This is a genomic window from Streptomyces altiplanensis (assembly GCF_053591575.1).
This window is the reverse complement of record NZ_JBSFUB010000024.1, coordinates 1-55,894: the sequence shown is the minus strand read 5'-3', so window position 1 is coordinate 55,894 and position 55,894 is coordinate 1. Positions and strand designations below refer to the sequence as shown.

The window sequence follows — 55,894 nt, the reverse complement described above, 5'->3', positions numbered from 1 at the left end:
CGCTTCCGGCCGTCACCTGGAAAGCGAGCGTGTCACCCTCCGGCAGGTCGGAGATGGTACGGGGGGCTGCCGACGGTGGCGCGTTGAGCGTGCCCGGGGCGAAATAGGTGTGCCGCTTGTTGCGGCTGTGCAAGCTCGACACGACTTCGACCGTGAATCCGTTGAAGTCCAACACCTCGCCGCCTTTCACGACCGAGATCTGCTCAGGGTCGACACCGAACGCGACCAGCAGGTGGAACGTGGTCTCGGTGCCGACGACCCGGGCGCCGGTGGTCATGGCGATGTGGGGCACGTCGGCGATGTGGTCCCAGTGGGAGTGGCTGACCAGGACGATCTCGGGGCGGCCGATGTGCTTCCGTACCTGTTCGGGATCGGACCTCAGCTTCGTACCCGGCTTGAAGCCCCCGTCGAACAGGCCGGTCTTGAACCGGGTGACGTACGGGTCGAAGAGCACCGTCCGCCCCTCGATGTCGATGCGCCAGCCGGACGTGCCCAGCCAGCGGAAGGACGCCGAACCGGCCGGCGAACTCCTGCGCGTCGCCGTCGCCGCGGCGGCGGGGGAGGGGAGGAACGGAGCGGCCGCACCGAACGTGGCGCCGCGCAGCACCGTACGTCGACCGAAACCCTGGATGCGCCGCTTCGGGCGCTGTGCGTCTGTGTCGTCGTTCATGAGTTCAGGAGATCAGGAGGTACCCGCCGCCGTCCAAGATCAAAATTCCTGCGGTCTCATACGCGAAGACATATGAGACCAGGTCAGGTGCTGTGCCGGCGTAGAAAGTCGACGGCGATCCGAGCCGCTGCGCCGATCGCCGCGTCCACGGCCGGACGTGAGGCGGCAAGCTCTCGCGTGCGGGCGAAGACGGAGACCGCGTAGCGGCTGCCGTCGGGATACCGGACGACCCCGGCCTCCATGTGCAGGCCGGGCAGGGTCCCGGTCTTCGCCGCGATCGTCACCTCGTCCGGAAACCCCGACACCAGCCGGTGCCGGAACACCTGGCGGGCCATCAGTTCCCGCACCTGTGCGCAGGCGTCCGGCGGACCCGCCTCGTCACGCCAGACGAGGCGCAGCAGCCGGGTGATCTCGCGGGGCGTGCTGGCGTTGGTCCGCGAGGGATCCAGCACGCTCATGCGTCTCTTGCGCTCGTCCGGGAGAGCCGGGTAGCGGAGGGCGAACTCCCTTTCGTCACGTGCGCCGGCCTCGGTGAGCATCGACTGCAGTACGTCGCGAGGACCGCCCACGATCCTGGTCCCGTCGAGGCGGAGTTCCTCGGCCAGGAGCCGCACCGTATCCAGGCCGACCTGTGCCAGCAGCAGGTCCGCCGCCGAGTTGTCGCTCACCGAGATCGCGAAGAAGGCCAGGTCGCGCAGGGACAGCTCGACGTCATCCGCACAGCCGGCCGTGCCCCAGCCCCCGAGCCGGTCGGCCGCCGTGACCCGGACCCGCTCCCGGGGGTCGAGCTGACCGGCGGCGACCTGGCGCGCGAACTCCAGGACCAGCAGCACCTTGAAGATCGAGGCGATCACGACGGGCTGGTCAGCGTCGACGGCCACCTCGCCAGCTGCCGAACGCGTGCCGACGGCCACCTCCTCACGGTCCGGCTCCCCGCCGATGGGAACCGCGTGCAGCAACCCCTCGGCACCCACCTCCGCGAAGACCTCGCGGATCCGTTCCTCGACCATCGGTTCGCCCCTCACGTAAGGTTTCTGGCTGTGGATCTCTTGCGCCACCTGCGCATCTTTGTCGCCGTCGCCGACGAGCTGCATTTCAGCCGGGCCGCCGACCAGCTTGGCATGGCCCAACCACCCCTCAGCCAGGCGGTGCGCAGACTGGAGAAGGATCTCGGCGCCGAACTGTTCGACCGGTCGCACCGCCAGGTGGAACTGACGCCCGCAGGAACGGTGTTGCTGGACGAAGCCCGTGAACTGCTGGCCCGCGAGGAGCGGTTGCGGACGCTGGCCCGCCGCGCCGGGGACGGCGATCTGGGCACCCTGCGCGCGGGCGTACCTCCCGACACGACGGTCGCCACGCTGTCTCTGCTGCTCGGCGCCTGCGCGGAGCACTACCCGGGCATGTCCGTCGATCTCCAGGAGATCGCCACCGACGAGCAGCTGCGGCTGCTCGCCTCCGGCGGGCTCGACGTCGGCCTCGTCCACCAGCCCGTGGACGCCACCGGACTCCGCCTCGGCCCGGAGGTGTGCGTGGAACTCGGCGTCGTCCTGCCCCGCATCTCACCACTGGCCCGGCTTCCGGAGGTCGCGCTCGCCGAGCTGTCCGGTCACGACCTCGTGCTCCTCCCACGTGCGCAGGCCCCCGGCTGGTACGACCGGATCATCGACACCTGCCGGGCCGGGGGCTTCGTGCCCACCCGGCTCCGGCACGCCTCCCACCCCGAGTTCCTGCTGGCCCTCGTCCACGCGGGCCACGGCATCGCCTTCGACCAGGGGCTGGTGGCCCGCAAGGAGCCCCGCGTCGTCTGGCGGCCGCTGGCAGGCCGCCCCCTCACCCAGCGGATCACCGGTGCCTGGCCCGCCGGCCGGTCCGCCCACCCGGCCGCCCCCCACTTCGCCGAACTCGCGGCCGACGTGCTCGCCCGCGACCGCACGGCGACCCTGCGCCGCGACGACGACGCGCCCCTGCCGGAGGGGCCACCCCGCCCGTGGGCGGTGGTGTACGACGAGACGGCATGGTGATCGTCGGCAGTCCCGACGCCGCATGCGACCGGCGGACGCTCTCCTCGGCCCCGCGCTGGGGGCCGAGAACCGACTCGCGCTGGTGGAGCGGACCGTCGCCCTCGGGGTGAAGGTCCGCCGGGCCCGGGTCGCCTCCGAGCCCGTCACCGAGTACATCCGCTTCGAGCACGCCATCACCGACGCCAACCTCTGTGCCGGGGCGTTCCGCTCGGTGTGGGGCCTGGCCACTGAGCACGCCGACTACCGCACCTGACCGACGCTCATCCAAGGGTCGCCACCTCATGACGACCGTCTCTCCATCGTCCAGCGCACAGGGGGCCCGCGAGGCGCTCGCCGTGCGCTTGCAGCACCTGCGCAAGGACGCCGGCCCCGCCGGGAAGGAACTCTCCGCCCGGTGCGGTCGGCACCCCGCGAAGACCACCCGCATCCAGAAGGCCGACGCCCTGCCCTCGGACACGGACGTCCGCCCCTGTCGCCGTTGAGCCGGGCCCCCAGCCACAGCCGCAGGAACCGCCCCGACGTCCTGAGACCGGGCGGCCGCGCGGACGCGGGGGCCGGCTCACGGTGGCGCTGGCGTCGGCGTACACCGTGATCGTCGTCGGGGCAGCACTGCTGCTCTTCCTGCTGCCGGATCGGGAGGACCCGGAGGACGGACCACTGTCGGCTTCCCCTCCGTACTCCCTCGCCCCCCAGTGTCACGGAGCCGCCTGCGAGGGGCGGGATCCGATACGTTTGGTCTGCGGCATCAGCCCCGACACCCTCATCACGTACCGCACCGCCACCGGCGCCCATGTGGAGCTGCGCTACAGCGAGAAGTGCGGCGCGAGCTGGGCCCGGACGTGGGGGACCCGGATCGGTGACCGGGTGGAGGTCACGGGGGGCGGCCCGACCCACGACGTGCGCGTCGAGGACAGGGCCGATGCGGAGACCTACGTCTACACCGAGATGACCGAGGCCCGCCCCGGCAGTACGGTCCGGGCCTGCTTCCGGCCCGCGTCGGCCGACGGCGAACGGGAGTGCGTCGAGGCCCGCTTGGGCGATACCCCCACCACGACCCGGCCGCCCTCACCTCGCCGGGCCGACGAGGAGTAGCCCTTTCTCAGACCCCTCTCTCCTGGAGCCCGAGAGGCGTGAACGTCATCGAACTCCTGGCAGATCTCCAGGCCCGGCAGGCAGAGGCCGCCACCCGGGCCGGCGAACTGCGCGATCGGATCGAGCACCTGAACGCTGACCTGGCCGAGACCGAAGCGCGTCTGGCGGAACTCGTCACGATCCGGAAGGTCATCGCGGAACTCGCCCCGAACGGGACCGAATCCGAACCGCCTGAGTTGACCATCACCTACCAGGTCATCGTGAACGCCTTCAACACCCACCCCGATCAGGCGTTCCGGGTCCGTGATCTACACGAACTCCTCGGCATGCGCACCGACGACCCGGCCATGAACGTCACCCGCAGCCGCCTTGGACGCCTCACCCGTCAAGGCTTCCTCACTCAACCCGGACGCGGTCTCTACCAGAAACGGACTTAACGTCGCACTTCGCGGGCTGGAATCGGCACAGCCGACGGACGCCACTCTCGCCTGATCAACCCGAACACCCACGAGTCGGATACCTCGCCGTTCACCACGCAGTCTTCCCGCAACGTCCCTTCACGCACGAATCCGATCTTCTCCAGAACCCGGGCAGATGCGACGTTGCGCGTATCGGTCTCGGCCTGAACTCGATTGAGGTCCAGTGTGTCGAATGCCCACTGCAGTACGGCGTGCGCGGCCTCCGTCGCATAGCCGTGGCCCCACATCGCCTCGTCGAGGACATAGCCCAATGACGCGCTGCGGTAGTCCGGGTTCCATCCGGTCAGACCGCACCAGCCGACGAAGGCCCCATCAGAAGCACGGTCGATGGCCACCCGCGCCCCGGTGCCTTCGTCCGCCATCTTCCGGCACATCGCGATGAAGCGCTCGGCGCGGGCCCGTTCGTTCCACGGCGGGGAGTCCCAGTAGCGCATCACGTAAGTGCTGCTGTGCAGCGCGAAGAGGGGGTCCGCGTCGGCGTCGGTGAAGGCGCGCAGTCGCAGGCGAGCGGTGTGCAGCATGGGGGTGGCCAAAGTCATGCGGACCATCTTGTGTCCTCACGGGGCGGGCAGAAAACCGGATATCCGATCCTGGTCCGGCCTCACGGCCAAGGCGCCGCCTAGCAGCGGATCGTGCACGGTACGACTACTCGGCCCGCCCACCGACGACCCAGACATGAACGTCATCCACAGCCGCCTCTGGCGCCAAGGCTTCCTCACCCGAACCGGACCAGGCCACTACTAGAAACGGACTTAACGACCTCTGAGTTCCGGACGTAAAAGCGGCCTTCGCCTGATCCTGTACTCCGTCACCGAGGCAGGGAGCAACACGAAGGCCGTGGCTATGAGCCTGCTGCACCACGGCGTCCCGCGGGATGCGCTTGCCGAGCTGTCACACCTGGACCATGACCATCGATGAGATCCTCAACCCCTCGCCTACCACTGGAACCTGAAACAGACTTAGCCCGTCATTTCTGGCGCATCGCACTGGCGGGACAGGGCCTCCGGGCTTGGGGGGACACCTACGGGAGGACGACGTCGCGGCCCGGGCTGCCTTCGACGGTGTCCTTTCCGGGGCCTCCGTCGACCAGGTCGTCGCCGTCCTCGCCGTGCAGTGTGTCGTCGCCGGGGCCGCCAAGGACGATGTCGTGGCCGTCTCCACCCATGGCGTAGTCGTCGCCCGGGCCGGCGTACACGATGTCCGCACCGCTGTACGCCTCGATCATGTCGCCGCCCCGGCCACCCCACAGCCGCTGGCTGCTGTCGTCGCCCATCAGGTGGTCCATGCCGTCGCCGCCGTCCAGGACCGCGCGCCCCATGACCATGTCGTCCCCCGCGTCACCCCGCACCGTGTGCGCGGTGTGAGCGTGCAGTTCGTCGTCTCCGGAGCCGCCGCGGACGGCGGCGACCGCGGGGTCGCTGGTGACGATCGTGTCGTCGCGGTCGCCGAGGAAGATGTCGATCCTGTCCGGTCGGGGACTGCTGGTGGGGAGTTCGCAGACGACGAAGGTCTCGTCCCCGGGTTCAAGATACGCACAGTGGTCGCCGGGTTCGAGCGGGACTGCGTCGCGGAAGCCGATCCGCCGGGCCCCGGCGCCGAGATCCATGGGAATCACGTGGAGGTCGTTGGCCTGTCCCGCGGCGGCGGTGAAGACGATCGACTGAGTCGCCCAGTCGGCGCCGACGCGGGCCTTCGCCCCGGCGGGGGCGGCGGCTGCCGGGGCGGCGGTGAGGCCGGTGGCGAGCAGGATCAAGGCGACCGCGCGGGCGGTGGCTCCTTGTCGGTTCATGGAACCTCATCTCGATGTGGCAACCGGTGGGCCGACCTGCCGGCGAGGGGCTGCCGGAGGCCTGGCGTGCGGTCGTGACGGCGGCATCCCCGTGACTGCCCCGCCCGAACGGAGGGACCGCGGGCGGGATATCCGGGACGGACCACCGCGTGGCGTCCGGCGCGCCCTGGTGCACCGGACGTTCTCACGGTGGCCCCGTTCGGCCCCACTCGTCGGCCGCCACTACGAGACAGGCCGCGACCAGGACGATGTTCTTGATGACGTACTGGCCCTCCAGGGTGGGGACCGGCGCGTCCCCCTGCCACATCTCCCCGGGGAGCAGCAGGAGCGCTGAGAAGACGCCGGCCATGTGGGCGAAGAACCCCACCAGGGCCACGCGGAGCAGCACGGACGTGACGAGGCCGAGGCCGATGGCCGTCTCGGCCGCCGCCAGAACCGGTAGCACCACGTCCGGCGGCAGCAGGCCGAAGGTGAGCTTCGTCGCGGCCCGGACGGCGGCCCCCTCGGCTGGGCTCGCTGCGGGGAAGAACTTGAGGACGCCGAACCAGAGGAACACCGTGCCCACGCAGACCCTGAGGAGCTCCGGGCCGCGCCGCTGGACCCGGCCGGCCAGGGACCGGGCTACCCGGATGGCCCGTCCGCCGCCCCCCTCCGGGGCGCGCCCCCGAGGGGGGCGCAGGCTTCGCTCGTCAACTCTCTTCACCGCCGTACCCACCCTTTCGCACGTGCTCGCACGCGGTCGTCCGAAGGCTCCTGGCCGACAGGCGGCCGGGAGAGGAGGGGGCACCCGGTGCCCGGAGCGGACGGCGCACTGTCCGCTCCGGGCACCGGGACGCCATCCGGCCCCGGCAGGGCCGGATGGTGCGGCACCGCGTCAGCTCACGTTCACGTCTACGCAGGCGTAGAAGGCGTTGGCGGTGTCGGCGACGTTCCACACGGCCAGCACCTTCTGCTTGCCGGTCAGACTGCCGAAGTTCACCTGGTGGGTGACGGTGGCGCCCGGCCGGGCGCCACCGTCGTTGAACTCCGCGATCTTCCGGCCACCCGCGTAGTACTGCCAGGTGCTGGTGGCGTGCCGTGCGGTCAGCCGCCAGTTGAAGTTCGTCGTCCGGCTGACCGGGGTGACCTTCCAGCCCTTGCTGTCGTTGTCGAGCTCGGCGAAGGCGGCGTTCCCTCCGCTGCAGCTCATCAGGCCCTTGGGTCCCTCGACGCTCTGCGGCTCGTACTTGATGGAACCGCAGGAGACCAGGCCGGCGGCACACTGGGCCTGCCGACTGGGGGGCGAGGATATGTAGCCGTGCGCGCTCGCGCTGCCGGCCGGCAGGCTCACGGCCAGGAGCGGGGCGATCCCCGTACCGATGACGGCGGCCAGCATCTTCTTGCTCTTCATGACAACTCCTGTGTGGGGGTGCGTGCCCGCCCGAGGGCAAGGTAGCCATGAGCATGTCAAGTGGTGCTTATGTGACCGCGGAGGCGGTCAGGTGAGGCGATGGAAGCTTACCCTGCTTGGTCTAGACCAAACCGGCCTTTGGGTGCGGCCGCTGTGCCCGACTGCCGAGGCCGTCCGGCAGGATGAGCGGTTCCGGCGGCACGACGGTCGGGCGGAGGCGCCGCACATGGGTGAGGGGCGGCGGCATATCCCACCGCCCTCACACCAGCTTCGAAACACCCCCGGGACTCCGGAGCCGTGTACTTCCGGCCTGGTTTCCGGGCCGGAGCCTCAGCTGTCGGCCAGGGTGCGGTCCAGGAGAGGGAGCAGGCGGTCCCAGTGGCGCTTCAGCCCGGATGCGCTGAAAGCGTCGGTGTCGGACATGGTGAAGCCGTGGACGGTGCCGGGGTAGATCTCGGAGGTGTAGCTGACACCTACGGCGTCCAGGGCCTGGTTGAGCTCGGCGAGGGCCTCGGGTGTCATGTCGCCTTCGGCGTGGCCGAGATGGACCTGGGCGGTGAGTTCGGAGAAGAGGTCGGGCCCGCCGGCGCCCACGGGGCCGTGGAATGCGGCGACGGCGGCCACCTGGGCGGGGTGGGCCGCGGCGGTGCGCATCGCCAGGAGGCCGCCTATGCAGTAGCCGGTCACCGCGACCGGACCGGCGCCGACCTCGGGCTGGGTGGTGAGGAACCTGAGGTAGGCGTCGGCGTCGCTCAGGACACGTTCGGCGGTGTGCGCCTCGATCAAGGGCATCACCTGGGCGAAGATCGCGGGCCGGACCTCTTCTCCGATGTGCTCGGGAAGCTCGACCACTGGTGCCGGGCCGTGCCGGTAGAAGAGATTGGGGACGAGCACGTAGTACCCGTGCCCGGCCAGTTCGCGGGCCATCTCCCGCAGCACGGGCCGGATTCCGAGGCCGTCCGCGTACATCAGCACCCCCGGGTGCTGCTCGCCGCGGTCGGGGAAGGCGGCGAATGCGTCGGCCTGGCCGTCCGCGGTGGGAATCTGCAACGTCTTGGTGGGCATGAATTCTCCTGTCGTGGTTGATGTGCCGAGCCTGTGATCAACACGACGGAGGCGGAGCCCGCGCAGCAGCGCAAGATCCTCGATCGAGCAGCGGGCCCTCACCGGCCCGTACGGCGCTCAGAAGAGCACCGGGTCACCAATCCGTGTGTGGCGCAATGCCGTCCCGGTAGTCATCCCCACAACGTACTCCATCGAAAAAAGCCGGCACCAACGTCCCCGTCCCGCAGTGCGGTTCGCGAGAATGATCTCGGCCAGCACCTCGGATCCTCGAGCCGGTCGACGCGCTGCCGGTGACACCCGTACCGATCTTACGGATGACGAGTGGGAACGGCTGCGTCCGTTCCTGCCGGTCAGTAACAGACGTTGTGGCAGGTGGCGCGGTCACCGGCAGGTGATCGACGGGATTCTGCACCGAGTGCGGACCGGGGTGCAGTGGCGTGATCTGTCCGAGCGGGTCGAGCCGTGGAACACGGTCTACGAACGCCACCGGCTGTGGTCGGCCGACGGCACCTGGGAACGCCTGCTCCAGCGGGCCCAGGCCGCAGTCAACACACCACTGCTAGTGCTGTGACCGCGAACGTTCGCCGGGGTCAGCTCGATCAGTCCGATCGTGCTGCTTCCCACCTCCATGAGGTTTGGCGAGGGAGGCCGTCGAGTTCTCCGCGGCCGGTGCACCAAAGGAGTACCTGGGTGGGGTCTCCGGGAGGGGCGGCGGGGAAGAGCCGGTTGAGTACTGCTGCGCTCAGCGGTGCTGGTGGCAGCCAGTCCACGGACAGTCCCTGCGTAATGTCGTAGGTGTGCAGCAGGGTTTCGGCGACGCCCATCGCCGCAAACCCTTCGGGGTCGCACGGGCCCCAGTGCCAGGCCCTCAGGGTCGGATTGGCTGTGGCCAGGGCGCTGCTGAGCAGTCCGCCGCAGGCGGTGACGGCCTGGAGTACTTCGGCCGGCGAGGCGGTGGGGCGAACGTTCAGGTCGATGGGAAGGTAGGCGTCGGCGGGCTGTGCTGCCAGCTGCCCTGCGTAGGCCAGCAGGTCGTGGCCGATGTGGGCTGCTGTTTGCCAGCAGGTCCATTCGAGCGGCCCCGCCGGCACCGTCCAGTCCTCGGCGGTATGGGGGCCGAGCACCCGCAGCGTCTCTGCCACGGCGGCGTCGACGTCCTGATGGTCCATGCAGAGCTCCTCGCGGTCCGTGTTGTGGGAGTGGACTGTGCCGGTTGTCGATCCTTCACGCCGCCGGGCATCTGGCACGTCCGCCCCAGCGGATGCCTTTCTCGCTGCGGATGCGGGCACGCTCTCGGCGTTGTGCGGCGAGTACGTCGGGGTGGCGGGCGTTGGCGTTGCGCCAGCGCAGGTAGCGGTGCAGGGCCCGAGTCTGCGCGGGGTGGCTGCGGTGGTCGGAGTTGGCCAGGGTGAACTGCCGCAGCGGTCCGAAGTGGGTTCGATCGGGTTGGCCCAGGAGGCGTAGGTCGGGGTGAAGCACAGCTCGGCCTTGTTCTTCTTCGCCCAGCGGCGGATGTCCGCGCCGGTGTGGGCGGAGAGGTTGTCCAAGATGATGTAGATCGGGGCGCCGTCGGGTCGGGCGGCGCGGATCGACTTCAGCGCGGCCAGGGTGTTGGCGGTGCCTTTGCGGCGGCGGTTGATGCCCCGTAGACGGTCGTCGCCGACGGAGTAGCAGCCGTGGAAGTAGGTGACGCCGTGGGTGCGGCGGTAGGTCGCCGGCAGCCGGTCGGGCTTGCCCTGCTTCGCCCAGCAGGAGCCTGCGGTGGGCCGGATCCCCAGGGGCCCGAACTCGTCGAAGGCGAAGACCCGGTCGGGGAAGCGCCCCAGCACCTGCTCGATCCGGTCGAGCTTGGCGTCGCGGTCGGGATCTGGGGACTCCTTCCAGGTCTTGGTGCGCTGGAAGGTGATGCCGTGGCGCCGGAGCAGGCACCGTAAGGCTTCCCGGCCGATGCGGATGACACGTCCGTGCACTTTCCGCAGGTAGGCGGCGAGTTTGCGGATCGACCAGCGGGTAAAGGGCTGGCCGAGCCTGGTGGGGCGAGTGGTGGCCGTCCGGATGACGAAGTCCTCGTCGTCAGGGGTGAGCAGGCGGGGACGGCCTCCCGCCCACTGAGGGTCCAGGCAGGCCAGGCCGATCGCGTTGAAGCGGTGGATCACATCGCGCACGGTGTCCTCGTCTGCCTGGACCAGCTGGGCGATCACCGGCACACGGTTCCCGCCCGCCGAGGCCAGCAGCATCATCGCGCGCCGATAGCGCACCGAACTCGTGCTGTCCCGGCGCACGATCTGCTGCAGCTTCTGCCCCTCCTGGTCGGTCAGTCTGCGTACACGGACAGGCTCAGCCACCGCGCCTCCAGCGGTCGAACGGACGTCACCGCACATTCAACCGTCGCGACCACCAACCCGGCGAACCTACGCGGTCACAGCACTAGAACGGCATGCGGCCGCGGGCTCGTCGGCCGGCGGAGCCGCTGCGGCCCACGGCGTTGGAGCCGCTGCGGAAGGGCTTGCTGAAAATCCGGCCCAGGACCCCGGGGGCTTTTCCGCCGGCGCGTGTTCCGGCTCCCAGCGTCCGCTGTGTACCGCGTTCGGGGTGGCGGGACAGGCGGGGCACGAAGAAAGCAAGGACAGCGAGAACTACGCAGACGGCGACAATACCGACGATCATCATGAAGGGCTCCTTGGGGTGAAGTGTGTGTGTTGCCGCCTGCCCCGGTGGACGGGGTGCATGCGCGGCGGTACGTAGCGGCCGGCAAGCGCACCCCGATGCGCCTCGTCCGGCAGAGGTGCAGTCGGCCCGCTGCGCCGGCCCGGCAGGCCGGGTCGGTCGTACCGTTCCCCGCCGTGCGCCAACCAGGGAGACCATGACCAGCGCTCAGCGAACTGAACGGCCTGACTATCCCGCGGACCGACCGGCAGGTCATGGACCCCTGCGTCCGCCGCTGCACGGTACGTACGGAGGCCCATGTGGTTGCCCTCCGCCATTTCGGACACTCACCATCAGCCCCACCCCCAGCGAGCCCCGCTGCTGCGGTCTTCCCGTGTGCAGGCGCTCTCCCGGTCTCCGCGGGCCTCGTCGCAGCGGCCGTTTGCGAGCAGCTCCTGGCGGATGTGCCCGTCGGCCGTCACCCACATCCCGTACGGGTGCGGCGAGGCGTCCGTGGCCTCGGCCGGGCGTGGCCGCGGCGTCGGTATGGGCGATGGTGCCGCGGTGGACGGAGCTGCTGCTACCGACTGCGCTGTGCGGTCTCGTCGGAACCCGGGGGCCTCCCGCTGTCCGGTGCCGCGGCGCACGCGGTGAGCCCTCCCCCGATGAGGGCGGCGACGCATGGGACGCCGCCCATGGTCTCGGAGCGGACCCTCATGTGGCCCGCCTCGGCGAGTCGCCCTGGTGTCCGGAGTGAGTGGTCGCCGCCAGCGAGCCGAGCAGGCGGAGCGCGTCCGCGGTCCTGGTGCCCTCCTGGGCGTGGTAGACGATCAGCTGCTGACCTGGGGCGGAGCGTACGTCGAAGGTCTGCATGCGCAGGGTGAGCTCGCCGACATCGGGATGCAGCAGGACCTTCGCGGCGTCACTCTTGCCCCGTGCGTCTCGCCTCTGCCAGAGGTCGGCGAACTCGCGGCTGCTCTCCGAGGCCGTCTGCAGTACCTCGTGAATCCGGGGGTCGTTCGGCCGGGCGCCCTCCAGGAAGCGGAATCCCGCGACCGCGTTGGCCGCGGCCTTCTCCCAGTCCGCGTGGAACGAGCGGACCGACGGGTCGAGGAACATCGCGAGCAGCACGTTCGCGCCAGGTGGGAGGTGGGGGAAGACCGCGCGCCCCAGCGTGTTCGCAGCCAGGACGTCGTAAGCCCGTCCCAGGAGCAGGGCCGGCGTGCGGTCCCACAGTTCGGCCAGCGTCAGCAACTGGGGGTCGGCTCGCTCGATGCTGCCCTCGTTGCGCGGGAGCGGGGTCATCCCCGCGACCCGGTACAGGTGCAGCCGGCCGTCGTTGTCCAGCAGCAGCGCGTCGCTCAGCGCGTCCAGGACCTGCGTCGACGGGCGCCGCTCACGGCCCTGCTCCAGTCGCAGGTAGTAGTCGACACTGATGCGGGCCAGCATCGCGACTTCTTCGCGGCGCAGGCCGGGGACGCGTCGCCGCCCGTCCTGGGGGAGACCGACGTCGGAAGGCGTCACCTGCGCGCGTCGGCTCCGCAGGTAGTCGCCCAGTCTCGAGGTTGTCATGTCGGCCAGGCTAGGCTCCCCGGCGGCTGGGAGCCTGGCCCCAGTGCTCCCAGGACGGACGCGGTCTCCTCCCGCGCCTCGTCGGGGGTGGGGGACACGACCGGTGCCCCGCCACCTTCACGCCCCTGGCAACTGGCGAGAGGTGGACGGCCGCCGCGCCGATGTGGGGATCGACGTCGAAGCCGAAGGACCGTAGCGCCTTCAACCGGTTGTCGCAGCACCTTGATCACGGAGGTGCTGCGTGGGAGGACAGGTGGTTGGATCACGACGTTGACGGGGCGCCTGGCGATGCGGGTTCCGTCGGCCTCGGGGACGTGTCACCGGCGTCGCGAGTCCGGCCCCGTCGACGCGGAGAACGCTGTCACCGGCGACGTGAACGCGAACCTCGTCGCCAAGCCCCGGTCGTCATCGATCCCGAACGCACCCGTTTTTAGGCCAGGATCCGCCGAGCCACCACGCTGGCACCGTTCGGCCGGATGACCCGCCGCTACGAACGAGTCACCGGCGCGTTCGTCCAGGGCCGCCGCCGGGGGGCCGCTCGCTGTTCCGCCTGCGGAACCGGTCCACTCTTGGCCCGGCGTCGTGTCCGGTGGCCGTCGAGGGACGCACACGTGCTCCGGAAATGACCTGGGCAGCCCGCCGACGGGCTCCCGGCCGGCCTTCGGACTCCACCCTTCCATCCGGCTGGGCCGGGCACGGCATACCAGCAGCCAGGAGAACAATTCATGTCCTTGCCTCCCCTGCGCATACCGCCGGACGGCGATTCCCCGGTGTTTCTCGTCGAAGACATCTGCACCACCGTACTGAGCACCGCCGACACCGGCGGAGAACTCTCCGCGCCTCCCCGCACGCTCCCATCGTGACGCCACCGGTACGCACGGAGTCTTGAGGGGCGGGTGCGGTCATCCGGCCTATACCGCCGCCCTTGTCGTGGAACCCCGCCAGGGTCTCCCGACCGACCGGGCCCCGTGAGTCGGCACTGCTGCCGGGCGTCGACGGCGAGAGCTCCGTACCCGATCCGCGGAGCGTCGCGCCGGAAGGGCTCCGAACCAGGCGATGCCCTCCGCCGGGCCGTTACCAGCCGCCGGCCGCGTCCGTCCGCCGCGCCGCTGCCGTACGACCCTGCCGCTCGCGTGGTGGGTGCGCGGCACCCAGGAAGCCCTCACCTGGGAGAACGGCGGCCTGGTAGCGTCCCGCCGCAGAGCCGAGGGTAGAGCCATGACCAGCAACGACACGCCCCGCGATTCACACACGTACGTCGGGATGTGGGTGACCGAGGACGGCTGCATCCGTCAGGAACTGCTGCCGAACGGCCGCTACGACGAGGCCCGGGGCAACCGCCGGAGCGCCTGCACCGGCCGCCACACCGTCACCGGCAGCCACCTCGACTACGTCGACGACACCGGCTTCACCGCCACCGGTGACGTCCGCGACGGCGTTCTCTTCCACGAGCACCTCGTGCTCTACCGCGAGGACGACCCGCGCGTCCGGCGGGGAGCCCGACCATGACCAGGATCCAGCTGCAGATGACCTGAGCCGCCACCACCAAACGCGCGAACACCCGCCGCCCGACGGCAGCACAGCGGTCGAGCAGCCTGTCGAACGGGAAGGCCGGTGAGTGGGCCCTCCCCGTACAGGACCGCGAAGCCCTCGTCGTCATACACGAGAACCCGGAGTCCACCGGTGCTCTGGTCACCTGGGACGCCGTGTTCGAGCCGGACGGTACGGACGAGGACACGACCGTGGCCCCATGGTCACCGGAACCCTGCAGGCCGGGCTCGACAGCCGTGAGTAGTCCCTCGAGCGACAACGCATCGCCCCTCCGCCCCATGCAGCCGACGCAGTTCGGAGAACGACGCACCGCGTCGGCTGCTGCAACATGCATGAAGGAGTTTTTCGTCCATGGCCACTTCTACCGGTTCTACCGGTTCTACCGGCCAGAAGGTCGTCCTCGTCACCGGCGCCAGTAGCGGCATAGGCGAGGCAACCGCCAGGCTGCTCGCCGAACGAGGCCACCATGTCGTTCTCGGTGCCCGCCGCACCGAACGGCTCAAAGAACTCACCGAGGACATCCAGGCGATCGGCGGCAGCGCCGAGTACCACCCGCTGGACGTGACCGAGGCCGAACAGGTACGGGTCTTCGTCGACGCCGCTCACAGCAGGCACGGCCGCGTCGACGTCCTGGTTAACAACGCCGGTGTGATGCCGCTGTCCAAGCTGGAGGCACTCCGGCTCAACGAGTGGAACCGCATGATCGACGTGAACATCCGCGGCGTGCTGCACGGCATCGCGGCCGCACTGCCGGTCATGCAGGCCCAGCGCCACGGCCAGTTCATCAACGTCGCCTCCATCGGCGCCCATCAGGTATCCCCGACCGCGGCCGTCTACTGCGCCACCAAGTACGCCGTATGGGCCATCTCGGAGGGGCTGCGGCAGGAGGTCGGAGGCGACATCCGCGTCACCACCGTCTGCCCGGGTGTCACCGAATCCGAACTGGCGGAGTCCATCTCAGACCCGGTGGGCCGCGAGGAGATGCGTACCTACCGCAGCGTCGCCATCCCGGCCTCGTCCATCGGCGCGGCCATCGCGTTCGCCATCGACCAGCCTGTCGAGGTCGACGTCAGCGAGATCATCGTCCGCCCCACCGCCGGCCACGCCTGAGCCGGTCACTCACCCCGTCCCCACCGCTCATGGTGGGGACGGGGCAGCGTCGCCCACAACGTGGCCATACGGACTGGAGACCGGTCGTTCCTCGTCTCTGGGTACGTCCGGCGGCGCCAACCTCGTCCGCTGTCTCTTCCTCCGCGCCACCGCACGCCACCTTGTTCCCCGGCTGGGGCACGCAGGCCCGCGGCTGCGTGCCCGGCTCCGCTCGGCATCCTCCGTCCAGACCCGCATGGTCCACCTGCTGCGGAACTCCTTTTGCTATGCCGCCCGCCAGGACTGGGACAAGAACACCAAGCTTCTCAAGCCCGTCTGTACCGCGGCGGCCGAGGAAGCCGCCCTCGAACCCCGAGCGGTTCGCCGAGTTCGCCGATGTCCGGGGCACGAGGTACCCGGCGATCCGCGGACGCCGGAGGCGTAAGCCGGGCAAGCGCCACGCGGACAAGGGTTACGACTGTTCCCACCTGCGGCGATGGCTACGCGAGCGTGGCATCACCCACCACATCGCCCGCAAGGGCATCGAGACCTCGACGCTGCTGGGCCGTCACCGATGGATCATCGAACACACCATGGCCTGGCTCGCCGGCTGCCGACGCCTCCACCGCCGTTACGAACGCGACGCGGAACACTTCCTCGTTGCACGCTCCGCTCGGTGATGTACTCCGTGTTCCGACGCAGCACCGTCCTGAACGTGCGGTACGTGGTGCCCCGTATCTCGGTGACCACGTCGTCCGGGACATCCACCGGACGAGCCGCCGTCGCCCTGATCCCCTTGCGGATCATCGTGTCCGAGCGCCTCGGCCACAGGAGCGGGCCGAGAGGCGGTCGCAGCAGCACCCGAACGAGGAGCGGCTGCGGAAGGAGCGCATCGAGGCTCGGGCCGCTGCTGATCAGAACGATCGACCTCACCAGGTCGGGGCGCTGTTCGGCAAGCGCGGTGGCGACATAGCCGCCACTGGAGTGTCCGGCCACGGTGACGGGCCGAAGGCCGAGTTCGTCGAGGAGCGCCGCTACCCGGCCTGCCTGCACGGACACGTCGTATGGCACCGCGGGCGGTGATTGGCCGCAGCCCGGGAGACCGGCCCGGAGGACGTGGTGATGATCGGCGAGGGCCGGGACCATCGCGCTCCAGGAGCCGCCCGGTCCGCCCGATCCGTGAATGAGCAACAGCGGCGACGCCTGTCGAGGGCCGTCGTGGACCACATGCATCCCATGTGAGGGCTCAACGTCGTATTCAGCCATGAGAGCGGTGATGCGTGGGCTGTCGAGCATCGGTCTTGTACACATGTCGCCGTGGAGCTGGCCATCGCATTCGGCGCGCGACGCCTGCTCCCGCCTCACTGAACGCTTCTCGTCCCGTGGTTCGAGGGTGATGACGGCCGGCGGCCGGGGCCCGTGACGCGACAGGGCTCCTGGTCGTTGCGGCTGGTGATCCCACTCGTCAACGTCTCGGTACAGGAGCCCTGTCGGTCCCGTATCGTGCCGTGCTCGACGTCCCGCACGAGGTCGCCCACGCACGTTTCCTGGTTCATCTGCGCCCGAAGGTGTGAGCTGAGCTCCCGCCGGCGCAAGCCGGGCTGCTTCCGGCAGGCTCTGCTCGTCCTGGTCCACCTGCGCAAGAACGAGGCCCTGTGCGAGTCCCCCGGAGGGGCTCGTCATCCCCGAAGGCACTTTGACCGCTACCGGCCGCATCGCGGCGGACGAGCCGTACTACTCGGTGAAACACCGCCGTCACGGGATGAACGTGCAGGTCGTGGCCTCCCCGGACGGAACACCCCGGTGGTTCTCGCGCGCTGCCCGGCCGCACGCACGACCTCACCGCGGCCCGCGCACACGCAGTGGTCCAAACTCGCCTGACCCGTCGACTCCTCGCCCTTGCCGACCGGGCCTGCCGCGGAGCCGGAGCCATACAGCACCCACCGCATCGGCCGCACGGTCGCCGCCGGTCACGCCATCGAGATCGCCTGGCGCTCAGGATGAGAAGCGTTCAGTACGCGACCTGCATGAATACCGCCCCATGACAGCGGCAGCAGCTGCGGCAAAACCGATCTTCAATTCGCTGACCAGGGCATCCGAGCAAGGCAAGGAGAACTCCACTACTGACACCGGACCGAGAGATCACAGTCCTGGAAACGCTGTGCAGGGAGATCGAGCCAGACATGGGGTTCCGCCCAGGGGAAATCAGCGCGATGGCTGCGGACAGAAGTGACAACTGGGCACGCAACGTAGCCTGTTACTGGTGAGTCGGGAATGGCCCGGGCCGAAACATTCATGACGTGGAGCACACGATCCGGCGCGTGGCTGTAGGCGAAAACGACGGTCCTCGTCCGACGTCTTGACGCGGCATCCGCGACCTCGGACATTGGGAGCGCTCCCAAAATCACTCCCACCGCACGCGCAACTCCCCATTCCTCAGGCCCGCGCACCCCCTACTCCCCGCTGGAGGACCCGGCGTGTCGCATCACCAGCCTCCCCGTTCCCGTACGACTCGGCGCCGCATACGCTTGGCGCCGGGAGCCGCCGCCCTGGCCGCTCTCGCCGGCCTGCTGGTCGGCACGGTGGTCACCTCACCCGCCGCGGCCTTACCCGCCCCCGCCGTCGAACCGGCCGACGAAGCGCCCGAACTCATCACCAACGGCGACTTCTCCGAAGGCACCGCCCCCTGGTGGTGGACCGACAACAGTCCCGCCGCGGTCGTGGACGGGCGTCTGTGCGCGGATGTCCCGGCAGGCACAGCGAACCCGTGGGACGCCATCATCGGACAGAACGCGCTCGCTCTCGCCGCCGGTGAGGGGTACACGCTCAGCTACACGGCGACCTCGACGGTGCCACTCACCATCCGTACCAACGTGCAGCTGGGGGCCGACCCCTGGACCACGGAGCTCTCCGTGACACAGCAGGTCGGAGAGAGCGCCGAGCGCGTCAGCCATACCTTCACGGCGGCGGCCGACCACGACGCCGCCCAGCTCGCCTTCCAACTCGGCGGAACTGAAAAGGCGTTCACCTTCTGCGTCGACGAGGTCTCGCTGCGCGGCGGCACCGCCCCGCCCCCGTACGAACCGGACACCGGTTCCCCTGTCCGCGTCAACCAAGTCGGCTACCTGACCCACGGCCCGAAGAACGGTACGTACGTCACCGAGGCAACCGAGCCACTTCCCTGGACGCTCAACGCCGCCGACGGGACCCGGCGGGCCAGTGGCACGACCACCCCGGCGGGCATCGACACCACCTCACGGCAGAACGTCCACACCTTCGACTTCGGCGCATTCACCACCGCCGGACAGGGCTACACCGTCACGGTCGCGGGGGACAGGAGCGAGCCGTTCGCCATCGGCGACGACCTCTACGCGTCGCTGCGCACCGACGCGCTCGCGTACTTCTACCACAACCGCAGCGGCATCGAGATCGACGCGGACCTTGTCGGGGAGGAGTATGCCCGCCCGGCCGGCCACGTCAATGTGAGCCCCAACCAGGGTGACAACGACGTGCCGTGCCAGCCCGGCGTGTGCGACTACCGCCTCGACGCGGCCGGCGGCTGGTACGACGCCGGTGACCACGGCAAGTACGTCGTCAACGGCGGCATCTCCGTAGCCCAGTTGATGTCCGCCTTCGAACGGACCCTGACCGAGGAGAGCGCCGACGCCGCACCGCTGGGCGACGGCGAACTTCCGCTGCCGGAGCACGGCAACGCCACCCCCGACATCCTCGACGAGGCCCGCTGGGAGATGGACTTCCTCATGCGCATGCAGGTCCCGGCGGGCGAGCCGCTGGCCGGCATGGCGCACCACAAGCTCCACGACAAGGCATGGACCGGGCTGCCGACCCGGCCCGACCGTGACCCCCAGCCCCGCGAACTGCATCCGCCGACCACCGCGGCCACCCTCAACCTGGCGGCCACAGCCGCCCAGTGCGCCCGCCTCTTCGCCCCGTACGACGCCGCTTTCGCGTCCCGCTGCGGCCAGGCCGCCCGTACCGCCTGGAACGCGGCGAAGGCCCACCCGGACATCCTGGCCGACCCCGACGACGGCACGGGCGGCGGCGCGTACCCCGACACCGATGTACGGGACGAGTTCTACTGGGCGGCGGCGGAGCTGTTCATCACCACCGGGCAGGACGTCTACCGTCAGGAAGTCCTCGGCTCACCGCTGCACGGCGTCACCGAAGCCGTCTTCCCGCGTGGCGGTATGTCGTGGGGATCGACGGCGGGCCTGGGCGCCCTGGACCTGGCGACCGTGCCCAACCGGCTCTCCGCCGACCAGCTCAAGGCGGTGCGCTCCACGGTGACGCGAGCGGCGGACGGTTACGCGGCCGACTCCGGCAAGGCCGCGTACGGCCTTCCGTACGCCCCCTCCGACGGCCACTACGTGTGGGGCTCGAACGGTCAGGTCGCCAACAACATGGTGGTCCTGGGCACAGCGCACGACCTGACCGGCAAGGCCGTCTACCGGGACGCCGTGCTGCGCGGGCTGGACTACCTCCTGGGTCGCAACCCGCTCAACACGTCGTACGTCACCGGCTACGGCGAGCGGGACGCGCGCAACCAGCACCACCGGTTCTGGGCCCACCAGCTCGATCCGTCCCTGCCGAACCCCGCGCCCGGCTCCCTCGCCGGCGGACCGAACGACGCGATCCAGGACCCGGTGGCGCAGAGCAAGCTGAAGGGGTGCGCCCCGGCGATGTGCTACATCGACCACATCGAATCGTGGGCGACCAACGAGGTCACCATCAACTGGAACGCCCCGCTGGCCTGGATCGCCGGTTACGCCGACGATCTGGGCGGCGGTGAGAACCGGGCGGCGGCCTGCGAGGTCGCGTACACCTCACAGCGGTGGGACGGTGGCTTCACCACCCAGGTCGTGCTGAAGAACACCGGCACCCGGGCGCTCAGCCCCTGGCAGCTCACGTGGTCGTTCGCCGACACGCAGCGGGTGACCGACACATGGGGGGTCACCGTTTCCCAGACCGGCCCTCAGGTCGTGGCCAAGTCGCTGAGCTGGAACGCGAGCCTGCCTCCCGGTGGAACCGTGCGCTTCGGCTTCAACGGGAAGTCGGCCGGCCAGGTGAACGACCCCAGGGTCTTCAGGCTGAACGGCCTGCCCTGCGGGGTGACGCCGATCCGCTGAGCGCGTCTCATGAAGGGCGTCCGGCGGGCACATGCCCAGGCCGGACGCCCTTCATGCGCGTCCGGAAGAGACCCGGTTCCTTCGGTGAACAGCTCACGAGCAGGTTCACGAGCAGGTTCTTCGTCTGCGCTGTGTGGAGGGATACGGGCAGGAGCTGGCCCGGGTACGGCCCGGATCCTGGGAGGGGGACCCGGCCAGGCAAGTCCTGGTCGATGATCAGCACACCGAACGCTCACCGCCAGCCTCCTCGCCCTCGGCCGGTCCCTTACCCGCCCCCGCCCAACGGTCCAGCCACCCGGGAGGGGGGCCGGGGCACGGGGTCTTCAGGATGCTGCCCCGGCCGCACCGTCAGCCGACGAGGGCCCGGAAACGCCCAGCCTGTCGAGTGACGCAAGCGGAAGAAGGCCGGCTACGAGTTCGATAACACCAGTCGTGTGCGGACGAGCGCTCGCAGCACCGCGGCGCCCGCCCCCGCGGCTGCAAGGTGCGGGGGCGGGCGCGAGTGCCGGATTGTCCGGCAGGGCCGCATCAGCCGGTTGTGCTACCGCCAGGTACAGGGTGAACGGAAGCTTCCAGCCGCTCCAGGCGAACAACGAGCCCGAGCCGACCGGCCGAGCACCGTTGGACCCCGTCGGGGGACTCGTGCGGGCCGGCCCCGGACTGCAGCCCAGGTGGCGGCGGATGCCACGAACGCCCAAAACCCGAAAATCAGGACAGCACATACCGAGCGAGGTCCCGCTCGCCGCGGTGGGTGACACCTGCGGTGCCGTCCACCGGCCAGCGCCGCCGCGAGCACGCAGGCAGCGCGATGGCCAGACCCAGCCCTCTGCCTGCACAACCGATCCGAACCAGCGCGGCCTTCCGGACCGGCATCGACGGGCCTGCGTCACTCCTGCCCTTCGGATTGCCGTCCGTCGAGCCCGCCAGCGAACGGGGAGAGAAACTTGGGTCTCGGGGTTGAAGTTGCCGCTGCGGCAGCTCCTACGGTCGTGACCAGGGCCGGAGAGACCGGCCCGGCGACACACACGTGCAGGAGTCGTGATGGACTGGCCGATCTCAGAGGTGGCCCGGATGTCGGGCGTGACCGCCCGGACACTGCGCCACTACGACGAGACCGGCCTGCTGCCGCCGGCCCGGATCGGCGCCAACGGACACCGCTACTACGAGGAGCACCAGCTTCTGCTGTTGCAGCAGATCCTCGTACTACGGGCGCTGGGCGTCGGACTGCCGGAGATCGGCCGGATCCTGTCCGAGCAGGTCGACGAGGTGGATGCCCTGCGGGGCCACCACCGACGGCTGCTTGCGGAGCGCGACCGGCTCGATGCCCTGGCCGGCACCGTCTCCCGCACGATCGCCGAACTGGAGCAGTCCAGGAAGGACGGCATCCCCATGACCGTCAACCGACCGGAGAACCTCTTCGAGGGCGTCCAGCCCTCCCACTACGAGGAGAACATGTCCGACTTCCCCGAACTCGCCGAGGAGGTCGGACGGCGCGCTGCCACGATGAGCCAGGCCGACGCCGACGCCGGGCACCGTGAACGCACCGCGCAGATGATCCGGCTGGCCGAACTCATGGCCGCGGGCCACCCGGCGGACGCCGATCCGGTGCAGGCCGAGATCGATGCCCAGTACCGGGCGCTGGCCCAGCTGCGTGCCGTCCCGGCCGAGGAGTACCGGGCCATCGGACGCTCCTGCGTGGACAACGACGCCTGGCGCACCGCCTACGAGGCGATCGCCCCGGGGCTGGCCGCGTACCAGCGCGACGCCATCGAGGCCTACGCCACCACCAGGCTGAACTGAGGCACAGCGCAACCGCCACCACGGGACCGGCCCGCGATGGCGGTTGCGCCGTGCCACGGCAGGCCGGCGATGTCCGATCCCGGGGACACCTCTGCAGGGCGCTGCCCGCTCTCGTGAACAACGACTCCGCTCACGAAAGACCGCCTCCCGAGGAGCTGAACCATCGCTGTCGGAAGTCGGTTCTGGCACAGATCTCGGGGAGCCATCGCGGTGCGTCACCTCGATGTTCGATTGCGAGGGACTCGCTGGTGTTCGACGGGATCGACGCGGTGGATGCCGAGGCGGTTACGGCTGCGTTCGGCACGGCCGGGGTGGTGGCGAGAGACCGCGCGGCCCGGGCGGCGTGCCCAGGCTGCGGGCGCTTCTCGGACCGAGTCCACGACCGCTGCCAGCGCAGGCTGAAGGACCTTCCGCGCAGGGGGCCACGCGCCACCGGGGGACGCCCGGGGGCCATACCCGCGGACAAGGGGAGCAGGGCCTCGCCATCATCGAGTACGGGCGCAGCGTACCGATGACGCAGCACGCCCAGTCACACTGAGCATCGTGCTCCGTTGGGCCTGGTGCACTCCAGGAGATCAGCGTTCACGGCAGCATAATGATCTACTGCACAGAGTGACCATGCGCCTGGCTGATCTGTATGAGGGCTTCCGGCGGCGAGTGAATGAGGCTGCAATGAGTGAACTGACGAAGCCCGAGATCGACCTTCCGGAGGGTGACGCTCCCACCGAGCTGACCATCCGCGACCTCGTCGTCGGGGACGGGCTCGAGGCGAAGCCGGGCAGGGTTGTCCAGGTTCACTACGTCGGGGTCACCTTCGAGTCCGGAAAGGAATTCGACACCTCCTGGGACCGGGGCCAGACGTTCAAGTTCGCCGTGGGCGGTGGCAAGGTCATCAAGGGCTGGGACCGCGGGGTCAGGGGGATGAAGGTCGGCGGCCGGCGCGAGATCATCGTTCCCCCGCGCCTCGGCTACGGCAACCAGTCACCCTCGCCGTTGATCCCGGCGGGCTCGACACTCGTCTTCGTGGTGGACCTGCTCTCCGTCGCGGTCTGAGGTCCCGGAGAAGGCGGAGTGCGAAGCCGGCCAGTCACCTGCCGCACTGTCGGCGGCCGCGTATCGGAGTACGGTGTTGAGACCCCAGCCCGGATGCCGGGCGGCCGCGCGGCGTAAGTGGCCTTGGGCAAGCAGCTTGTGGACCAGGGCGTGTGCGGCCTTCTTCCGCTCGGCCCGTCGGCAGGAACAAAGCCACTGTCGCCGGACCGGGCAGAGCGGCTGGGGCTTGCCCGGTGTCGGGCCCGTGGACGCTCGGGGTCTTTCATCGCCGCTGCCTTACTGGGCGCAGGTGGCGGAGATGACGTAGTCGACGACGTCGTGCGTACTGGAGCGTTGCCGGTAGGCGGCGCGTTGGCGGTCGGCGCCGGTTCCTTCGGCGCGCAGGCGCTGCCACTGCTCGCGTACCAGGTCGAGGTCTTCGTGCTGCCGGAGTGCTGGCGCGATGGTGTGCAGCAGCTGTTCGACCAGCGTGGTCTGGGCCACCAGGCGGCCGGTGAGCGGGTCGATGCCATGGCCGGCCAGTCCGTCGCGTGCCGCGCGCCAGCAGGCCGCACGCAGTATCTCCGGTGCCGGCCGTGGGGCCGGTTCTCCGGCTTGGACGGCGGTGAGGGCGGTGGCGGTCAGGGCGCGGACGACGGCGGCGAGCACGAGGGTGTCGTCGGGGGTCAGGGCGGCGTCGGCGACGCGGACTTCGATGGTGGGCAGGTGGTGGGAGGGACGGATGTCCCAGTACAGGCCGCCGCGGTCGATGAGTGCCTCTGCCTCCAGGAGGGTTTCGACGAGGCCGTTGAAGTGGGCAGGTGATTCGAAGTAGGGGGGCGGGCCGGCGACGGGCCAGCGCCCCCAGGTGGTGGTGCGCCAGCTCGCGTATCCGGTGTCCCGGCCGTCCCGGAACGGGGAGTTCGCGCTCAAGGCGGTCAGAGCGGGCAGCCAGGGCCGCAGGTGGTTGCTGACGTGCACGGCGTCGCGGGGGTCGGGCAGGCCGACGTGGATGTGGCAGGCGCACGCGGTCTGCTCGTCGTCCAGAGCGCGGAAGTGGGCGGCGCTTCGTGCGTAGCGGGCGCCTGGCGTGATCGGGACAGGGGCCGCCTGGCCGAGTACGGGGGTGCCGGTGGAGGCGATGCGCAGGCCGAGGCGGGCGGCGGCGCGGGCGGCCGCCGTTCGGGTGGAACGGATCTGGTCGGCGGCTTCCTTCAGGCAAGTGTGCGGATCGGTGCGCAGTTCGACCTGGTAGCGGGTCAGCTCGGTGCCTGCCCGGTCACCGAGTTCGCCGGCGGCCTCGCCCACCAGCTGGGATCCCCGGGGACTGAGGGCGTGCGTGGCCGGATCGATCAGGAGGAGTTCTTCCTCGACGCCCACGGTGAGCGGGGCCTGAGCATGGCCTGTTCCGAGGGTGCGGGCTGGCGCGAGGGCGTCTGTCGGGGCTGACCCGCTGTGAGGTTCACTGCTCATAGTGATGACACTGTCTCAGAAAGTGCTGGGCTGTTGTGTGGAAACGGTGTTCGTCGACGGATGAGGAGCACGGCATGCACGAAGAGACCGACGTCCTGGTGGTCGGAGGCGGCCCGGCGGGCGCGACCGCGGCGGCCCTCCTGGCCCGCCAGGGCCACCAAGTGCGCGTGCTGGAACGGGAACGGTTCCCGCGCTACCACATCGGAGAGTCGCTGCTGCCGTCCCTGCTGCCCGTTCTGGACGTACTGGGCACGCGCGAGGTGGTCGAGGCGCACGGTTTTGTCCGCAAGACCGGCGCGTTCTACGGCTGGGGCGGCCAGGAGTGGTCGCTGGGCTTCGACGAACCGGGCAGACCGTCGGCCTACAGCTTCCAGGTCATCCGTTCCCAGTTCGACCAGCTGCTGCTGGAGCACGCCCGCACACAGGGTGCCGACGTGCGAGAAGAGGTCCGCGCGGGACGGGTCACGTTCGAGGAGGGCAGCGAAAGCGGCCAGGACCGGCGGGCCGTGGAAGCGACCTGGACCGGCCAGGACGGAACCGAAGGGCGCATCCGCTTCGGCCACCTCGTCGACGCCTCCGGCCGCGCGGGCCTCCTCGCCGCCCGGCAGCTGCGCACCAGGCGCGTCCACGACGTCTTCCGTAACGTGGCCACCTGGAGCTACTGGCGCGGCGCCGCACCTCTCACCGCCGCCCCCAGCGGCGCCATCGGGGTGTTCTCCCTGCCGGACCACGGATGGCTGTGGGCCATCCCCCTGCACGACGGCACCCTCAGCGTCGGCCTGGTCACCGACAAACGCTCCTTCGCCCGCGCCAGGCAGGCGGCCGGCGGCTCACTCCAGACCGTCTACGACGAGGCCATCGCCCGCTGCCCCCTGCTGGCCGGCATGCTCACCGGTGCCCGCCAGGCCGCGCCGCTGAAGACCGAGAGCGACTACTCCTACGTCAGCGAAGCCTTCACCGGACCGGGCTGGTTCCTCGCCGGGGACGCCGCCTGCTTCCTGGACCCCCTGCTGTCCACCGGCGTGCACCTGGCCATGTACAGCGGCCTGCTCGCCGCCGCCTCCATCAGCAGCATGCTCAGCGGCGACGTCGATGAAGACGCCGCCCGCGCCTTCTACCAGAGCGCCTACCAGCACGCCTACGAACGGCTCCTCATCCTGGTCAGCGCCTTCTACCGCATCCACGACGGCCGCGACCACTACTTCCGCACCGCACAGCAGCTCAGCCGCCGCGACCAAGAACCCCTACGCCTGCACGAAAGCTTCCTCAACATCATCACCGGCGCCGAAGACCTCCACGACACCCAGACCGACGACGCCGTCGACACCTTCCTGAGCACCGTGCGCCAGCCCGTCAACGGCCGGCTTCCGCAAGGACTCGCAGGCCACGGAACAAGCGACCTGCTGCCCCTGCCCACCACCCGCGCACAAGCCGCCGCCGGCCTTTACCTCCGCCTGCACCCACACCCCCGCCTCCGCCATGCGACCGAAAACGCTTGAGACGGACCACTGGAGCTGGACAGCCGGCGCAGGCGTTGCCCATGGGCACGCCGCCGCCGACCGGGTCACCCTCACGGTGGCCGGGAAGAACTGACCACCCTGGTGCACACCGCGGGCCCCGGGGCGGTCAGCCATCGCATCGCCTGCCGGTTCACCCAGGCCTTCGGCTGACGGTGACAGCAGTTCTCGCGCGTTGAGCGCGATTGCACGAACCGGAGTGACCACGCGTCGGATCGCTATCGCTGTGGCGTCTGCCGATGCACTGGCGGGAATTCTCGCCCCGGCTGTTCAGGCTGACGAGATTCCCGGCCCCTGCGTCCGTGCTGCGGCGGAGGTCAGCGCCGTGTGCCCCTCGGTGAAGCGATCACCCAGGTCCAGGTCCAGGTCCAGTCAACCTGGAGCTACAGGTTCCATGGGCACACGGCGCCCCATTCGGTGCGCGGCAACGCCGAGAACACCCTCACGGCCCACAGCGCACCTGCAAGGCCCGCTGCGTCCTGTTCGGCGTCGAGACGCAAGACGCATTCGAACAGGAAATCCGCGACTGGCTCGACAAGAACCCGCCGCTCGGGGCGGGACGGCGGCTTGGTCTTCCAGCGGTCCCGAATCCGGTCCGGTGGATCCGGGACCGCTGCGTTTTGCTCGGGAGCAGGTGGGTGTTTCCCCCGGCCGGGCGTTGGGAGGAGGCTTCTAGACCTCCGCGACGACCGGTGTGCCGGACAGTTCCACGCCCGCCTGCCGGAGTTCGTCGCGGGCCTGCCGGATCGTGTCGTGGTTCACACCGGCGCTCAGGTCCAGCAGGACTCGCGTGGTGAATCCCGCTGCGGCGGCGTCCAGGGCGGTGGCCTTCACACAGTGATCGGTGGCGATACCGACGACGTCCACGGCGGTGACGCCGTGCTCGCGCAGCCACGTGGTCATCGTCGTCCCGTCTTCGTCGGCGCCTTCGAAGCCGCTGTAGGCGGCCTCGTAGGCCCCCTTGTAGAAGACGGCGTCGACGGCTCCGGCGTGTACGGCGGGGAGGAAGTCCGGGTGGAAGTCGGAGCCTTGCGTGCCGGCCACGCAGTGCACCGGCCAGGAGGTCTTGAAGTCGGGGGTGTCGGAGAAATGGTCCCCGGGGTCGATGTGGTGATCGCGGGTTGCCACGACGTGCCGGTATCCGGCCTCCGTCGCGCGTCCGACCAGGTCGCGCACTTTCACGGCGATTTCGGCTCCGCCTGCCACAGCGACACTGCCGCCCTCGCAGAAGTCGTTCTGCACGTCCACCACGATCAGTGCTCGTTCCATGTTCCTGTCCTTCGGTTCGGCGTTCACGGCGTTCACGGATTTACTGCTCGCCCTGGGTCTCTGGCCTCGCCGTCTTATAGACGTACGCGAGGGCGATGTCCAGGAGGTGGCGCAGTTGGGCCGGTGTCGGGGCGACGGCGGTGGCGACGAGGGCCCGGGGGTCGGCGAGGGGGGTCAGTACCGCGTGTCCCTCTGCCGGGTCGTCGCCGATGACGTGCGGCTCCGGGGGCGTGTCCAGGCCCGGGTCGACCAGGAGGAGTTGCCCGGTGGCGCGGTGGGTTCCGAGGACGGCGGGGCCGTCCCATGCCGGTGCCGGGCCGCCGTAGGCGGTGTGCTGGTCGAGGAGCGGTCGTCCGCCGCGACGGACGGTCAGGCGGGTGGTGAGGTGGCCCGGCGGTTCGCCCGAGCGGCCCAGGAGCTGTTCTTCTCGCATGAGCAGGTGGGAGGTGGGGGCGAGGTCTACGGCGAACGTCTGGTGCAGGGTGCTGCCCCGGGTACTGATCAGGGGCTCGGGCAGCCAGTGCAGGGTCGCGTGGTCGCCCACCCTGATCCGTACGTCGTACGTGGCTGGGGCGGTGGTGGGGCCGCGCAGGGCGATGGTGGCGGCCGCGGTGGTCACTTCCAGCCGGGCGCGCGTCTCGGCGGTGATGTCGAGGCCGAGCCGGTCTCCGCCGAGCGGGGCGCTCATCGCGCCGAGTACGCAGACGCGCGCCTGTTCTCCGCGGGCCCGTAGCCGGCGCAGGTGGAAGGGGCCGTCGTTGTGCAGGAGCGGGACCGTTGTGGCGCGGCCGTTGTGGGTGGCCCGGATCCGGGCGGTGGCGACGACTCCGGACGGGTGCGCCGGGGCGGGGTCGGCAAAGCGCCGGCCGTGTGGTCCACCGTCGGCTCGGAGGGGTTCGTCGGCCGGCGCCGGGACCACGGGCGGCGTCTGCGCGGTGGTGCCGTTCACCGGGCGGATCCGACGGCACGCCAGGCGGCGAGGCAGCCGGTGACCCAGTCGGCGACCGGTTGGACGCCGTCGGGTGTGGTGAGGCTGGTGAAGGCGTACGGCAGGTCCTTGCGCTGCTTGCGGGTGTCGGCCCTCATGGTGTCCAGGTCGACGCCGACGTAGGGGGCGAGGTCGGTCTTGTTGACGACGAGGAGGTCGGCGGTGGTGATGCCGGGGCCGCCCTTGCGGGGGATGTCGTCGCCGCTGGCCACGTCGATGACGAAGACCTGGGTGTCGACGAGTCCGCGGGAGAAGGTGGCGGTGAGGTTGTCTCCGCCGGACTCGATGAGGATCAGGTCGAGCGGGTGCAGGCTCTGTTCGAGGTGCTCGACCGCTTCGAGGTTGGCGGAGATGTCGTCGCGGATGGCGGTGTGCGGGCACGCTCCGGTCTCCACGGCGGTGATCCGCTCGGGTGGCAGGACGGCCTCGCGGCGGAGGAAAGCGGCGTCCTCCTGGGTGTAGATGTCGTTGGTGACCACGGCGATGGAGAGCCGGTCGCGCAGGGTGCGGCACAGGGCGGCCACGGTCGCGGTCTTGCCCGAGCCGACGGGCCCGCCGAAGCCGATGCGCAGGGCGCGGCGGCTGCCGTCCGGACGCTGCGGTTCGGCGCTGTGGGTGTGAGGGTGCGGCGTGGTCACGGGGTGGTCGAGATGCACAGGGATGCTCCAGGCGTCGGTCAGGGCTGGTCAGGAGGCGAAGAGCCGGACGGTCCAGGCGGCGTGCTGTTCACCGGTGATGTCCAGCAGGGGCGCGGAGGCGGCGGGCAGGACGCCGACACCCTCGGCAGTGGCGCGCCGCGCCGCGTCGGCCGCGGTGCCGGCGACGGTGTCGAGTTCGTCGGCGAGCCGCGCCAGGACGGCGGTCGCGTCGAACGGGTCCAGGCTCAGCAGACGTACCGCTGCGGTCGCCGGACCGCCGACGCTCTCGTAGGCGGCGGCCTGGGCGGCGTCGAGCGCAGTGAGTCCGGCGGCGCGGGCGGTGACGCCGAGCACGACCGGCTGGTGGGCGCCCTGGGGCCGGTGGCGGGCGAGGTGGTCGAGGTCGGCGCTGGGCCAGGTGGTCCGGGCCGCGCGCATCAGCTGCCGGCCCAGGCGGCGTGCGACGCGGCGCAACGCCGGCACCGGGGTGCGGGTGTCGGCGGCCTCGTCCAGGGCGAGGGCGTCGTACCCTCCGGCGGCCGCTGCGGCGAGGCCGGCCGCCACCAGCCCGGCGGTGTGCAGCCGCCCCCGGCAGAACGCCTCCAGGCTCGCGGTGTCATGGACCCGGCCGGAGGCGACGGCGGCCTCCATCCCGCCGGAATGGGCGTGCCCGCCGGCGGGGAAGCGGCCGTCGGCCAGGACGAGCAGGGCAGTGCGGCTCATGGGGTGGCGGGACCGCCTTTCGCGAGGAGGTGCCGGAATCGGCCGCGCGGGCGCGCCACGACCCGGCCGGGATGGTCAGAACAGGAAGTACCGCTGCGCCAGCGGCAGTTCGGTGGCGTAGTTGCGTCCGACTTCCTGTCCGTCGACCGTGGTGCGGACGTCGGAGGTGGTGGCGCCGCCGATGGTGACGTCGAAGGTGTCGGGGTCGATGTCGATCTTCGGGACACCGTTGTTGTGGACCATGTCGGCCTTGGTGACCTCCCGGGTGGACCGGATCGCGCGCAGGGGCTTGAGCAGCCCGGTCCGGGAGAGCTCGCCGTCGAGGGCGGCCTCGGCCACGAAGTTGAAGGAGTTCGCCGCCGGGGCGCGGCCCTGGAAGCCCCAGACGGGACGCGGGAGGTAGGGCTGCGGAGTGGGGATGGAGGCGTTGGCGTCGCCGATCTGGGCGTAGGAGATCTGACCGCCCTTGATGACCATGTGCGGCTTGACGCCGAAGAACTTCGGTTCCCACAGCACCAGGTCGGCGAGTTTCCCGGTCTCGACTGAGCCGACCTCGTGGTCGATGCCGTGGGTGATGGCCGGGTTGATCGTGTACTTGGCGACGTAGCGGCGGGCTCGGAAGTTGTCCGCGTGCGCGTCATCCTCGCGCAGGTGGCCGTAACGGGACTTCATGACGTGCGCCGTCTGCCAGGTCCGCATGATCATCTCGCCGATGCGGCCCATGGCCTGGGCGTCGGAGGACATCATCGAGATGGCGCCCATGTCGTGCAGCAGGTCCTCGGCGGCCATGGTGGAGGGCCGGATCCGGGAGTCGGCGAACGCCATGTCCGCGTCGACCTCCGGATTGAGGTGATGGCACACGATCATCATGTCGACGTGCTCCTTGACAGTGTTGATCGTGAAGGGCCGGGTCGGGTTCGTCGACGCGGGCAGCACGTTGGGTTTGCCGGCGAGGCTGATCATGTCGGGGGCGTGACCGCCGCCGGCGCCCTCGATGTGGAAGATGTGCAGGCTGCGGTACTTGGCCTTCTTGGCCTTGCGGTCCTTCTTGGTCGCGGCGAAGGTGCTCTGGACGAAGCCGGACTCGTTCAGCGAGTCGGCGTGCAGCGCGACCTGGACACCGGTCTCCTCGCACACGGTCAGCGCGGCGTCGATCACCGCCGGGGTGGCACCCCAGTCCTCGTGGATCTTGAAGCCGAGGGCACCTGCCGTGACCTGGTCGTGCAGCGCCTTCTTCGAGACGGTGCTGCCCTTGGCGAGCAGGCCGATGTTCACCGGAAAGGCGTCCAGCGCCTCGAAGGTCCGCTGGATGTGCCACTTGCCGGGCGTGACAGTGGTGGCCGTGCTGCCCTCGGCCGGGCCGGTGCCGCCGCCGATCAGTGTGGTCACCCCCGAGGCCACCGCCTCGTGGATCTGCTCCGGGCACAGGAAGTGCACGTGGGTGTCGACGCCGCCCGCGGTCAGAATGCGGCCCTTGCCGGAGATCACCTCCGTCTCGGGACCCACGACGAAGTCCGAGGCGCGCGGGTCGTCGTTGGGGCGGGGCGTCATGGTCTCCGGGTTGTGCGCCTTGCCGATGGCCCGGATGCGGCCGTCGCGCAGCCCGACGTCAGCCTTGACCACCCCCCAGTGGTCCAGGATCAGCGCACCGGTGATCACGGTGTCCACCGGTTCGCGGGGGTCGTCGCGGGGGATGTGCGACTGGCCCATCGACTCACGGATCACCTTGCCGCCGCCGAAGACCATCTCGTCCCCGCTGCGCCCCGGGCCACCGCACCAGTCCGCGTCGATGCGCAGGACGAGATTGGTGTCGGCGAGCCGGACCCGGTCACCGGTGGTCGGCCCGTACAGGTCGGCGTAGCGGGAACGCAGCAGCGGGTCCCACGGCTTGTCCTTCTTAGTCTTGTCCGGCATCGAGGTGCTTCTCCTCTTCGCTCTTGTCGGCCTGGAGCCCATGGACGATCCGCTCGCCGGCGATCGGCACCAGCATCACGGTGCGCTTGTCGCCGGGCTCGAACCGTTCGGAGGTACCGGATGGGATGTGCAGCCGCATGCCGTGGGCCGCCTCACGGCGGAACTTGAGCCCCTCGTTGGCCTCGGCGAAGTGGAAGTGGGATCCCACCTGGATCGGACGGTCCTTGGGGTTGCGCACAACCAGCGACACAGGCGTCGCGCCTTCGTTGAAGGCCACCCGGTATTCGTCCTCGTCCGGCAGCAGTTCCGGCTTGCCGGGGTGGACGTCCACCTTGGTGGACGCCTCGTCGAACGGATCGCTGATGGTCACCAGCTTCGTGCCGTCCGGGAACGTCGCCTCGACCTGGACGTTGTCGATCATCTCCGGCACGCCGTCCATGACCTCGCCGCGCTGCAGCACATGGCGCCCGGACTCCATCACCGCGTCGACCGTCGCCCCGGCCCGCGCCTCCTCATAGACATGCGCGGTCAACAGCGCCATGACCTCGGGATAGTTCAGCAGCAGGCCGCGCTCACGCCGCCGCTGGGCGACATCGGCCGCCACGTGGATCAACAGACGCTCCTGCTCATGCGGAGTCAGATGCACGTCGATCCCCCTCTCCTGTTCGTCGCTTCATCCGCGCGGCAAGCCCCATGAAGCGGAAAGAAGATGCCGCCCGTCGTACCTGCCGCAGACCGATCCTGAGAGAGGGGAGAACCAAGGGGCAGCGAAATGGCCTGGTCGGCCCGGATGGAGTGAACCGGGATCATAGGGCGCATTCGGGGCGCAATATCTGTGTGCGGGGCGGGAAGGCGTCGGCGATTTCCGTGAGTACGCCCATGGCGCTTTTTCCCACCTGACCGAGACCGCGGTGCGGGACTGGGCCAAGCAGGCTGAGGCCGGCGCGAGCGAGCGCGACGAGCTGACCAGCAGCGAACGACAGGAGCCGGCCGCGCTGCGGCGGGAGAACCGCCGGCTGCGACACCGTTGTGGTCTGCGGCCCCACCGGCTCCACGTACGACGTGAGCCTGCCGGCCGGCTCTTGGGCCAGGGTGCTCGATACACCGGGGCGGTCAGCGCCACAGCCTGGCGGACCGGTACGGGCCCCTATGGATGCGGACTGCGCGGGAGGCGGCGGCCACCGTCACCGGCAACGCGGCGGTCGGCCACCGAGAGCCGGCAGATCTCCTGCGGAGCGGATCGAGAGGCGATACCGGGGTAGGGGAGAGGTCGCGTACGGGTGGTCCGTGCGCGATGACACGAGAGGTGCGCTACCTATGGCTCTGCCCGAACTGTCCCCGGCCCAGCGAGCTGAGGCTCTGCAGAAGGCGGCCGCGGTCCGCAAGGAACGCTCTGCCCTCCTGGCTGAACTCAAGGACGGGAAGGTCTCCTTGGAGGACGTGCTGGCCCGTGAGGACACCGTGACCACCCGGACGCCGGTGAAGAGGCTGCTGAAGAGCCTTCCGGGCGTCGGCGCCGTCCGGGCCGGACAGCTCATGGAGGAACTGGAGATACCCGAGGGGCGCCGTGTCGCGGGACTCGGGCCCCGCCAGCGTGAGCGGCTCGCGGAGCTGTTTTCCGCCTCGTCCTGAACGCGCCGGGCCGATGCGGTCACCAGGTCACGGACGAAAACTTCTGCTGACAGATCGTGGGTGGGTGGGAGAGGATCTGAACCATGAACACTTTGGGGACAGTTGAGGATCCGCCGATCTACCAGGACCTGGTGAAGGAGTTCGGGGACGTCCTGGCCGCCTCGCGTGAGGCGACCGAGCAGACGCAGTTACGGGCGAGTCAGGTCCTGGACTTCGCCGGCACGGGCTCCCCGCCGTTGGAGAGCTGGGGGAGGAGGACGTTCTCCGCGTTCGGCGAGCGGCCCGGGACCGGATCGGAATCCTAGCCCCCGCACCCTGGCACCGACGAGCCGGCCACCCGGAGAGCCGAAGAGATGGCGTCGGGCCCCACCAGCTCCGTCATGTCCCCTCCGCGGTGTAACGACCCCGTCGGGCCCCATCAGGGTGCGAGGACGCGGCAGCGGAGGCTGGCAGGACGAAGCCGCCGGAGTCCATCCCGCTGAGGCGGGCGGCCACGGTGTGCTCCCGCCTCGCGGGAGACTCAGCCTGTCCTCGTTGCGACCACGCCCTCGTCATGCTTACGGCAGGGGTGTGGCTGTGGCGGCGGGCAGGTCGTAGGTGACGCCGGTGAGGCGTTCGGAGAGCTGCCACAGGTGGGCGGCTGTGGCGGTGTCGCGGATGGCGCGCTCTTGGGAACGACGCGTGGGTTCACCCCGCAGTTGGAGCGGTCCGTCGGGAACGATGTAGCTGCCTCCGGGCAGGTCCGGCACAGTTGCCGCGTACAGGGAGGTCTTTGCCCCTTCCGGCGTGGGGCGGAAGGCCACGCGGACGAGCAGGCGTGTGAGTGTCGAGTACAGCCGTCCTCTGTCGCTGTTGGCACCGCCGGTGAGGACGTCGGTGCGGGTGAGTCGGGGGGCGACGGCCATGCTGCGCAGCTTCAGTTCGGCGGCTTCGGCCCGGCGCTGCAGTTCCATCGTGAAGTAGAGGTTGGCCCGCTTGGACTGCGTCCAGGCAGAGCCCGATACGCTGTACATCGATCTGGGCGCCATCGCCACCAGCGCCGGCACCGCCGCGGGCATCGACCTGTGCCTGCACATGGCTCGGGCTGACCACGGCGCCGCCCACGCCGCGCAGATCGCCCGGCACATGGTCATGCCGCCGCATCGCGAGGGCGGGCAATTGCAGTACGCCGCCGCGGCCCCCGCCGAGCGCCCGCCGGAGTCCCTGGCTCCCCTCCTCGACTGGGCCATTGAGCGGCTGCACGAGCCGCTCACCGTCGACGACCTTGCCGCACAGGCCAGGATCTCCCCGCGAACGCTCGCCCGCAGATTCGCCGACCAACTCGGCATCGGCCCTGGCAGATGGCTGCTCCAGCAGCGTGTCATGGCGGCCCAGGCCCTCCTGGAAGGGACAGACCTTCCCGTGGAGGCGATCGCCACCAGGGTCGGCCTGTCCTCGGCCGCCAACCTGCGCAGACGCTTCCACGCCATGGTGCACACCACGCCCGCCGCCCACCGCCGCTCCTTCGGCTGCCGCGCCAGTGACACGTGACCCAGTCGGCAAGCGGCCCATTCCCCACCACGGGTTCCTTCGACCTTCTCTGCATGTTCATTTCACGATGAGAGCTCCGCCATCCTGGGCCGGCCGCTCAGTCTGCGAGTACACCGCTCTCGCCCGGCGCAGACAGAGGGCGGACCGTACCTCGTGGTGTGAAAGAAATGGGGACAGCAGCGGGCAGAGTTTCCCTGCCTCCACGGCCTTGTCCTGTCCGCCGTGCCCCAGAAGGGGTGGGTGGCGACGGTGGCGCTCAGCTCCAGCAGCAGGGCGTGCAGCCGTTTGACCTCGGCGCGCTGGGCATCGGATCCGCCGGCCACGGCAGCGTCTTGGTGAACTCCTCGTACTCGGCGCGGGCCTGGTGCGGCGCCGGTTGCGCCTCGCGCAGATCCTGGGGGAAGTCGAAGGCCGGGGCTGGTTTCCTGGACGCGTCGGGGCGAAGGCTCCGCCGCCGCGTCGGCTCACACGGAGGCGGCCACGGACGAAAGCGGCGTGGAGTCCTGGGGCACCGCCGATTCGTCCGCGGCAGGGACCGGGTGCGGCAGGGACTCGCGGTGGGCCCGGGCCGTGGCCACCATCCTGTCGAGGGTGTCCCGGGCCCGCAGGAGATCGTCGATCTGCGCGGTGATCCGCTCACGTTCGCGGGCCATCCGCTCCAGCGTGGCGTCGGAGTTGTGCTGGCTCGGGGTGTCGCGGCACGGCATGAGTTCGGCGATGGTGCTGCTGGAGAGATTGGCCGCGTACAGCCCCTGGATGAAGTGGACGCGGTCCACGTCGTGTTCCGTGTACTGCCGTTGCCCGCTCGGTGTGCGGGTACTGGTGAGCAGCCCCCGCTGCTCGTAGTAGCGCAATGACCGCACACTCACTCCGGCGCGTGCCGCGAGTTCCCCGATCCGCATGACTGCCTCCCGCGGTGGTCCACAGCACCGCGGACCCTGTGGTGCACCCCACACGGATCCGCGGCGTACTTCCGGTTGCCTCTGACACTGGTGTCAGGTTTTAGCGTACCCATGTGCTTCGGCAGCCGGAGCACATGGGTACGCGAGGAGAACCGACATGCCGTCCCTGTTCAGCAGTTACCGCCTCGGCGGGCTCACACTTCCCAACCGGACCGTCATGGCCCCCATGAGCCGTGTCCGGGCCGCGGCCGGCGGTCTGGCCACCCCCTCGATGGCCACCTATTACGCGCAGCGCGCCACGGCCGGACTGATCGTCACGGAGGGCGTCCAGCCCAGCCATGTCGGACAGTCCAACCCGGGCACGCCGGGTCTGCACACCGACGAGCAGACGGATTCCTGGCGGCAGGTGACCGACGCGGTCCACGCCGGCGGCGGACGCATCTTCGCCCAGATCATGCACGGCGGCCGGGTCTCGCACCACGAGACGACGGGCCTTCAGCCGATCGGCCCGTCGGCCGTGCCCGGCGAGGGCAGCGTGTTCACCCCGAGCGGCCCGCAGCCGATGCCCGTGCCGCGGGCCCTGGAGACCGACGAGGTCCCCGAGCACGTCCGGTCCTACGCACGCGCCGCCCGCCGCGCTGTTGACGCGGGCTTCGACGGGGTCGAACTGCACGGCGCCAACGGCTACCTGATCTCCCAGTTCCTGTCGTCCAACGCCAACCTGCGCGACGACCGCTACGGCGGCTCGATCACCAACCGGATCCGTTTCGCCGTCGAGGCGGCCGCCGCCACCGTCGAGGCCGTGGGCGCCGCCCGTACCGGCATCCGCCTGTCGCCCGGCGGCGGTATCTGGGGTGTGACCGAGGACGACGCGGCCGAGCTGAACACCGCTCTGCTGACGGAGCTGGCCCGCCTCGACCTCGCCTACGTGCACCTGGCAGCCACCACTGGCGAGGAGGTACTCCTCCAACTGCGCAAGACCTGGCCGGGCACCCTCATCGTCAACCCGACCATGCCCGGCGGCCCGAAGCAGACCGGGCCGGCAGAGGCCGACCGCTGGCTGGGCCTGGGCGCCGACCTGATCGCCTTCGGCCGCGGCTTCCTCGCCAACCCCGACCTGGTCGAACGCCTGCGCTCAGGCCTGCCCGTCGCGCCCGCCGACGAGAACACCTTCTACCAGGGCGGCGACGCCGGGTACATCACCTACCCGACGTACCAGCACACGGCCTGACCGACTCACCGCAGGTAACGGAAGCGGGCTCCACGCGACAACCGCGATGCGCTACGCGCACTCCGTACGAACCCTGCCGGACCAGGCCGACGAAGCAGACCTCACCAGTTGACCACGAACTCCCGGCTCCGTCCCCGGAATCGGGGCACCACGCCCTCGGGTCCGCGTTGAAGAACCTCCAGTTTCCGCGAACTCGCAGGCGTCCCGGGGAATCGCCGAGATGAGCCCAAAGGGGCTACGGGATGGTCTTGAAGCCCTCTGGCAGCCCGGTTCCGTGTCAGTTGCTGTACGGCATGATGCCCGCGTGCTGATGCTTGACGAACGGGCCTTGGCCCCGAGCCTTGGAATCGTCGCCATGCCACCAGGCCGCCTCGTCCGTTCTGTTGCGGGCCGGGTGTCAGATCCGCGTCATGGTCGAGGTGTATCCACCTCCGCCGGGGTAGACCCAATCACCGGTCGCCGTGGTGCCGTCGGCACTGAACTTGCCTTCGTAGTAAGCCGGGCTGCCCTTCGCGCCGGCCCAGATGGTCAGCTTGTCGCCGGCCAGTTCGTAGACGTAGTCGAAGGTGTTGCCGTTCGAGTCGTAGTACCGCGACACCACGTCCGCACCGGCCGGCTCGCCGAACGGACGGAGGTTCCCGATCAGTTCCATGCCGGTGACCGGCTTGCCGAACTGGGTGAGTTCAACGTGCTGGATCAGGAAGAACCGGCCGGGCATCCACTCGTACCGCACGGTTCCCTCGGCTCCGCCGGTAACCGCCCAGGTGCCGACCAGGCGGTCCAGGGCTTCCAGCTCGGCGCTCGGCAAGTTGGTCTCAGACATGTCGTCCTCCTTGATGGGTTCTCACGGCTACCTCGGAGCTGCCCGCCTCTTCTCGACACCCACCACATGTGACGTGTGCCACGTTGTCGGTGCGTCGAGATCCCGGAACCGGGAACGAGGTAGCCGCGAGAACCCGCCAAGGAGGAAGTCATGACCGCCCCCGCTGTCTCCACCGCTCGCACCTCGGACCGCCTGTTGGCCACCGGAGCCCTCGCCGGGCCGGTCTTCGCCGCCTCGGTCGTTATCCAGATGCTCACCCGTCCGGGCTTCGACCTCGCCCGGCACCCGATCAGCCAGCTCGCCACCGGTGGCCTCGGCTGGGTCCAGATCACGACATTCGTGCTCACGGGTCTCGGCGGTCTTGCACTGGCCGTTGGCATCAAGCGCACTTTCCACGACGGATTCGGACGGCGGGTGCTGCCGGTCTGTGTCGGGATCTTCGGCGTCGGGCTGATCGTCGCCGGCGCGTTCACCATGGATCCGGAGAACGGCTTCCCGGTGGGTACCCCGGACCGGCCGGTCGCCCAGATGTCCTGGCACAGCGTCGTGCACTCGGCCTCGGCCGCCACCGCCTTCATGGCACTGGCCGTCGCCGCCATCGTTCTGACCGTACGGTGTGTGCGCCGCCGCGCGGTACTTCCGGCCGTACTGAACGCCGCGGCCGCGCTCGTCCTGGTTCTGCCCATGTCACCGGACCACATGAGTATCCAGATCGCCGTGAACGGCCTGGTCGCCTTCACCTGGACAACCGTCGTCGCAATGTCCCTGCGGCGCACCCCGTGACCTGCTTTACCATCGCCCGGACAAGAACGGAGGGCAACCGCGATGAAGTATCTGCTGCTCGGCTACACATCGGCCGCCGCCTGGGACGCCGCGACCGCCGAGGCCCCGTCCCCGGAGGCGCTGGCCGCGTTCGCCGTCTATCAGAGGTTCGAGCGGGAGCTGCTCGACACCGGTGAGCTCGTCAGCACCGAGGGTCTTGGCCACCCGGCGGTCAGCACCACGGTCCACCGGACACCGGAGGGCACGATGGCGACCGACGGACCGTTCGCCGAGCTGAAGGAAGTTCTGGCCAGCTTCGCCGTGATCGACGTGGCCGACCGGGAACGGGCTGTGGAGATCGCCTCGCGGATCGTGGAGGTGCTGGGCGAGCCGATCGAGATCCGGCCGATCATGAGCGAGGACTTCACGGCGTGACCGGCGGATCCCCACGAGGCCCGGCGTGGGCAGCGCGCCACTCCGGTCCGGTGAGCGATGGGCCGGTGAACGGCGGGTCGGTGAACGGCAGGCCGAACACGGCCATCGGCGTCGAGGATCTGCTGCGAGCCGAAGCACCGCAGGTGCTCGGCGCGTTGGTGCGACGCTTCGGCCGTTTCGACACGGCCGAGGACGCGGTGCAGGAAGCGCTGCTGGCGGCGAGCCGGACATGGCCGGCCCAGGGCGTACCGGAGGACCCACGCAGTTGGCTCATCCGGATCGGCTACCGGCGTATGGTCGACCTGCTCCGCTCCGACCAGGCCCGGCGCAGGCGTGAGCGGGATGTCGGCATGGCCGAACTGGCCATGCGGGAGACGAATCGCCGGGCGGGCCCTTCGCAGGAGACCGACGACAGCCTCACCCTGCTGCTCCTCTGCTGTCACCCGGCACTGAGCCACGCCTCCCAGGTGGCGCTTACACTGCGCGCCGTCGGCGGCTTGACAACCGCCGAGATCGCGCACGCCTGCGGAACGTCCGAAACCACCATGGGAACGCGGATCAGTCGCGCCAAACAGCAGCTCACCCGGGCCGGGGCCCGCTTCACCGCGCCCACCGCCGCCGACCGGCCCAGCCGCATGAGTGCCGCCATGCGGGTGCTGTATCTGATCTTCAACGAGGGCTATGCGGCCTCCGCAGGCGACGAACTCGCGCGCCTCGACCTGACCGGCGAGGCGATCCGGCTGACCCGGATTCTCGCCGACACCATGCCGGACGACGCAGAGGTGACCGGCCTGCTGGCGTTGATGCTGCTCACCGAGTCGCGGCGCGCCGCCCGCACCGGCGAAGACGGCCGGTTGCTGCTACTGGATGAGCAGGACCGTACCCGATGGAACCGCGACCTCATCCGCGAGGGCACCGAGTTGATCGACAAGGTATGGAACCGGGGCGAGGCGGGGCCGTACCAGCTCCAGGCGGCGATCGCGGCCTTGCACGCCGCCGCCGCGGCTCCGCAACGCACGGACTGGCCGCAGATCGCCATGCTGTACCTGTGGCTCGAGCGCCTCACCCCGACCGCGCCGGTGCGGCTGAGCCGGGTCGTCGCGGTGGCTCAAGCCTTTGGACCGGCCCGGGGACTGGCGCTGCTCGACGACCTCAACCGGCGCCACGGACTGCACCAGGACCCTCTCACCCGGCAACGGGAACGCGCGGTGCGCGCCCACCTGGTGCAGATGACCGGCGACACGGCCGGAGCTGCGACGCTGTACCGCGAGGCGGCCGCCCTGACCGACAACCAGGTCGAGCGCCGCTACCTGCTCGACGAAGCCGCCCGCCTGACCTGACCGATCCGGCACCGGGTCCCCGGCCCCTGGGCGAGCCCGCCGGCTTGCCGGCCCTCAAGGACGAGCTCGTACGCTCTTCGTAGCCGCCCGGAATCCTCAACGCCCTGGGATGTGGTCTCACGCTTTCGTCTCGGCAGGCGTCGACGGCCAGAATTCGTCCAGGAAGCAGCGAAGTAGCCCGGCGCCTTTCAGGACTCGCTCCGGTCGAGCATCCCCTGGACTGCCCTTGGACTGCCGCGCGGCACGCGCAGAGTTCTCCGCCGTCCTCGCTGAGCATGACCGCGGCGGGCCCCGGCCCGGGAGTTCGCGCCCTGCTCGCGGGCGAGAACGGGATGCCGGCCGGGCCCATCGAGGGAGCAGGTGACGTTGCCGACCAGTGGACGGGAAGTCAACCGGCCGCGCTGTGCTCGGTCTCCGGCACCGACGGCAGCCAGTGCACGGCGTTGTCGCGGAAGGACGCGTGGATCGGCACGAGGTCTGGGCCGCTGGTGTCGTCGAGGGCTGTGACGTTGATGCCAATCTCTGGGATGTCGCTGTCGATCGCCGCGAGGCGGCTGCCACAGGTCGGGCAGAAGCCGCGTTTCGCCTCGCCTTCGAAGGTCTCGTACCAGGTCGGCTCGCCGCCCTCACCGGTCCAGGTGACCGTCTCGAATCCCACCCACCACATCACTGGTGTGCCGCCGAGCTTTTGACAGTGGCGGCAGACACAGGTGTGGGGGAAGACGGCCTGGCCTCGGGTGGTGAAACGGATGCGGCCGCACAGGCAGCCGCCGGTACGTCGGGGTGCAGTGGTTGCCGGCGGGTCGCTCGGTGGGGGGGCATGTCGGTTCCACCTCCGTCCCCCAGGTCAGCCGCGTGCCGCGGAGGCAGACAGCGCGACAACCAACAGGGCTTCGGGCGCTCCGCAAGGTGCTGGAGATCCACCGAACGGTGGAGGCGCGAATCAACCCGAGCTCAGACGCTACGGTCGATGTGGCGGGGTGCGGTGCGCCCGTAACTTCGCGGTATGACCGCATTGGAAGTACGACATCTGCACAAGCGCTACGGGCAGCACGTTGCCGTCGACGACGTCTCTTTCACCGTTGAAGAGGGGGAGATCTTCGGCATCATCGGGCCCAACGGCGCCGGCAAGACGACAACCGTCGAGAGCATCGCCGGCCTGCGAACGCCCGACTCGGGCTCGATCTCCGTGCTGGGACTCGACCCGGTCAAGGACCGGGCGGAGGTGCGTGAGCGAATCGGCGTGCAACTGCAGGAGAGCAGCTTCCCAGACGCGATCAAGGTCGCCGAAGCCCTCGAGCTCTACAGCTCCTTCTACCGGAGCCCCGCCGACTGGCGCGAGCTCACGGAGCTCCTCGGTCTCACCGAGAAGCGCAACACGCAGTACAAGGCTCTCTCAGGCGGGCAGAAGCAGCGGCTTTCGATCGCGCTGGCTCTGGTGGGCAATCCGAAGGTCGCGATTCTCGACGAGCTCACGACGGGACTGGACCCGCAGGCGAGGCGCGACACCTGGAGCCTCGTTGAGCGAGTCCGTGACACGGGCGTCACGATCCTCCTTGTCACGCACTTCATGGATGAGGCGGAGCGCCTCAGCGACCGGATTGCCGTCATCGACGGTGGCCGGGTCGCCGCAGTGGACACGCCCGCAGGGCTGATTGCGCAGTCGAGCGCGGTGCAGCAGGTCCGGTTCCGCGTGAGTCAACCGCTGGACAAGAGCGTCCTGACCGAGCTTCCCGACGTGACCCATGTCGAGATCACCGGGGGCCGCTGGCTGGTCACCGGCAGGGGACAGCTTCTGAGCAGCGTCGCAGGGGCTCTCGCCAGGGCGCAGGTCGTGGCGGAGGATCTCCGCGTCGACCAGCGCAACCTCGACGACGCGTTCGTGGCCTTTACGGGACGCGCCCCGAAGTCCCCGGAACCCTCCGAGAGGAGGGTTGACTGATGCGTGCTCTCCTGAAGATGGTCAAGGTCGAGACGAAACTCTTCCTTCGAGACTCTGCCACCGTCATCTTCGGTGTGCTGTTCCCGACGGGACTCCTGCTCGGGCTGGGTGCCATCCCGGCGCTCAGAGAGTCGTCGCCGGAAACCGGCGGGCTCCGGTCCATCGACATCTGGGCGCCGACCGCACTGGTGTTCGGGATGGTGATGATCGCCGTGCAGCACGTCCCGGCGGTGATCGCGACGTACCGTGAGCGCGGCATCCTGCGCAGGCTGTCGACCACTCCTGCGCATCCGCGGAGTGTCCTGCTCGCGCAGATGATGGTCGCGTTCGCCTCCGTGGTCGTCTCCGCGGCACTCATGATCTTCCTCGCGTGGGCGGTGCTGGACATCGTGCCGCCCGAGCGGCCCCTGGAGTTCGTCGTCGCCTTCATCGTCGGCTATGCGGCACTGCTCGGGCTCGGCATGATCTCCGCGGCCGTGGCCCGCACGAGCAGTGCCGCGAACCAGATCGGTACCCTCTTGTTCGTTGCGCTGATGTTCTTCGGCGGAGCCTTCCTGCCCCGTGTCCTCATGCCCGACGTGCTGCGCGAGGTCGGCGAATTCATACCGCCCGGGCTGCAGGCTCTCACCGCGGCGTGGTCCGCCGAAGCGGGCGAGATCACCGCCACCGCCGGCGGGCAGCCCTTCTGGCTGCAGATCGCCATAATGGCGGGTATCGCAGTGGCCGCGAGCGCGATCGCCGCTAAGTTCTTCCGCTGGGAGTAGATGTCGATGATGCGGGATGCCGGAGCCGGTGAGCGCCCGAGCTCCGGGACGCACGAATCCGCCATCGCGGAAGAGGCGGAGATCGCGAATCGCTCCCGGCTGGCCTGGAAAGAGGAGCAGTTACGGGTCTGGGACCTTCTGCAGTTGATCACGCCGTGGCTGCTGCTGACGATCTCGACGGCGATCTATTTCTCGTGGGTGCTTCCGGTCTCCGGTGAACGCCTCTGGCCCGAGGGCGCATCCGTCCTCGGGCTGGTCGCGGTCTCGGTGCTGTGGGTGCTGTTCGGTCACACGCTGCCCATCAAGAGGAGGACGCTCCGGCCCGTGTCGGCGGGCGTCTTCTTCGTCGGGCTGCTGGCACTGTGCGTCACCCTCATGACGTACTCCGATATCTTCCTCGTCTTCACCATCGCGGGCTTCTTCCACGCGTACTTGCTCAGGCCGTGGCCGTTGGGGGTGCTCGGAGTCCTGGCCACCTCCGTGGCCCTCAACGGCTCGGCGATGCGCGTGTGGGCTGACCCGGCCCCAGACATGCTCGCGGAGTTCATCCTGATCGTCGCCGTGCAGACTGCGGCGATCGGGGTGGGCATCCTGCTGACGGCGCGCAGCGAACCGGAGGAACGCAAGCGGGAGGAACTCGTCGAGCGACTCGAGGCGGCACTGCACGAGAACGCCGGACTCCATGCGCAACTGGTCGCCCAGGCCCGTGAATCCGGGGCGCAGGACGAGCGGCAGCGATTGGCCGGCGAAATCCACGACACCCTGGCCCAGGGTCTCGCCGGCATCATCACGCAGCTCCAGGCAGCGGAGCGTTCCGCGAGTGTGCGGGGCGAGACGGAAGAGCACGTTGCGCGTGCACTTCGGCTCGCGCGCAGCAGTCTGACCGAGGCCAGACGGTCCGTGCAGGCGCTCGCTCCCCAGGAACTCGGGCGTGCGCACCTCCCCGACGCGCTGCGCACGTTGACCGGGCGATGGTCGCAGGACCAGGGGATCAGCGCGCAGGTGGAGGTCACCGGCACCCGAGAGCCACTGAGCCCGGCGATCGAGGTGTCGCTCTTCCGGGTCGCGCAGGAGTCGCTGACCAACGTGGCGAAGCACGCGGAGGCCACGCGCGTCGGTGTCACGCTGTCGTACACGGGCACCGAGGTGCTGTTGGACGTGCGGGATGATGGACGCGGGTTCGCGAAAGAGGTCGGCACCGGCTTCGGCCTGACGAGCATGCGCCAGCGCATCCGAGGGGTCGGCGGTCACGTAGAGGTGCAGAGCGCACCGGGTGAAGGGACATCCGTCAGTGCGCGCGTTCCGGCGATCGCCCTCGGGGGCACGAGAGCAAAGGGGGAGACCGACCGATGATTCGACTAGTAGTGGTCGACGACCATCCGATCGTGAGGGGTGGTCTTCGCGACATCTTCGCGGACGCCGAGGACATCGTTGTGGTCGGTGAGGCCGGGAACGGCGCCGAGGGCATCGAACGCGCACAGCTGCTGGCAGCGGATGTCGTGCTCATGGACCTTCGGATGCCCGTGATGGACGGCGTCGCCGCGACCGCGGCCCTGCGCGAGCGGGCCCCGAGCGCCCGAGTGCTGATCCTGACCACTTTCGACAGCGAGAGCGACGTACTGCCGGCGATCGAGGCGGGTGCGATCGGATATCTCCTGAAGGATGCTCTGCCCGACGAACTGATGCGAGCCGTCCGTGCGGCCGCGCGTGGAGAGTCGGTGCTCGCGCCGTCGGTGACGCAGCACCTCATGGGGCAGGTTCGGAGGCCCGGCGCCGGCACACTGACCGATCGAGAGAAGGAGGTACTGCAATTGGTCGCGAACGGCAGCTCGAATCGAGAGGCCGCTACAGCGTTGTTCATCGGCGAAGCGAGCATCAAGACCCATCTGCAACACATCTACGACAAACTCGGCGTTCGTGATCGAGCCTCGGCGGTGGCCGAGGGCTACCGCCGTCGCCTGCTCACGTGACGCCCCCGCTGCTGACCACCGGAGCCCAAGAAGTGGACCAGAACCTCTGAACGGGATTCGCTTCGCGGTGTGTTGGGGAGTCGTTAAGCGCGTCTCCGCGTGATCGACCGTGACGGCATCTGATGCCACCGTGGAGCAGGGGCTCCTCCCGCCCGCAGGCCCCGGCCCACGGCTGGTCACCTGTGAAACAACCTCGGTGTCCCCGTTGTCGTCTCTTCGAGTCCGCGGAGGTCCTCGCCACCGGTTCGCGCCCGTGACTTGCCCGGCCGCTGGTGTGCGGCACGTTTCGCTCGCATTCCGGTCCTGCCCCGGCTACGTCGGCCAGGTGCGCGCGGATCCCTTGCGGGCCGCGACGATGGCTGCAGGCGCAGCCACGAAGGCGAGGACGCCGCACAGAACGGCAAGGATCGGGTAGCTGGCGAAGGCGACGACGATGCCGGAGGCCAGGCCACCGACCGCGCCCGCGACGGCGATGGCGACGTCGACCAGTCCCTGGACCTTGGCGCGGGTGGCCAGGGGCGTGCTGTTGGTGACGATCGCGGTGCCGGTGACCAGGCCGAAGCTCCAGCCGACGCCGAGCAGGACGAGGGCGAGGGTGATCAGGATGAAGGAATGGCCGGGCGCGAGGGCGGCGACTACTCCCGCGGCGAGCAGCGTGCCGGCCGTCACCACGCTCATCGCAGTGGCACCACAGCGGTCGACGAGGCGGCCGGCCAGCGGCGACGGCAGATACATGGAACCCGTGTGCAGGGCGATGACCAGGCCGGATGCGGCGGTGCCGAAGCCGTGGGCGTGCATGTGGATGGGGGTCATGGTCATCACGGCGACCATGACGAGCTGACTGAGGACCAGGACCACGACGCCGACGAGCAGCCCGGGCCCGGACCGGGGAGGGGAATCCGCGGCCGCGCCCTCAGCCGGGGTCGCGGGCAGGGTGCGGGCGAGCAGCAGCGGGTCAGGCCGTAGCCACAGGAGGAGGGTGAGTGCGGCCAGGGTGAACGCGACCGTGGAGAAGAGGAACAGGCCGGTCAGCTCGGGCAGCCGGAGGGCGGTCGCGAGGTGCCCGGCGGGGGTGGCGAGCAGTGGTCCGGCGGTGCCGCCGGCGGTGGTGGCGACGATGACGGTGGAGGTGGCGCGGGCGCGCTGATGGGGTGCGGCGAGGTCGGCTCCCGCGTATCGGGCCTGGAGGTTGGACGTGGTGCCGGCGCCGTACAGGAACAGGGAGACGAACAGCAGCGCGGGGCTGCCGAGCGCGGCCGCGACGACGACACCGGTACCGCCGAGGGCGCCGGTGAGGTATCCGGCGGCCAGTCCGGGGCGGCGGCCGAGGCGCTGGGAGACGCGTCCGATGACGACGGCGGCGACGGCGGAGCCCGCGGTGAGCAGGGCGACGGGCAGTCCGGTCAGCGAGGTGTTGTGGAGCATCTGCCCGGCCAGCAGCCCGGCGACGGTGACACCGGCGGCGAGGCCGACACCGCTGAGGATCTGGGAGACGAGCAGCACGGTCAGGGTGCGCTTCTGCACCGCGGATATGGAGGGGGCGGGAGCGGCGGTGGGCGGGGTGCGGGTGGGATCGAGGGACAGGTAGCCCATGTGGTCCGTACTTTCGGGTTGCCGGGAGGCCGGGGTGGCGGGTTACCGGGCGGGGCGGTCCGGTGGTCATCAGGCGGCGGTCAGGTGTGCGCCGGACGGGAGAGCGCGGGCGAACTGGTCGTTGATGTCAGCCAGTTGCCGCTCGTCGTCGTGGGCGAGGGTCATCGCGCCGTCCGGGGCGGCCGGGATGTGCCGGTCCAGGACGAACCGGCCCTGACAGACCTGGGCACCGAGCGCGGCGAGGACCGGGCACAGGGCGTAGTCGAGGGCGAGGACGTGGGCCGGGCTGCCGCCGGTGGCCAGGGGGAGCACCGGTTTCCCGGTAAACGCCTGCTGAGACAGCAGCCGAGGAAGGTCTTGAGCAGGCCGGAGCAGGCGGCCTTGTAGAGGGGGGTGGCAACGACGAGGGCGTCGGCCTCGGCAACCAGGCTCACGGCGCGGGCGAGGGAGCGTCGTGGGTGTCCGCGGTGAGCAGCGGTGCCGCGGGCAGGTCGCGCCGGGCGAGTACGTGGGTCCGGTGGCCACGGACCCGCAGGCCCGCGGCGGTGTGCTCGGCCAGGAGGGCGGTACGGGACGGACTGCCGAACAGGGCGAGGACGGCGACCACGGGAACTCCTGGGGAAACAGCGGGACTTGGCGGTGAAGAGTGGTGGGCGGAGGTCCGCCCGTCCCGCCTCAGTGCGGGCTGTCGGGCATGCCGTAGGCGTCGGCGATCAGCTCGGTGGAGCGCAGCCGGGCCTGGACGGAGTGGCCGACGCTGCCGATCATGAGCTCGTCGGCGCCGGAGTCCCGCTGGACCTGGTTCAGGTGGGCGGTGACCTGCTCGGGGGTGCCGTGCGGTACGTGGGTCAGCCAGCTGTCGACGGCCTGGCGTTCCTGGGCGTCGTAGGTGTAGGCGTCCACTTCCTCGGGGGACGGCAGCAGGTAGGACTTGCGCTGGAACATGCGGAGCATGGCGTGCGCGAGGGTGCCGGCCTGGCGGCGGGCCTCACGCTCGTCGTCGGATGCCGCGACAGTGAAGCTGACCAGCGCGTACGGCTCGGCCAGGGCCTCGGACGGAGTGAACCGCTCGCGGTACAGACGCAGGGCGGCCACGACATCGTGCGGGTTGAAGTGCGCGGCGAAGGCGAACGGCAGGCCGAGCCGGGCGGCGAGCTGCGCCGAGTAGCCGGACGAGCCGAGCAGCCACACCGGCAGGCGGCCGGTGGGCGGGGTGACGCCGTTGAGCCGGTCCTGGGCGGGCCCCGGCACGGCGTACACGCGGTCGGTGTAGGGGTGCTCGGCGGGGAAGTCGTCGCCGAGGAAGTGCAGCAGCTCGGCCACCTGCTGGGGGAAGTCCTCGGCGCCGCTCGCGCCGCGGCGCAGGGCGGCCGCCGTGGCGTGATCGGTGCCTGGGGCGCGGCCCAGGCCCAGGTCGATGCGGCCGGGGGCGAGGGCGTCAAGCATGCCGAACTGTTCGGCGACGACCAGCGGCGGATGGTTGGGCAGCATGATCCCGCCCGCGCCGAGCCGCAGCCTGCTGGTCTCCGCGGTGAGCCGGGACAGCAGGACGGGCGGGCTGGAGGTGGAGACGCCGGGCATGGCGTGGTGCTCGTTCATCCAGTAGCGGGTGAAGCCGCGCCGGTCGGCGAGCCGGGCGAGTGCGATGCTGCCGGCCAGCGCCTCTGCGGCGGTCTGGCCGGTGCCGGTCATGGCGGAGTCCAGTACGGACAGAGGGGCGGGGGCGGAGCCGTGGCGGGTGCCGCGGATCGGGTCGGTCATGCTCGTGCGGTCCTTCGGTGGTGCGGGAGGTGAGGGAGGGGCCGGGCACCGGCCGACAGTCGCGGCGGGTCTCTGTCGGCCGGCGCCCGGCTGTGTCCGGCGTACGGGCCCGACGTACGAGGGGTCAGCCGCGGATGCCGAAGTCGACGCGGTCGGCGAGACCGGCTGCGGCGAAGGCGGCCTCCAGCTCGTCGCGGCCCTCGGTGAAGTGGGCCCAGCTGTCGTAGTGGACGGGGACCACACGGCCGGCGTCGAGGAGCTTCGCGGCCTCTGCGGCCTGGGCGCTGTCCAGGACGATCAGCCCGCCGTCGAAGACCTCGGCGAAGCGGGGGGCTCCGGCGAAGAGGAGGGCGGTGTCCACCGGGGCGAAGCGCTCGGCGATCTCCTTGACCGCGTCGAGGGAGGCGTTGTCGCCGCTGACGTAGACGGTGGGCAGGCCCTCGCCGGTCAGAACGAATCCGACGACTTCGCCGCAGATCGGCTCGACCTCCTCGCGCTTGCCGGGGCCGTGGATGGCGGGCACGCCGGTCACGGTGACCGTGCCGGGCCCGCCGTCCCGGCGCTCAAGCCCGATCGACTGCCAGTCGGCGAGGCCGGTGGCCGTCTCCCCGAGGCGCTCCCCACCGCCGGGGGTGGTGAGCGTCAGCGGGACGTCGGCGAGCAGGGCCCGGCCGGAGGTGTCGAGGTTGTCGGCGTGCTCGTCGTGCGAGAGGAGAACCACGTCGACGCGGCCGAGATCGGCCGGGCTGCCGTCAGCCGCCGCCGTCTTGGTCAGCATGACGGCCGGCGCCGGGTGGTCGCCGGGGCCGTCGAAGGTCGGGTCGGTGAGAAAGCGCAGGCCGCCGTACTCGAAGAGGGCAGTCGGGCCGCCGAAGACCCGGACGGGGAACGGGACGGTCTGCAGGGTGGGGGAAGACACGAAAGGAGTTCCTCACGGATAGGTTGAGTGTTAACCGTGAGTCGACTGTACGCATGCCTCACGGATGAGTGCAACCCGTACCGTGAGGAGTGTGGAAGAGTTCGTGACGGACGAAGCGGCCCTCCCGTCGGCGCCGGGCGAGGATGAGCACCCCGCTCTGGCCCTGGCCCTGGCCCTGGCCAACAGTGCCGTCGTACTGCCCGGCGGGCACACCGCCGACCTCCTGGGCACCCCGGCGCAGGCCGAGCAGTGACTGGCGCGGCGCGACCTCGCCCAGGCCGGCGCCGGCTTGGCGGGGGTATGCGCGACACGGCTGCGCTCGTTGCGCGAACAGATCAGGTCGCTCCTGGCCTCCCGTGCCGCCGGGGCAGCCCGCCCTGCCCGCCGCCGTCACGGCGGTCAACGACGCGATGACCCGAGCCCCCACCGCATCCCTGCTGCTGTGGGACGAGAACACCGGCCCCTTGGTGGCCGGCCGTTGCGAGGACGCCCTCGATGAGGTCGCGGAGCTGGGAGCGGGCGGTGATGCCCAGTTTGGGGAAGCTGCGGTAGAGGTGTGAGCTGACCGTGCGGGGGGAGAGGAAGAGCTTCTCGCCGATTTCGCGGTTGGTCAGTCCGCGGGCGGCGAGCCTGATGATCTGTTGCTGTTGCGGGGAGAGTTCGGCGAGCGCGTCGGGGACCGTGTCCGTGACGTCGAGGCCGGCGGCGCGGGATTCGGCTCGGGCTCGCTCGATCCACGGGCGGGCCCCCAGACGACGGAATGCCTCCAGGGCGTCGGTGAGCGGCGCCCGTGCCTCTGCGATGCGCCGACGGCGTCGCAGCCACTCGGCGAGGTCGAGCAGGGTTTGGGCACGTTCGAAGGGCCAGTGCTCGAAGACCGGGTCGGCCAAGGCGGCCCGGAAGTGCGGCTCGGCGTCCTCGGGGGCGGCCAGCAGGCCACGGGCTCGGCTGAGCAGCGCGCGCAGGCGGGGTGAGGCTTGGTCCGCGAGCGCGCGTGTGCAACGCTCGACGATCGCGGCGGCGTCCTCGCGGCGGCCGCTGCGCACAGCGGCGGCGGCCAGATCCGCGAGGGCCGGGAAGGAGGCGTGGTAGTGCACGGGCGCGCCATCTGCTGTGAAAGCCATGCGGAGTTGGTCGTAGGCGGTCTCGTACGCACCTTCCGCAGCCGCCGCGGCGCCCAGCGCACGGCGGGCGTAGACGGAGACCGAGCGGCTGTCCAGCGGATCGATCAGGGCGAGCGCCTCATCGGCCCGGGCGCGGGCTGCCGTCGCGTCACCCTGGTAGGCCAGCACGATGGCATCCACGGTGGCCGCACAGGCCACGGCGTGGTCGAGGCCGGCTGCCCGCCCGACCGCGGTGGTGCGGGCGCAGGCCTCCCTGGCCTGGTCCCACCGTCCTCGTTCCACATAGGCCCAGGCGACCGCGCCGCCCAGACCCTCCGGCAGCGCTCCCTGCGACTCCCAGCGATCGAAGGCCTTGTCGAAGGTACGCACGGCCTCCGGGGTCTCGTCCAGCAACCACGCCATGATCCCGACGGCGGTGAGCTGCTCCGGCCGGGCTTCCGCCTCGGCGGTCAACCGCGGGAGCAGGGAGACGAAAGCGCCCCTGTCGCCGAAGGGGTCCGACACGGCCCTCACCCAGGTGTGCAAGCCTGCGGATGAGGCGTCCTCGGGAAGGCGCCCCAGAATGTCCTGGATGCGGCGGCGCTGGGTGTCCTCTCCGGAGTAGTAGCGGACCACGGCGGCGTCGGCCAAGAGGTCCAGCGCGGCGGCGGGCTGGGAGACCGCCAACTCCTCGGCGGCGTCGGCCAGTCGGGAGAAAACCGTGGTGTGGCGCAGGGTCAGGATCGCCAGCCGGCCGGCTTGCACGGCGGCGGAAGCCAGCAGCGACGGGTCATCCGTGCGCGCGCGGACCGCAGCGGTCAGTTCCTCGACCCAAGCGAGGTCGCCGGTGAACACGGCCGCTGAAGCTGCTTCGACCAGCAGCCGGGCACCGTCCTCGCGCCGCGGCGCGAGTTCCGCTGCACGCTGGAGGGCCTTGGCCACCGCCGCATGGCCGCCGCGGCGGCGGGCCCGTGCGGCGGTCCGCTCCAACTCCGCCGACACGGCCGCGTCCGGGCCCGGGCAGGCGGCCGCCAGATGCCAGGCACGCCGGTCCGGTTCGTCCCGCAGCAGTTCGGCGAGCGTGAGATGAACCTCGCGCCGGGCGCCCGCGGACGCGGCGTGATACACGGCGGACCGGACCAGTGGGTGGCGGAACCGGAGGTCCCGGCCGGTTCGCCGGACCAGCCCGGCCTGCTCGGCCGGCACCCAGGGGTCGCCCTCGGCGTTCGACAGCCCGGCCGAGACGGCGATCGGGGAGTCGACGCTGTCCATGGCGGCCAGGAGCAGCAGGGCGCGCGTCGTGTGGGCGGGGAGGCCGTCGAGGCGAGCGGCGAAGATCCGCTCCAGGTGATCGGTGAGGGGGAGCGGACCTGCGGACGGCAGCTCTGTGGCCGCGTCCCGGGTGGTGGCCGCCCTCGCGAGTTCCACCAGTGCCAGGGGGTTGCCGCCTGCTTGGTCGAGGATGCGCGTCCTGGTGTGGCCGGTGGGACTCTGCGGTTGCTGGTCCAGCAGCCGGTTCGCCGCAGCGTTGTCGAGCGGTCCGAGGATGAGCGTGGGCGTGTGCCGGTCGAAACCCGCGAGGTGGTCGCCGTCACGGGCTGCGATCAGCATCGTGACCGGTTCACCTTCCAGCCGCCTGGCGGCGAAGGACAGTGCGTCCAGGGAAGCACGGTCGAACCACTGCGCGTCGTCGAGCACCAAGAGGACGGGCTGCCGGTCGCCCAGGGCTGAGAGCAGGCTCAGCACGGCGACCCCGATCACAAGGGGATCGGGTGCGCTCGCGTGCCGGGGCGTGGCCGGCCCCGCGCCGAAGGCGTCTTGTATCGCGGTGCGCTGCCTCTCCGGCAGTTCGTCCACCTCCGCCAGCAGCGGCCGCAGCAGCTGATGCAGGGCGGAGAACGCCAGGTTCGCCTCCGACTCGCTGCCTTCGGCGCGCAGTACCCGGGCACCGCTCGCCTCAGCCCGGCACACCGCACGGCCCACCAGGGCGCTCTTGCCCATGCCCATGCCACCGACGAGCATCACCACGGGAACGGCCGACGCCGACTCCACCGCACGAAAGAGGCGTCCCAGCTCCGCGTCCCGGCCGACGAACGGCTCCTCCGGATCCGGCTCCGGTCTCGTGCTCGCATCGAGGCCGCCTGGGTGCTCGTCCACGGGGTCTCCACGAATTGTGGCTCACGAACGGGAGCCGCCTTGCCTTGTCCACCCAGGCTACAAGCGGCCGCGCCCCATGCCCGGGCTGTGCGCACAGGTGCAGTCACGTTACGGATACCCCGGCTGCCGAGGCCGCTCGTACGGTTCAGGAAATCCTCCGAATTTCCAAGGATGCCTCATGGACCACATCACGCTCGGCAATGTCACCGTCACCCGGGTATGGGAATACTTCGGCTCCGTCGAAATGCCGCCCGACACCTTCTTCCCGGAAAGCCCGAAGGGAGTGTGGGAAGACGGCCACTCCTGGCTGACCCCGCATTTCCTGGATTCCGGCACCAACATCGTGAATTCCGCGATCCAGACCTGGCTGCTGCGCAGCGAGGGCAGGACCATCCTCGTCGACACCGGCGTGGGCAATCACAAGGAGCGCCCGTACGCGCCGGTCTGGAGCCACCTCAAGACGGACTTCCTGGCCAATCTCGCCCGGGTCGGAGTCGAGCCCGAAGACGTGGACATCGTGGTCAACACACATCTCCACATCGATCACGTCGGCTGGAACACATACCTGGACGGCCGGCAATGGGTGCCCACTTTCCCCCACGCCACCTACCTGATACCGAAGGACGACTTCGACTTCTGGAATCCCGAGAACGGCCACAAGCCGCTGCTCGGCCGCGGCAACCAGAACGTCTTCGAGGACAGCGTGGCCCCGGTGCACCAGGCCGGCCAGACGCTGCTGTGGGAGAACAGCCACCAGATCGACGCCGACCTGCGCCTGGACGCGGCTCCCGGACACACCCCCGGCTCCTCCGTACTGACGCTCACCTCCGGGACGGACCGCGCGGTGTTCGTCGGCGACCTGCTGCACAGCCCGGTGCAGATCCTCGAACCGGACGTCAACAGCTGCTTCTGCGAGGACCCCGCGGAAGCCCGCGCCACCCGCCGCAAGGTGCTCGGCTGGGCGGCCGACAACAACGCACTCGTGGTCCCCGCACACCTGGGCGGCCACGGCGCCGTCGAAGTGGTGCGAGAGGGAAGCAAGTTCGCCATCAAAGGCTGGGCGCCCTTCGCCCCGTACACCGGACAGGCCTGAGACCCTGCGGAAAGGCACCCCTGTGAACCACCACCCCGAGCCCGTCGTGACCACGGCGCAGGGAGCGGTCCGCGGCCTGCGCCAGGCCGGCACCACCGCTTTCCTGAACATCCCCTACGCCGCCGCGCCCCGCGGCGCCGGCCGGTTCGCGCCACCCCGGCCGCACGAACCGTGGGACGGCGTACGGGACGCCACCGTGCCGGGACCCAACGCGCCGCAGTCCGAGCGCAAGCTCGGCAGCATCGACATGTCCCCCTACTTCGGCGCCGGTTGGAGCCGCGGCGAGGACTACCTCACCGTCAACGTCTTCGCGCCCGCCGCCCCCCATGCTGACCTGCCGGTCATGGTGTTCGTCCACGGCGGCGGGTTCGTCGCCGGCTCGACACGGTCCGCGCTGTACGACGGGTCCGCCTTCGCCCGCGACGGCGTCGTCCTCGTCACCCTCAACTACCGGCTCGGCATCGCCGGATTCCTCGACCTGCCCGGCGCGCCCGCCAACCGCGGCCTGCTCGACGTCGTCGCCGCGCTGCGCTGGGTGAAGGAGAACATCGCCGCCTTCGGCGGTGCCCCGCACCACGTCACCCTCTTCGGCCAGTCGGCCGGGGCGACCATCGTCGGAGGTGTCCTCGCCACCCCCGAAGCCGCGGGCCTCTTCCACCGGGCGATCGTCCAGAGCGGCAGCGGCCTGGGCGCCTTCACCAGCGAGCAGGCCGCCCGCGTCACCCGGGCAGCGGCCGAGGCCCTGGGCGTCGAACCCCACATCGACGCCTTCGCGGAGATCTCCGACGAGCGCCTGGTCGAGGCCGCCTCCCGCCTCGCGGGCATCGACCTGCGGACCGGGACCCACCGGGACCCGCTGATCGGACTCAGCCCCTTCAGCCTGGTCCTCGACACCCAACCCGCCGAATCCGTCGCCGCCGGCCTGAGCGCCGACATCGACCTGCTCATCGGGACCAACACCGAGGAGGGACATCTCTATCTGGTGCCCGTGGACAAGTACGCCACCTCGACCGCCGAGGACGTCGACGACGCGGCGGCGCGCTCACACCCGAATGCGGCCCGACTCGTCGAGACCTACCGCAAGACACGCCCCGAGGCGTCCTTCGGCGAGTTGCGCTCCGCCATCATGGGCGACGCGCTGTTCGGCGCGGGCAGCTGGGCCCTGGCCGGGGCACACGCCGCACATGCCCGATCCGCCACTTACGCCTACGAGTTCGCCTGGCGCTCCCAGGCCCTGGACGGAGAACTGGGCGCCACCCACGCGGTCGAGCTGCCCTTCGTCTTCGGTCTCTCGCACCTCGCCCGGCTGCACGGCCCCGCCGCCCTGCTCGGCCCCGACAAGCCCCCCGCGGATCTCACCACCCGCGTGCACGAGGCCTGGGTCCGGTTCGCCAGGACCGGCAACCCCGGCTGGGACCCGTACAACACCGAGCGCAGGTCCACCATGCGCATCGACGCCGAGTGGACTCAGGTCGACGACCCCCGCAGCCAGGAACGACAGGCCTGGCGCTGACCCTCGTACACGGCCCCCGTGCCCCCCTTGAAGGGCACGCCATGACCAGAACCGTCATCACCACCGAGAACGCCCCGCCCCGGCAGCCCCGCTGCCCAAGGCATCCGGAAGGGTCCCGGCCAGCAGGTCTCCGGGCAGTTCCCGCTCGGCCCGGACACGGGTGAGGTCATCGGCACCACGGTCGCCTGAGCAGCGCCGGCACAGGGGTCTTCGCCGGATCCACGCCGCGCTGTGCCGCCGACAGCGCGTTCCGGCCTCCTCCTGGCGGGTCCATGCGCACCGGTGTACCTGGCCGGGCCGTGCCCTCTCGGTGCGGGGTCTCGCCACCCGGTACCAGAAGCCGCCGCCCTGCGATGTCGCCAATGACGGTTCTGCCGGCCTCCGGCACCATCTCGGCATCGGACCCCGGGACCAGGATGGATCAGCGGGTGACTCGTGTCCTCGGGAGCCTTGGCAGCGTTCAGTGATTCCTAATGCTGTTTGTCAAGCAGTGGGAACGGCGGGTGGCACGGTTTCGTAGGTCCGTCCATCGCGCAGGAGGGCCCAGAGGACGTTGACC

Annotated in this window: 49 protein-coding genes and 10 pseudogenes (1 of these 59 cut by a window edge); 30 read left to right on the top strand and 29 right to left on the bottom strand. The window is 70.2% G+C overall.

Going from position 1 to position 55,894, the window contains the following annotated elements; all coding sequences use genetic code 11:
• Positions 1–607, bottom strand: the 5' portion of a protein-coding gene (locus ACWD0Y_RS14090; protein ID WP_450260620.1) for an MBL fold metallo-hydrolase. Its footprint begins 341 nt before the window's first position; 607 of the gene's 948 nt are visible here — the first part of the coding sequence; the start codon lies at positions 605–607; the stop codon falls past the left edge of the window.
• Positions 608–753: 146 nt separating this feature from the next.
• Complete coding sequence (locus ACWD0Y_RS14085) at positions 754–1,680, bottom strand: serine hydrolase (RefSeq protein ID WP_450260619.1); 927 nt, start codon at positions 1,678–1,680, stop codon at positions 754–756.
• 39 nt (positions 1,681–1,719) lie between these two features.
• Between ACWD0Y_RS14085 and ACWD0Y_RS14080 the strand changes: the two genes are divergently transcribed.
• The 5 genes and pseudogenes from ACWD0Y_RS14080 (at position 1,720) to ACWD0Y_RS14060 (ending at position 4,220) form a co-directional block, all read left to right on the top strand.
• Positions 1,720–2,691, top strand: coding sequence for a LysR family transcriptional regulator (locus ACWD0Y_RS14080; RefSeq protein ID WP_450260618.1), 972 nt, complete (start codon positions 1,720–1,722; stop codon positions 2,689–2,691).
• A 22-nt stretch (positions 2,692–2,713) separates the two neighbouring features.
• A complete protein-coding gene (locus tag ACWD0Y_RS14075) occupies positions 2,714–2,944 on the top strand; it encodes a DUF6879 family protein (protein WP_450260599.1) in 231 nt (76 codons plus the stop codon).
• Positions 2,945–2,972: 28 nt separating this feature from the next.
• A pseudogene (locus ACWD0Y_RS14070) lies at positions 2,973–3,158 on the top strand (transcriptional regulator); the annotation flags it as partial.
• A gap of 97 nt (positions 3,159–3,255) precedes the next feature.
• Positions 3,256–3,783, top strand: coding sequence for a DUF2690 domain-containing protein (locus ACWD0Y_RS14065; protein WP_450260598.1), 528 nt, complete (start codon positions 3,256–3,258; stop codon positions 3,781–3,783).
• A 38-nt stretch (positions 3,784–3,821) separates the two neighbouring features.
• Complete coding sequence (locus ACWD0Y_RS14060) at positions 3,822–4,220, top strand: hypothetical protein (RefSeq protein ID WP_450260597.1); 399 nt, start codon at positions 3,822–3,824, stop codon at positions 4,218–4,220.
• Here ACWD0Y_RS14060 and ACWD0Y_RS14055 read toward each other — a convergent pair.
• The 5 genes from ACWD0Y_RS14055 to ACWD0Y_RS14035 form a co-directional block, all read right to left on the bottom strand.
• Positions 4,217–4,801, bottom strand: a complete 585-nt coding sequence (locus ACWD0Y_RS14055) for a GNAT family N-acetyltransferase (RefSeq protein WP_450260596.1) — start codon at positions 4,799–4,801, stop codon at positions 4,217–4,219. The genes ACWD0Y_RS14060 and ACWD0Y_RS14055 overlap by 4 nt on opposite strands.
• Before the next feature lie 482 nt (positions 4,802–5,283).
• Entirely contained in the window at positions 5,284–6,051 is a 768-nt protein-coding gene (locus ACWD0Y_RS14050) for a calcium-binding protein (protein WP_450260595.1), read from the bottom strand.
• Positions 6,052–6,235: 184 nt separating this feature from the next.
• On the bottom strand, positions 6,236–6,616 hold the full coding sequence (locus tag ACWD0Y_RS14045) for a hypothetical protein (RefSeq protein ID WP_450260594.1): 381 nt from the start codon (positions 6,614–6,616) through the stop codon (positions 6,236–6,238).
• Between the two features lie 309 nt (positions 6,617–6,925).
• Complete coding sequence (locus tag ACWD0Y_RS14040; RefSeq protein ID WP_450260593.1) at positions 6,926–7,441, bottom strand: lytic polysaccharide monooxygenase auxiliary activity family 9 protein; 516 nt, start codon at positions 7,439–7,441, stop codon at positions 6,926–6,928.
• A 330-nt stretch (positions 7,442–7,771) separates the two neighbouring features.
• Complete coding sequence (locus ACWD0Y_RS14035; protein ID WP_450260592.1) at positions 7,772–8,506, bottom strand: dienelactone hydrolase family protein; 735 nt, start codon at positions 8,504–8,506, stop codon at positions 7,772–7,774.
• 241 nt (positions 8,507–8,747) lie between these two features.
• Between ACWD0Y_RS14035 and ACWD0Y_RS14030 the strand changes: the two are divergent.
• Positions 8,748–9,047: pseudogene (locus ACWD0Y_RS14030) on the top strand (transposase); the annotation flags it as partial.
• A 58-nt stretch (positions 9,048–9,105) separates the two neighbouring features.
• Here the strand turns inward: ACWD0Y_RS14030 and ACWD0Y_RS14025 are convergent.
• From ACWD0Y_RS14025 to ACWD0Y_RS14005, 5 genes and pseudogenes are all read right to left on the bottom strand, one after another.
• A pseudogene (locus tag ACWD0Y_RS14025) lies at positions 9,106–9,645 on the bottom strand (maleylpyruvate isomerase N-terminal domain-containing protein); the annotation flags it as partial.
• Between the two features lie 85 nt (positions 9,646–9,730).
• Positions 9,731–10,851, bottom strand: a pseudogene (locus tag ACWD0Y_RS14020) (IS630 family transposase).
• Positions 10,852–10,933: 82 nt separating this feature from the next.
• On the bottom strand, positions 10,934–11,176 hold the full coding sequence (locus ACWD0Y_RS14015) for a DUF6411 family protein (protein ID WP_450260591.1): 243 nt from the start codon (positions 11,174–11,176) through the stop codon (positions 10,934–10,936).
• 371 nt (positions 11,177–11,547) lie between these two features.
• Positions 11,548–11,640: pseudogene (locus ACWD0Y_RS14010) on the bottom strand (Atu4866 domain-containing protein); the annotation flags it as partial.
• Positions 11,641–11,866: 226 nt separating this feature from the next.
• Positions 11,867–12,724, bottom strand: a complete 858-nt coding sequence (locus ACWD0Y_RS14005) for a helix-turn-helix transcriptional regulator (protein ID WP_450260590.1) — start codon at positions 12,722–12,724, stop codon at positions 11,867–11,869.
• Between the two features lie 725 nt (positions 12,725–13,449).
• Here ACWD0Y_RS14005 and ACWD0Y_RS14000 point away from each other — a divergent pair.
• The 5 genes and pseudogenes from ACWD0Y_RS14000 to ACWD0Y_RS13980 all read left to right on the top strand — a co-directional run.
• A complete protein-coding gene (locus ACWD0Y_RS14000; protein WP_450260589.1) occupies positions 13,450–13,587 on the top strand; it encodes a hypothetical protein in 138 nt (45 codons plus the stop codon).
• Between the two features lie 355 nt (positions 13,588–13,942).
• Complete coding sequence (locus ACWD0Y_RS13995) at positions 13,943–14,233, top strand: Atu4866 domain-containing protein (protein WP_450260588.1); 291 nt, start codon at positions 13,943–13,945, stop codon at positions 14,231–14,233.
• Between the two features lie 393 nt (positions 14,234–14,626).
• Entirely contained in the window at positions 14,627–15,385 is a 759-nt protein-coding gene (locus ACWD0Y_RS13990) for an SDR family oxidoreductase (protein ID WP_450260587.1), read from the top strand.
• A gap of 226 nt (positions 15,386–15,611) precedes the next feature.
• A pseudogene (locus ACWD0Y_RS13985) lies at positions 15,612–15,789 on the top strand (transposase); the annotation flags it as partial.
• Positions 15,790–16,044, top strand: a pseudogene (locus tag ACWD0Y_RS13980) (transposase); the annotation flags it as partial. It lies immediately after the preceding pseudogene.
• Here ACWD0Y_RS13980 and ACWD0Y_RS13975 read toward each other — a convergent pair.
• On the bottom strand, positions 15,944–16,729 hold the full coding sequence (locus ACWD0Y_RS13975) for an alpha/beta fold hydrolase (protein ID WP_450260586.1): 786 nt from the start codon (positions 16,727–16,729) through the stop codon (positions 15,944–15,946). The pseudogene ACWD0Y_RS13980 and the gene ACWD0Y_RS13975 sit on opposite strands and share 101 nt — an antisense overlap.
• A gap of 84 nt (positions 16,730–16,813) precedes the next feature.
• On the opposite strand from ACWD0Y_RS13975, the pseudogene ACWD0Y_RS13970 reads away from it, so the two are divergent.
• From ACWD0Y_RS13970 to ACWD0Y_RS13955, 4 genes and pseudogenes are all read left to right on the top strand, one after another.
• Positions 16,814–17,343: pseudogene (locus tag ACWD0Y_RS13970) on the top strand (transposase family protein); the annotation flags it as partial.
• A 549-nt stretch (positions 17,344–17,892) separates the two neighbouring features.
• Positions 17,893–20,511: a glycoside hydrolase family 9 protein gene (locus ACWD0Y_RS13965; protein WP_450260585.1), complete on the top strand. Its 2,619-nt coding sequence runs from the start codon at positions 17,893–17,895 to the stop codon at positions 20,509–20,511.
• A gap of 1,041 nt (positions 20,512–21,552) precedes the next feature.
• Positions 21,553–22,311, top strand: coding sequence for a MerR family transcriptional regulator (locus tag ACWD0Y_RS13960; protein ID WP_450260584.1), 759 nt, complete (start codon positions 21,553–21,555; stop codon positions 22,309–22,311).
• 672 nt (positions 22,312–22,983) lie between these two features.
• Entirely contained in the window at positions 22,984–23,364 is a 381-nt protein-coding gene (locus ACWD0Y_RS13955) for an FKBP-type peptidyl-prolyl cis-trans isomerase (protein WP_030976601.1), read from the top strand.
• 276 nt (positions 23,365–23,640) lie between these two features.
• Here ACWD0Y_RS13955 and ACWD0Y_RS13950 read toward each other — a convergent pair whose 3' ends face one another.
• Positions 23,641–24,723 (bottom strand): carboxylate-amine ligase, encoded by a 1,083-nt coding sequence (locus tag ACWD0Y_RS13950; protein WP_450260583.1) that lies wholly within the window; start codon positions 24,721–24,723, stop codon positions 23,641–23,643.
• A 167-nt stretch (positions 24,724–24,890) separates the two neighbouring features.
• On the opposite strand from ACWD0Y_RS13950, the gene ACWD0Y_RS13945 reads away from it, so the two are divergent.
• Positions 24,891–26,315: an NAD(P)/FAD-dependent oxidoreductase gene (locus tag ACWD0Y_RS13945; protein WP_450260582.1), complete on the top strand. Its 1,425-nt coding sequence runs from the start codon at positions 24,891–24,893 to the stop codon at positions 26,313–26,315.
• A gap of 690 nt (positions 26,316–27,005) precedes the next feature.
• Here ACWD0Y_RS13945 and ACWD0Y_RS13940 read toward each other — a convergent pair.
• The 6 genes from ACWD0Y_RS13940 to ACWD0Y_RS13915 all read right to left on the bottom strand — a co-directional run bounded on the left by ACWD0Y_RS13940 (position 27,006) and on the right by ACWD0Y_RS13915 (position 32,511).
• Positions 27,006–27,602, bottom strand: coding sequence for an isochorismatase family protein (locus ACWD0Y_RS13940; RefSeq protein WP_450260581.1), 597 nt, complete (start codon positions 27,600–27,602; stop codon positions 27,006–27,008).
• 40 nt (positions 27,603–27,642) lie between these two features.
• Complete coding sequence (locus tag ACWD0Y_RS13935; protein ID WP_450260580.1) at positions 27,643–28,551, bottom strand: urease accessory protein UreD; 909 nt, start codon at positions 28,549–28,551, stop codon at positions 27,643–27,645.
• Positions 28,548–29,246: an urease accessory protein UreG gene (ureG, locus tag ACWD0Y_RS13930; RefSeq protein ID WP_450260579.1), complete on the bottom strand. Its 699-nt coding sequence runs from the start codon at positions 29,244–29,246 to the stop codon at positions 28,548–28,550. Before ureG ends, ACWD0Y_RS13935 begins: the two co-directional genes overlap by 4 nt.
• A 30-nt stretch (positions 29,247–29,276) precedes the next feature.
• Positions 29,277–29,951: an urease accessory protein UreF gene (locus ACWD0Y_RS13925; RefSeq protein WP_450260578.1), complete on the bottom strand. Its 675-nt coding sequence runs from the start codon at positions 29,949–29,951 to the stop codon at positions 29,277–29,279.
• A gap of 75 nt (positions 29,952–30,026) precedes the next feature.
• Positions 30,027–31,865, bottom strand: coding sequence for an urease subunit alpha (locus ACWD0Y_RS13920; RefSeq protein WP_450260577.1), 1,839 nt, complete (start codon positions 31,863–31,865; stop codon positions 30,027–30,029).
• Entirely contained in the window at positions 31,849–32,511 is a 663-nt protein-coding gene (locus ACWD0Y_RS13915; RefSeq protein ID WP_450260576.1) for an urease subunit gamma, read from the bottom strand. Before ACWD0Y_RS13915 ends, ACWD0Y_RS13920 begins: the two co-directional genes overlap by 17 nt.
• A gap of 671 nt (positions 32,512–33,182) precedes the next feature.
• On the opposite strand from ACWD0Y_RS13915, the gene mihF reads away from it, so the two are divergent.
• Entirely contained in the window at positions 33,183–33,497 is a 315-nt protein-coding gene (gene mihF / locus ACWD0Y_RS13910; protein WP_450260575.1) for an integration host factor, actinobacterial type, read from the top strand.
• Between the two features lie 83 nt (positions 33,498–33,580).
• Entirely contained in the window at positions 33,581–33,802 is a 222-nt protein-coding gene (locus ACWD0Y_RS13905) for a hypothetical protein (RefSeq protein WP_450260574.1), read from the top strand.
• A gap of 252 nt (positions 33,803–34,054) precedes the next feature.
• Here the strand turns inward: ACWD0Y_RS13905 and ACWD0Y_RS13900 are convergent, their stop codons facing one another.
• Positions 34,055–34,450, bottom strand: a complete 396-nt coding sequence (locus tag ACWD0Y_RS13900; protein ID WP_450260573.1) for a hypothetical protein — start codon at positions 34,448–34,450, stop codon at positions 34,055–34,057.
• A 31-nt stretch (positions 34,451–34,481) separates the two neighbouring features.
• Here ACWD0Y_RS13900 and ACWD0Y_RS13895 point away from each other — a divergent pair.
• Positions 34,482–35,027: pseudogene (locus tag ACWD0Y_RS13895) on the top strand (helix-turn-helix domain-containing protein); the annotation flags it as partial.
• Between the two features lie 464 nt (positions 35,028–35,491).
• Here ACWD0Y_RS13895 and ACWD0Y_RS13890 read toward each other — a convergent pair.
• Complete coding sequence (locus ACWD0Y_RS13890; protein ID WP_450260572.1) at positions 35,492–35,929, bottom strand: MerR family transcriptional regulator; 438 nt, start codon at positions 35,927–35,929, stop codon at positions 35,492–35,494.
• A gap of 157 nt (positions 35,930–36,086) precedes the next feature.
• Between ACWD0Y_RS13890 and ACWD0Y_RS13885 the strand changes: the two genes are divergently transcribed.
• Positions 36,087–37,160, top strand: coding sequence for an alkene reductase (locus ACWD0Y_RS13885; protein ID WP_450260571.1), 1,074 nt, complete (start codon positions 36,087–36,089; stop codon positions 37,158–37,160).
• Positions 37,161–37,557: 397 nt separating this feature from the next.
• Here the strand turns inward: ACWD0Y_RS13885 and ACWD0Y_RS13880 are convergent, their stop codons facing one another.
• Positions 37,558–37,983, bottom strand: a complete 426-nt coding sequence (locus ACWD0Y_RS13880) for a hypothetical protein (RefSeq protein WP_450260570.1) — start codon at positions 37,981–37,983, stop codon at positions 37,558–37,560.
• A gap of 150 nt (positions 37,984–38,133) precedes the next feature.
• Between ACWD0Y_RS13880 and ACWD0Y_RS13875 the strand changes: the two genes are divergently transcribed.
• The 3 genes from ACWD0Y_RS13875 (at position 38,134) to ACWD0Y_RS13865 (ending at position 40,520) form a co-directional block, all read left to right on the top strand.
• Entirely contained in the window at positions 38,134–38,766 is a 633-nt protein-coding gene (locus tag ACWD0Y_RS13875) for a DUF998 domain-containing protein (protein ID WP_450260569.1), read from the top strand.
• A gap of 42 nt (positions 38,767–38,808) precedes the next feature.
• On the top strand, positions 38,809–39,180 hold the full coding sequence (locus ACWD0Y_RS13870; RefSeq protein WP_450260568.1) for a YciI family protein: 372 nt from the start codon (positions 38,809–38,811) through the stop codon (positions 39,178–39,180).
• A gap of 65 nt (positions 39,181–39,245) precedes the next feature.
• Entirely contained in the window at positions 39,246–40,520 is a 1,275-nt protein-coding gene (locus ACWD0Y_RS13865) for an RNA polymerase sigma factor (protein WP_450260617.1), read from the top strand.
• Positions 40,521–40,908: 388 nt separating this feature from the next.
• Here the strand turns inward: ACWD0Y_RS13865 and ACWD0Y_RS13860 are convergent, their stop codons facing one another.
• On the bottom strand, positions 40,909–41,271 hold the full coding sequence (locus ACWD0Y_RS13860) for a GFA family protein (protein ID WP_450260616.1): 363 nt from the start codon (positions 41,269–41,271) through the stop codon (positions 40,909–40,911).
• A 255-nt stretch (positions 41,272–41,526) separates the two neighbouring features.
• Between ACWD0Y_RS13860 and ACWD0Y_RS13855 the strand changes: the two genes are divergently transcribed.
• From ACWD0Y_RS13855 to ACWD0Y_RS13840, 4 genes are read left to right on the top strand one after another with little or no spacing between them, the layout of a single operon-like run.
• Positions 41,527–42,462, top strand: coding sequence for an ABC transporter ATP-binding protein (locus ACWD0Y_RS13855; protein ID WP_450260567.1), 936 nt, complete (start codon positions 41,527–41,529; stop codon positions 42,460–42,462).
• Positions 42,463–42,479: 17 nt separating this feature from the next.
• Entirely contained in the window at positions 42,480–43,226 is a 747-nt protein-coding gene (locus ACWD0Y_RS13850) for an ABC transporter permease (RefSeq protein WP_450260566.1), read from the top strand.
• Positions 43,227–44,579, top strand: a complete 1,353-nt coding sequence (locus ACWD0Y_RS13845; RefSeq protein ID WP_450260565.1) for an ATP-binding protein — start codon at positions 43,227–43,229, stop codon at positions 44,577–44,579.
• Positions 44,576–45,196, top strand: coding sequence for a response regulator (locus ACWD0Y_RS13840; protein WP_450260564.1), 621 nt, complete (start codon positions 44,576–44,578; stop codon positions 45,194–45,196). Before ACWD0Y_RS13845 ends, ACWD0Y_RS13840 begins: the two co-directional genes overlap by 4 nt.
• A 312-nt stretch (positions 45,197–45,508) precedes the next feature.
• On the opposite strand, the gene ACWD0Y_RS13835 is transcribed toward ACWD0Y_RS13840, so the two are convergent.
• The 4 genes and pseudogenes from ACWD0Y_RS13835 to ACWD0Y_RS13820 all read right to left on the bottom strand — a co-directional run bounded on the left by ACWD0Y_RS13835 (position 45,509) and on the right by ACWD0Y_RS13820 (position 49,469).
• Positions 45,509–46,789: an MFS transporter gene (locus tag ACWD0Y_RS13835; protein WP_450260563.1), complete on the bottom strand. Its 1,281-nt coding sequence runs from the start codon at positions 46,787–46,789 to the stop codon at positions 45,509–45,511.
• Between the two features lie 69 nt (positions 46,790–46,858).
• A pseudogene (locus ACWD0Y_RS13830) lies at positions 46,859–47,396 on the bottom strand (NAD(P)H-dependent oxidoreductase).
• Between the two features lie 68 nt (positions 47,397–47,464).
• A complete protein-coding gene (locus ACWD0Y_RS13825) occupies positions 47,465–48,550 on the bottom strand; it encodes an LLM class flavin-dependent oxidoreductase (protein WP_450260562.1) in 1,086 nt (361 codons plus the stop codon).
• A 124-nt stretch (positions 48,551–48,674) separates the two neighbouring features.
• Entirely contained in the window at positions 48,675–49,469 is a 795-nt protein-coding gene (locus ACWD0Y_RS13820) for an MBL fold metallo-hydrolase (RefSeq protein ID WP_450260561.1), read from the bottom strand.
• 91 nt (positions 49,470–49,560) lie between these two features.
• Here ACWD0Y_RS13820 and ACWD0Y_RS13815 point away from each other — a divergent pair, with 91 nt between their 5' ends.
• Positions 49,561–49,722, top strand: coding sequence for a hypothetical protein (locus ACWD0Y_RS13815; RefSeq protein WP_450260560.1), 162 nt, complete (start codon positions 49,561–49,563; stop codon positions 49,720–49,722).
• 82 nt (positions 49,723–49,804) lie between these two features.
• Here ACWD0Y_RS13815 and ACWD0Y_RS13810 read toward each other — a convergent pair whose 3' ends face one another.
• The gene (locus ACWD0Y_RS13810) at positions 49,805–52,729 is read right to left on the bottom strand and encodes a helix-turn-helix transcriptional regulator (protein WP_450260559.1); all 2,925 of its coding nucleotides are present in this window, start codon (positions 52,727–52,729) and stop codon (positions 49,805–49,807) included.
• 178 nt (positions 52,730–52,907) lie between these two features.
• Here ACWD0Y_RS13810 and ACWD0Y_RS13805 point away from each other — a divergent pair, with 178 nt between their 5' ends.
• Positions 52,908–53,822 (top strand): MBL fold metallo-hydrolase, encoded by a 915-nt coding sequence (locus ACWD0Y_RS13805; RefSeq protein ID WP_450260558.1) that lies wholly within the window; start codon positions 52,908–52,910, stop codon positions 53,820–53,822.
• A gap of 22 nt (positions 53,823–53,844) precedes the next feature.
• Positions 53,845–55,335 carry a carboxylesterase/lipase family protein gene (locus ACWD0Y_RS13800; RefSeq protein ID WP_450260557.1) on the top strand — a complete coding sequence of 497 codons (1,491 nt, stop codon included), beginning with the start codon at positions 53,845–53,847 and terminating at the stop codon, positions 55,333–55,335.
• The last annotated feature ends 559 nt before the right edge of the window (positions 55,336–55,894 follow it).

Bases quoted from the DNA above. Each gene is read 5' to 3' on its own strand.
- ACWD0Y_RS14085 (WP_450260619.1), bottom strand. From the start codon at position 1,680: ATGGTCGAGGAACGGATCCGCGAGGTCTTCGCGGAGGTGGGTGCCGAG.
- ACWD0Y_RS14075 (WP_450260599.1), top strand. From the start codon at position 2,714: ATGCGACCGGCGGACGCTCTCCTCGGCCCCGCGCTGGGGGCCGAGAAC.
- ACWD0Y_RS14055 (WP_450260596.1), bottom strand. From the start codon at position 4,801: ATGACTTTGGCCACCCCCATGCTGCACACCGCTCGCCTGCGACTGCGC.
- ACWD0Y_RS14050 (WP_450260595.1), bottom strand. From the start codon at position 6,051: ATGAACCGACAAGGAGCCACCGCCCGCGCGGTCGCCTTGATCCTGCTC.
- ACWD0Y_RS14040 (WP_450260593.1), bottom strand. From the start codon at position 7,441: ATGAAGAGCAAGAAGATGCTGGCCGCCGTCATCGGTACGGGGATCGCC.
- ACWD0Y_RS14035 (WP_450260592.1), bottom strand. From the start codon at position 8,506: ATGCCCACCAAGACGTTGCAGATTCCCACCGCGGACGGCCAGGCCGAC.
- ACWD0Y_RS14015 (WP_450260591.1), bottom strand. From the start codon at position 11,176: ATGATGATCGTCGGTATTGTCGCCGTCTGCGTAGTTCTCGCTGTCCTT.
- ACWD0Y_RS14005 (WP_450260590.1), bottom strand. From the start codon at position 12,724: ATGACAACCTCGAGACTGGGCGACTACCTGCGGAGCCGACGCGCGCAG.
- ACWD0Y_RS14000 (WP_450260589.1), top strand. From the start codon at position 13,450: ATGTCCTTGCCTCCCCTGCGCATACCGCCGGACGGCGATTCCCCGGTG.
- ACWD0Y_RS13995 (WP_450260588.1), top strand. From the start codon at position 13,943: ATGACCAGCAACGACACGCCCCGCGATTCACACACGTACGTCGGGATG.
- ACWD0Y_RS13990 (WP_450260587.1), top strand. From the start codon at position 14,627: ATGGCCACTTCTACCGGTTCTACCGGTTCTACCGGCCAGAAGGTCGTC.
- ACWD0Y_RS13960 (WP_450260584.1), top strand. From the start codon at position 21,553: ATGGACTGGCCGATCTCAGAGGTGGCCCGGATGTCGGGCGTGACCGCC.
- ACWD0Y_RS13955 (WP_030976601.1), top strand. From the start codon at position 22,984: ATGAGTGAACTGACGAAGCCCGAGATCGACCTTCCGGAGGGTGACGCT.
- ACWD0Y_RS13945 (WP_450260582.1), top strand. From the start codon at position 24,891: ATGCACGAAGAGACCGACGTCCTGGTGGTCGGAGGCGGCCCGGCGGGC.
- ACWD0Y_RS13940 (WP_450260581.1), bottom strand. From the start codon at position 27,602: ATGGAACGAGCACTGATCGTGGTGGACGTGCAGAACGACTTCTGCGAG.
- ACWD0Y_RS13925 (WP_450260578.1), bottom strand. From the start codon at position 29,951: ATGAGCCGCACTGCCCTGCTCGTCCTGGCCGACGGCCGCTTCCCCGCC.
- ACWD0Y_RS13920 (WP_450260577.1), bottom strand. From the start codon at position 31,865: ATGCCGGACAAGACTAAGAAGGACAAGCCGTGGGACCCGCTGCTGCGT.
- mihF (WP_450260575.1), top strand. From the start codon at position 33,183: ATGGCTCTGCCCGAACTGTCCCCGGCCCAGCGAGCTGAGGCTCTGCAG.
- ACWD0Y_RS13905 (WP_450260574.1), top strand. From the start codon at position 33,581: ATGAACACTTTGGGGACAGTTGAGGATCCGCCGATCTACCAGGACCTG.
- ACWD0Y_RS13900 (WP_450260573.1), bottom strand. From the start codon at position 34,450: ATGGAACTGCAGCGCCGGGCCGAAGCCGCCGAACTGAAGCTGCGCAGC.
- ACWD0Y_RS13890 (WP_450260572.1), bottom strand. From the start codon at position 35,929: ATGCGGATCGGGGAACTCGCGGCACGCGCCGGAGTGAGTGTGCGGTCA.
- ACWD0Y_RS13885 (WP_450260571.1), top strand. From the start codon at position 36,087: ATGCCGTCCCTGTTCAGCAGTTACCGCCTCGGCGGGCTCACACTTCCC.
- ACWD0Y_RS13880 (WP_450260570.1), bottom strand. From the start codon at position 37,983: ATGTCTGAGACCAACTTGCCGAGCGCCGAGCTGGAAGCCCTGGACCGC.
- ACWD0Y_RS13875 (WP_450260569.1), top strand. From the start codon at position 38,134: ATGACCGCCCCCGCTGTCTCCACCGCTCGCACCTCGGACCGCCTGTTG.
- ACWD0Y_RS13870 (WP_450260568.1), top strand. From the start codon at position 38,809: ATGAAGTATCTGCTGCTCGGCTACACATCGGCCGCCGCCTGGGACGCC.
- ACWD0Y_RS13855 (WP_450260567.1), top strand. From the start codon at position 41,527: ATGACCGCATTGGAAGTACGACATCTGCACAAGCGCTACGGGCAGCAC.
- ACWD0Y_RS13850 (WP_450260566.1), top strand. From the start codon at position 42,480: ATGGTCAAGGTCGAGACGAAACTCTTCCTTCGAGACTCTGCCACCGTC.
- ACWD0Y_RS13845 (WP_450260565.1), top strand. From the start codon at position 43,227: ATGTCGATGATGCGGGATGCCGGAGCCGGTGAGCGCCCGAGCTCCGGG.
- ACWD0Y_RS13840 (WP_450260564.1), top strand. From the start codon at position 44,576: ATGATTCGACTAGTAGTGGTCGACGACCATCCGATCGTGAGGGGTGGT.
- ACWD0Y_RS13835 (WP_450260563.1), bottom strand. From the start codon at position 46,789: ATGGGCTACCTGTCCCTCGATCCCACCCGCACCCCGCCCACCGCCGCT.
- ACWD0Y_RS13825 (WP_450260562.1), bottom strand. From the start codon at position 48,550: ATGACCGACCCGATCCGCGGCACCCGCCACGGCTCCGCCCCCGCCCCT.
- ACWD0Y_RS13805 (WP_450260558.1), top strand. From the start codon at position 52,908: ATGGACCACATCACGCTCGGCAATGTCACCGTCACCCGGGTATGGGAA.